Source organism: Streptococcus suis, from assembly GCF_029616525.1.
Lineage (GTDB): Bacteria > Bacillota > Bacilli > Lactobacillales > Streptococcaceae > Streptococcus > Streptococcus suis_AF.
Window position 1 is genome coordinate 1 of record NZ_JANFME010000016.1, and the last position, 44,740, is coordinate 44,740.

The following is a 44,740-nucleotide window of genomic DNA, read 5'->3' on the forward strand; positions in this document are numbered from 1 at the left end:
TTAAAAAACGGATTTTGATTGCTTTGAACATAAAGAAAGAGAGAACGAAGTTCGTCATCTCTAGGTGTTAGCTTTTCATCTACCCACTACAGTTGACAAAGAGCCTATTTTTATTCTGTCGTTTCAGTCGCTACTTTGAAAAAATCTTTGTATTTCAAAAGGTAGCCTTTTCCTGTAGATAGGTCATATTGGACCAGTTTGAGTTCTGCTGCAACTTTCGCATCCCGCTCAGCCTGTCCTACTCGGTCCTTATGAAGCACTTCTGTCAAGAGGGCATAGTAAGGACTGACCTTGTTATTGGTCGTCTCCAACATCAGTGCATTCATGTCGCTAGAATTGACCAAATCATAATGGTAGTCTTCTGTTTCAAAATTACTCCACACGAAATAATCTGTCTTGTACTGCGCACTTGGGTCCGTCACGAAAGCAGACTCTGGATACAAACCTGGTAGGTGGTCCCCGTAAAAAACAACTGTCACTTTCTTATTCAAGGTCTTAAGCTGGTCTAGAAAATCCCTTGTTGCCTGATCCGTAAAGGATAGGAGGCGAACATAGCTGGTCAAATTTTCATTTTCCTCAGCCGTGAAGCCCTCACCCGATGCTGTTATACCTGCAGGCTCTAGAGAATTCCACTGAACATGGTTCTGCATGGTAATAGCCGACACAAAGCTGGTATCGGCAGAACGTACCTGATCCAAAATCAAGTCATAGGTCTTCTTGTCACTGACAAAATTCCCCTGATAATCCTCAGCCGTCACAGTAAGAGGATACTTGGCACTATTGAGAGTGTAGAATTGCTCAATTCCCAGCTGCTTATAGATAGAATTTCGGTTGTAACTGGTATCGTAGTAAGGATGGATGGCAATACGATTATCTGCTGGATAGAGGTCACTGATACTTGGCAACTTCTTCATATTTGGCGCCACATCCAGATAGACTGAAGAAATGGATGAGCTGTAATTGTAGAAGGGCAGACCACTATAGACCTGAAATTCGATATTAGCCGTACCACCACCATAGTGGTCACTCTTCATCAAGCCACTGGTAGTCTGGCTCATGATGTACTCAATATTTGGAAGGACATTTTGACTAAGGGTTACACCGGGAATCCGACGCGGGTCAGCCAAACTCTCACTAAGAATGTAGATAACCGTCTGGTCAGTCAATTGACCTGTCCGTTCTGCATTGATTTCCTCAGCCAGAGCGGTATACTTCTTCACAATAGCCTTCATGGTCTTCTCAGAGTAATTCTCAGGCATTTCCATACTGGTCTTGCTGAGTTGCTGCAACCAGAGGAATGAAAGAGTGCGATAACGAGCCACAAAAGCATAGCCCTTCCAGTCTACGTTCCGCCAGTTATTGACCTGAGAAAGAATAGGAATCCAGCCAGCAATCTTATGGTCTTTTTCATTGCGAATAGCCCAACCCATCCCTAAAATTAGGGATACGATGACTGAAACTCCTGCCAGCCTTTTCCAGATAGAAGCGACAATCCTTCCTTGGAAGTACTTCTTGTGAATACGTCGGTAGATAAACACAAGGAGGACTATAAAGACGAGCGATACCAAGACAACACGTAGACTGATAAAGCTGAGAATCATCCCCAAGTTCCCGACCCATTTGAAATCATTGGGGGTCAATGGCTCCGAACGGTAGCGGAATTTGAGAAAATTGGCCGTAACCAAAATGACGTTTAGACTAGCAATCACGGCAACAGATAAGATTTGACGGTTGATAACTAGGCTAATGATGACATTGAGGAAAAAGAGGCAGGCAATCTGGAAGACAATAGCCCCTGGAAAGAGATGACGTGTGAAATAAGAACCCGTTCCGCCAGCCATAGAAGCCTGATAACCAATATGCGACAACATAGCCAGTGCCAAACTGATAAAGAGCATGCTGTGGACATTGGTTCGATTGGCCTTAAACTCTACAAATGCCTTATGAAGATAGCGAAGAAAAATGTAGGTCCCTATAAAATGAATAGGTGCAAACAAGGGTGTCTGACTGAAAAACTCTATGTAAGAACCTTTCTCAACCAAACTCTCATAATGACTATCTTTCCAGTATGATATGGCGAGAGGACTGAGAGAAAGCAAGCTGGTCAAGAACAGATAGCCATCTGGTACCAAGTGATTGGCTGACCACTGGCTTAATTTTTCTCGAATCCCCGTCTTCTTCCGCCACAAAAATGCCAACAATACTGGAAGAAGCAACATCAATAGAAGTTCAAACTGAAAGAGATTATTACGGAAAATATTCCAGGGTTGATACTTCTTGGCATTGAGCCGATAGACCAGGTTGACAAGATATAGAAAACCTAGAAAATAGCCGACATACTTGGCAAAGGTTTTAGTCTTTACAAACTTCTCGTATGTATCAAGCAAGACCAATACATAAAACGTAAAAATAGAATAGGCAAGCAAGGGCAGAGGAATAAACCAGAGCGGGAAAGATACTCCACTTAGCAATAGAGCCCGACCCATCGCCAGCAAAACGGTCATAATCATAACCAGAATAAATTGCTTGCTTGCCTTGGGATTGATTTGTTTCATAACATTTCTCTCTTAGGAAAGATTTGATTTTCTGTAAATAAAGATGTAGTACATCGACCAGACTAGCCATCCAGTCAAGCTAATGGCGATAACAGGGAGTAACCACCATTGTTGTTTGTAGGATAGGACAAGGGTATTCTGCCCTTTTTTGCTGGTAACCGTTGGCACACCGATATCGGAAAGCATCATATCTTCTCTATCTAAAACGGTATCATTCAAAATAAGCTGACTATCTTGGTAAACAATAACTGGTACCGCAGTTTCTTCTGCTTCTGACGCCGTCCAAGTCACCACCAGCTGATTTCCATCAACTTCTTTAGCAAATTCTTGATTTTGTAAAATCACTTGGTCACGATAGGTAAAATAGGTATTATCCGACTCTTCATTGGTCAGATGTCCAGTCTTTTCTGAAAAATCTGGCACATAGTCAGGCGTGGATTTCTGAGCAATGCGGATAAATTCACCCAAGTCTTTAGAATGAAATGAAGCCTGTAACTCTTCCGTCGTCCCGTACAAGGTCGTATGAATTCGTTTTTGCAGGAAAGTATCACTGTAATAATGCCCATTGATTTCCTTATAACTTTCATTCCAGAGGAAACCAACCGAAACAAACAAAGATATAACAGTCAAACCAGAAAATATTTTCTGCATTTTTTCTGACAAGCCAGATACTTGTAGACCTACCACTCCTAACAACAAGGCATTGGCATATAGGAAGAAACGGAAAGGAAATTGGATCAACTCAACTAAGTCGATCCCCTTGCCAGCTACTAATTGCCAAGGGAAGAGGTTGGTCGACAAGATTAAAAATACTGCGTAGGTAAGAGCAAGACCAGCCAGAACCAGCGATTGTTTCTTCCAATTTTTCACTACAAAATAGAGATAGGTCCCAAAGAAAATTGGCAATGGATATGGATAGTAGAGAAAGGCGGTTTTTAGCCATGTGACAGTATTTTGAACAAATTTCTGGTTAACAAATGGTGGCACCAAAGTGTTGGTCGCGTTGATATAAACCAGTGGCAACCAGATATTGATGGTCAGAAGCAAGAAAATTCCTACCGATAGAGCTACTTGCCCAATAATCTTCATTTTTTGGTCTGATTTCCACCAACCAATAAGGAAGAGAACACCATAGGCAATGACCAAGAACAAGGTCGATAGCATATGAACCTGCAACATGAGCCCTACCGCTCCTGCCATGAGGAATATCGGTACTTTTTTAGTCTGTAGGAAACGAACCGCAGGAATCAAACAAAGTGGAAAGAGGGCCACTCCCCAGCTGGTAAATCCTTGAGTTGCCCACCAATACTGGATTGAGTAGGTCGTTACAAAGAAGAGGGACAAGAGGATGGAATGAGCATATTTGACCTTGACCTCACGCATGAGGAAATAGAGGGAGGTCGCACTCAGAGTTCCCAAAAGAAGATTGGACAAAATCTGATAGCGGAACCAGGTCCCACTCAAGAGTACCAAAGCTCCCTGTAGATAGGCAAAATAAGGCCCGTAGAGAGCATTAACAATCCGTCCTGACTGCTGATAGCCATACAAACTGATAATATAGGAGAAATTCCCCTCCTTCATCTGCATAGCCGCATCATAGAAACGATTGTAGTGGAAAATCAAGTCCGCGCCTGTCACCATGCCCTTAGTTAGCAAGTGAGGAACCAATAATAATAAAGAAAAGCCCACAAATAGGCCTAGGGCTACTAAATGGGGATGCTTTTTCAGCATAGTTTTTAACATATAGATACCTTCATAAAAAAAGAGGGAAACCCTCTCTTGTTTTTGTAAATATTCTGCCAATTTGCAGACAATATTTTTCAAAAGTTAGTCACATTTCAGTATAGCAAGCTTTCCACCCACTGTCAACGAACAAGGCAAACAGGAAAACAATTTTCCATTAAAATAAATATTGATTGCGGATTCCTCCACAATCAATACCTACTTATAAACCAACTTCTTGGAGGCTATCAGACAAACGTGCGAAGTCAGCCATAGAAAGTGCTTCTCCACGGACACTGGCTTCCAGCTCTGCTATGCCAAGTGCCTGCGTCAGCTTGTCCTTGACCTCGTCGGACTTACCAAAATGGTTGGTCAGGTTGTTCCACAGGGTCTTGCGGCGGTGAACAAAGCTGGCCTTGGACACCCGGAAGAAGAAATCCTCGTCCTTGACACTCACCAAGGGTTGCTCGCGGCGAACCATTTTAAGAATGGCGGAGTCCACGTTTGGAGCGGGTACAAAGACGGTGCGAGGCACGATAAAGGCCACCTTGGCAGTCATGTAGTACTGGACTGCAATGGACAGACTGCCGTAAGCCTTGGTGTTTGGCTCGGCAGAAATGCGGTCGGCCACCTCCCGCTGCATCATGACCACGAACTCGCTGAAAGGAATCTTGCTCTCAATCAGGTGCATGAGGATGGGAGTAGTGATGTAGTAAGGCAGATTGGCCACGACCTTGATAGGCAGGTCAGGATTCTTGAAATTCTGAATCTGGGTCTGCAGGTCGGTCTTGAGGATGTCTTGGTTGACCACAGTCACATTGTCAAAGCGACCCAAGGTGTCTGCCAAAATCGGAATCAGGCGGTCGTCAATCTCAAAGGCCATGACCTCAGCAGCACTCTCCGCCAAAAACTCGGTCAAGGCTCCGATTCCAGGACCAATCTCGATGACATTGACATTTTGATCAATCTCTGCCGTGTCCACAATCTTCTGTAAAATATTGGTATCGGTCAAAAAGTTCTGACCGAAGGATTTCTTAAAGGTAAACCCGTGGCGTTCAAGGACGGCACGAGTAACGTTTTTGTCTGCGATTCTCATTTATTTTTCTCTCTAACAATATTTGATATCAATTTCTCACATTATAATTCATCATGAAAAAGATACATTTCAATAAAATCTTCATTGGTTATGTCTCTCTTCAAATAATAATTTTGATAATGTACCTGAACAATAGGACTCTCTATTCGCAACATTTCATCTACTGATTGAATTCCTGACATGTATATCATTTTAACAGAAATATCTTTATCGTTCCTATCTATTTCAAATCTCTGTATATAATTGCTAATATACTCGTAAACCGTATCGTAATCAATTGTATCGGAATGACCAAATAAATCAAATGTATTAAACAAGAAGACAGCTTCTCGGAAAAAGTCCAATCCCTCTCTTTTCGGCAAATAACTATGCCTAGTTATTACCTTTACAGAAAAAACATTAGCAGTAACTTGATGATGTTGCATCCATAACCTCCCTAAATTTAACCATTTATCAATCCCATACTATCAATTTTGAAACTTACAATCATGTAAACTCTCATCCTCCCAAACAAGGATATCAGCCGGCAGCAAGTAGGTCACTTCTTCATAAGATGAATAATTTTCATAAGAAGGTTCAAACTCGTTTTTAACCAAGCACTTAACAGCGTAGACCCTATCCATGATAGCTCCCCATCACTTCCTCAACTTCCGCCAGACCAATCCCAAACAATTCCAACCGTTTCAGTAACTGTTTACCATTGCAGTAGCCGATACGGAGCTTTTCTCCCAGATACTCCCTCCGCTTGCGGCTGTCGCCACCCATAAGCAAGCCAAGGCGCATCAGGTCTGACTTGCTGATGTCAAAGTTATGTTCATCATCATAGTAGCCACGAACGCCCGCTAGGGCCTTTTCCAAGTCTTCAAAGCTGGCGTGCTCAATGCCCAAGGACCGCCCTTTTGTCTTGGACTGGGGCCGAGCCTCGTCCCGCTGTAAAAAAGCGTGTTTGACCGTGGGAATGGCCTGCATAATGATCTTTCGAATCCGCTCGCCATTGTAGTCTGGGTCGGTAAAGACAATGACGCCACGCAGGTTATGGAGTTTCTCGATGCGTTCTAAGTCATCGTCTGATATGGCAGAGCCTCTGGTTTCGTAGGTATCCACCTCGTAAAACCGCTTCAAGTTTGCCGTATCGTCCTTGCCCTCGACAACGAGGACTTCTTGTATCTTAATTTTCTGAGTCAATTCTGAACAAACTCCTTGCATTCTCGTAGGTCGCTTTCGCCACTTCTTCGACCGACTGGTTGCGAAGCTGGGCCAGCATATCCACCACATATCGGGTGTAGCCGGTGCGATTTTCCCGACCACGCTTGGGAACTGGGGCCAGGTAGGGTGCATCCGTCTCGACCAGGATTTTTTCTAGGGGCAATGCTTGCGCCGCTTCCTGAAGTTCAACGGCTTTTTTGAAGGTCACCACTCCCGAGAAGGAGATGTGCATGCCCAGGTCCATGAAGGCCTGAGCCTCCTCCAGAGTGCCAGAGAAGGAATGCATGATACCTCCGCGCGGACCAACGCCGACTTCCTTGATGATCTGGTAAGTATCTTCCAAAGCATCGCGAGTATGAACCACAAAGGGCAAATCCAACTGCTTGGCCAGCTCCATCTGTCGCTTGAAAACACGAGCCTGGGTTTCCTTGTCCGCTGTCATCCAGTAGTAATCCAGTCCAATCTCGCCCAAGGCAATGACCTTAGGATGTTTGAGTGCCTCAAGCAAGTAGCTTTCTACTTCCTCGTCATAGGTGCCAGCCTCTGTCGGATGCCAGCCCAGTGTCAGATAAATTTCAGGGTGCTGGTCAGCAAGCTCCATAGCCTTGTCAATGGTAGCTCGGTCAAAACCAACGACGTTGTGGAGGGTGACCCCCATCTCCTTAGCAAAATCTAATTCTTCTTGGACCCGACCGTCAAACTGCTCGACGTTGAGGTGGGTATGGGTATCAAAAATTTCTATCATCTTACTTCTCTTTCTTTTCTACTTATTATACCATACTTTAGACCTCTAGCTTTCAAGACAGTTCTGTAGAGAATATGCTACAATAATCTGAAAAGGAGAATAAATAATGATTAAACTACTCGCTATTGATATGGATGGAACTCTCTTGGACGATAAGAAAGAGATTTCCCCTCGCAACCAGCAAGCCTTACGTCAAGCCACTGATGCTGGAATAATGGTGGTACTGTGTACTGGTCGACCCTTATCAGGCATTCAACCCTACTTTGACCAATTACAGTTGCCACATTCCCCCTATGCCATTGGCAACAACGGCTGTCTGACCCTTTCGACTGATGACTGGTCAATCCTGTCTTATCAGTCGACACCTCTAGCTCATGTTGAACAATTAGCGAAATTTCTAGAAGAATTCCCTGGTCTTAACCTAGTCCTGTTTACACCTCACGCTAATTATGCACTAGGTAAGGAGCTCAATACAGCTACAAAAAATGATGCTATCATCGAATCTTCTATCCTTTACCATACAGACTTGGAGAATTTTCGCTCCTTGAACATCCCTGTTCTTGTGCCGATTTTTATGGGAGAGGCTGAGGAACTGGATCAACTGCAACTAGCTTACGGTAACCAACTAGCAGAAAACTTCCAACCTGTCCGTAGTTTAGACTACGCTTTTGAAGTCCTTCCAAAAGGAGTTAGTAAGGCTAGTGCCTTGGCTAGACTAACAGAGAAGCTCGGTATAACTCCAGAGGAAGTCATGGCAGTTGGAGATGGGGACAATGATATCCAAATGCTCCAATGGGCAGGGCTTGGCATTGCCATGAAAAATGCAAGTCCATCCCTACTAAAGTTCGCAGATGATATCACAGACAGCCATAATGAATCTGGCTTGGCCAAGGCTATCGAAAAGCATCTTCTCAATGTGAAGTAACGACGAAAAAACCAGCAGACTCGAGTTTCTGCTGGTTTTAGTTGTATTCTTATGCTACTGTAAGAACTTTACGTCCCTTACGGCGACGAGCTGCTAACACGCGACGGCCGTTTTTAGTTGCCATACGGCTACGGAAACCATGTTTACGTGCGCGACGGATTTTACTTGGTTGAAAAGTACGTTTCACGATGAATACCTCCTCTTAGATTCTTGTATTCGTTTAGCCGGCTAGTTTTGATCAGTTACTAAACATACCAAACTATTTTATATAAATTCTGTTCGTTTGTCAAGCTATTCTGCCATACTTTTAGGAAAGAATCAGAAAATCATTGAAAAAAGAGGACTAGCCTCTTTTTAATCATGATTTCCTTCAATATCTACAACGACATAGCGGTTTGGCTCGCTACCTTCTGAATAGCTTGTCAAACCATCCATTTTAGAGATAATGCGGTGGATAATTTTACGTTCGCTACTTGACATCGGATCTGTATGGTAGGCTTCCTGCTCTGCCAAAACACGTTCTGCCAATTTTTGTGCGTAGCCTTGAAGAACCTCTGCGCGGTGTTCTACATAATCATTCACATTGATTGTGATATAGAAATTACGCTCATAACGGTTGTATAAGAAGTTCTGCGCCAAAAGTTGCAAGGCTTTCAAGACTTTTCCGTGATAACCGATAACACGACCTGGTTCATTGGTATCCACTTGAATATTGATTGTACGGCGATTATGACTTGTATCAATACGCGCCTCAACATCCATATCATCCAGAATTTCTTGTACATAAGCTGTCACTTCCGAAACAACTTGTTCAATATCATACTGGGGCTCTATCTTAATATCTAAATCAGCAAAATTATCTGCTTGATTTTCTGAGACGACTTCTTGATTTACGTCTTCCTTAGCAGATGTTGTTGCATCTGTAGTAGTTAGTAAATCCTCTGAAAGAATTTCAATCCGACCTGTTTCTTCCAAAATCGTTGTCGCTTCTTTTTCATTTTTCAAGATCTGCGCTTTAATATCATCATCAAGCGTTTGACCAGACTTTTCAAATTCTTTCACCGCTGCAACAACTTTTCCTAGGTCAATCGTAGCCTCTGAAACACTTTTTACTGGTTCATTGAGGTCATTAATTTCACTTGGAACGCCACGAACTGCTTTCTGATTAGCCTTAACAACCGTTGTTTCATTGATGACATCAATATCCACAATCGCTGGCTTTTTACCGAAACCAAGGAAACCCTTTTTCTCACGCGCAACCACAGTAATATGTGCTTTTTTTCGAGGAATATTTAGCTCTACCAAGCCATTCTGGATGGCCTCTTCAACACTTGCTCCTGTAAATTTCATCTTCTCTCTCCTAGTTTTCCTATTTCTTTTTCTGTGCTTTTTTCTGTGCCCGTCGAATTTTTGCCTGACGCTCTTTTTCCGCATCAATTTTCGCTTGACGCTCTGCTATTATTTTAAACGGATTATTGAACACCAAGGTTTGAGCAACCTGATAAGCATTTGACACTGTCCAATACAAAGCCACCCCACTAGCAGCTGCCACAGCAAAGAAAAAGATCATCACGGGCATGACATAGGTCATAATTGTCATAGCCATATTCTTCTCAATTGCTGATTTATTGGTCAACCATGAGCTGAGGAATGTAAACACTGCAGCTAGAATCGGCAAAATAAAGAGCGGATCCGGCTCCCCAAGATTTAACCAAAGGAAGTGACCTACTTTCAAGGCTTCAACACGTGTCAGAGCTTGAAAGAGGGCTAAAAGGATTGGCATTTGAATAAAGAGCGGAATCATGGATGCTCTCATGCTGACGCCATTCTCTTTGTAGAGAGCTTGCGTTGCTTCATAGAGCTGCTGGCGACTTTCCATATCCGTTCCTGGATACTCCGCTTGCAACTTTTTCAGCTGAGGTTGAAGCTCCTGCATCTTCCGTGAGGAATTCATCTGTATTTGGAACAAAGGCAACAGAAGGGTTCGAATTAAAATGGTAAAAAGTATAATACCGATTCCAATTTGACCGTTGATAGATAGGAACTGAATAATGCTGGCAAACCAGTAAATTAATCTATCCCACGCATCTGTAGATTGACTGGTCACTGGCCCTGTTCCGCAGGCTGTTAAAACAATTAGAGATGCTACCAGTAGACCTACCCATTTAACTTTCTTTTTCAATCACAACACCTTCCTGGTATAGTTTAGCTAGTTTCAAAACATGGATGAGGTTTTGCTTCATTTCTTGATAGGACAATTCCTCTACACCTTTTCGAGCAATGATAACAAAGTCATCTGCTACCAGTTGATGTTGGCATTCAATTAAGATGTGACGAATCCTGCGCTTAATCTTATTTCGCATCACTGCGTTTCCCAATTTTTTACTGACAGAAAGACCTACCCGGAAGTGATGCTGCTCTTTCGGCAATCGATAGACAACAAACTTCCGATTGGCTACATTTTTCCCTTTTGTAAAAATGTCATTAAAATCTCGTTCACGCTTGACACGATAGCTTTTCTTCAAACCGTCACTCCATCTTTCAAAATTACCTCTATTATACCATAAAATTCAAAAAAGCCAATAAACATACCGTTTAGAGGCCTTTTGAAGCGATTATTTGTGCTTTTGCTTGCTGAATTTGCCAACGAATGGATTCAAATCCAGTTCCACCTAGCGAATTTCTGCGCGAAACTGCTGTTTCAGATTCTAAAGCTGTATAAATATCCGGTCCAATGACAGGCGACAGCTCTTGAAAACGTTCCAAAGGAACATCCTGTAAATAATAGCCTGCCTTGCTACATTCCAAAACCAGTTTTCCAACAATCTCATGCGCTTGGCGGAAGGGCAAACCTTTACTAGCCAAGTAATCCGCTAATTCAGTTGCATTTGAAAAATCCTTCTCTGTTGATTGAGCCATCCTTTCCTTATGGACCGTCATCGATTGCAACATACCCGCCAAAATATCAATCGAAATCAAAATCGTTTCCGCACTATCAAACATGCCTTCCTTGTCTTCCTGCAAGTCCTTATTATAGGTTAGAGGCAGGGATTTCATGACAGTCAGTAGACCAACTAAGTTCCCATAAACTCTACCTGTTTTCCCCCGAATCAGCTCAGCCATATCTGGATTTTTCTTCTGAGGCATGATGGAAGAACCTGTTGAAAAGGTATCGGATAGGGTGACAAATTGGTATTCATGCGAACACCAGTTAATAATTTCTTCACACAAACGCGACATGTGCATCATGAGGATACTGGCATTTGACAGAAATTCCAGGATAAAATCACGGTCAGACACCGCATCGAGAGAATTACTATAGGGTTTGGCAAATCCCATTAAATCCGACGTCATCTGACGGTCAATCGGAAAGGTCGTCCCTGCCAAGGCCGCCGCACCAAGTGGGGATACATTTGTATGCTGCATGTTGAATGCAAAGCGCTCACTGTCTCGGCTGAACATGTTGTAATAGGCTAACAAGTGCTGAGCAAAACTAATGGGCTGGGCATGTTGCAAGTGGGTATAGCCGGGCATGATTGTTTCCACATGCTCCTGTGCAAGGTCTACCAAAATCTGACGTAGGTTGGTCAATTTGTCTACAACTTGAAAGAGGGTATTCCTCAGATAAAGGTGCATATCCGTAGCCACTTGGTCGTTACGAGAACGGGCTGTGTGGAGTTTGCCGGCCACTGAGCCTATTTTCTCCGTCAATAGACTTTCAATATTCATGTGAATGTCTTCATTTCGAATATCAAAGACCAGCTTGCCAGCCTCATACTCCTCTAGCAATTCTTCCAGACCAGCTTGAATGACCTGAGCTTCTTCCTGATTGATAATCCCTGTGGCTCCGAGCATCTTGACATGGGCCAGTGAGCCTTGAATATCATACTTGGCCAATTTTTGGTCAAAGCGAATGGAGGCTCCGAATTCTTCAACCCATTCCTCAAGACTGGCTTCAAAGCGACCGCCCCATAATTTCTTTGCTTCCATACACTCCTACTTTCTAGTCTTTTTTATGAATTTCCGCATTGACCTTGGTTGGTAATCCCCAAAGCTTGATGAAACCGACTGCTGCATCTTGATCAAAGGTATCTGCACTGGTATAGGTTGCCAAATCTTCGTCATAAAGTGAATTTGGAGATTTCCGAGCAACCACTTTGGCTGACCCCTTATACAATTTCACTTTTGCGGTGCCATTAACAACTGCCTGGGTCTGAGCAAGGTAGGCCTTCAAGGCATCTGTCGCAGGGTTGAACCACAAACCATTGTAAATCAAGTTAGAGAGTTCATTTGAAACAATCGGTTTGAAATGCGATACTTCCCGTACCAGGGTCAAATCTTCAATTTCCTTGTGGGCTGTCAGAAGGGTAATAGCACCTGGACACTCATAAATTTCACGTGACTTGATTCCGACCAAACGATTTTCCACGTGGTCAATCCGACCCACACCATGTTTACCAGCAATGACATTGAGTCTTTGAATGAGATTAGCAAGACTTAACTTTTCACCATTTACAGCAACAGGAATACCTGCTTTAAACTCAATATCGACATACTCAGGAGTATCTGGTGCATTTTCTGGAGAAGTAGTGATGCCAAAAGCATCTTCTGGCGCTTCGTTCCATGGATTTTCCAAGACACCACACTCATTGGCACGACCCCAGAGGTTTTGGTCGACTGAGTAAGGACTATCCAGGTCAGCTGGGACTGGTACCCCATTTTCCTTGGCGAAGATGATTTCTTCTTCACGCGCCCACTTCCATTCACGGACAGGAGCCACGACTTTCAAGCTTGGATCTAGGGCTGCAATGGCTACCTCAAATCGCACCTGGTCATTTCCCTTACCAGTACAGCCGTGGGCAATAGTGGTTGCTCCTGTCTTATGAGCCATTTCCACCAACTTTTTAGAAATCAAGGGACGGCTGAGAGCCGATACCAGCGGATATTTTTGCTCATAGTAGGCATGGGCTTGTAGGGCTGGTAGGACATATTCTTGGGCGAATTCTTCTTTTACATCCAATACATGGGACTCAATAGCACCGATTGATAAGGCCTTATCATGAATAAAATCCAAATCCTTTCCTTCACCCACATCCATACACACCGCAATCACATCATAATCTTTTTTCAACCAAGCAATCGCAACAGAAGTGTCTAGGCCACCAGAATAGGCTAAAATCAATTTTTCTTTTGTCATAAGCAATCTCATTTCTTTTTATTTTTATAAAATTTAGTGACTATTATAGTGTATATTTATACTTTTTGCAACATAAATATACAGATTTTGTAAAATTTTTTGTATATTTTCAACTTTCTTTGAAAATGAGCAAAAGAAAAAACTGACCGAAGTCAGCTTTTTAGGATAAAATCTCTTTAATCTGGTCAAAATCCAGACGACGCATTTGCAGAACGGCATCATTAACAGCCTTGACGGTTTCTGGGCTAGCCGTATCGTATGCCTCCATCAAAATACGCGGCACGATCTGCCAAGAAATCCCGAACTGGTCCTTGGCCCAACCGCAAATCTCCGCTTCTGGCACAGCAGACACTTTTTCATACCAGCTCTCCGCTTCTTCCTGACTGTCTACATAGACCATGAGCGAGAAGGCTTCGTTGAATGAAGCTTCGCCTCCGTAGCCGTGGTCCATAGCGATAATTTTTTGGTCTCCGATAAAAAGCTCCGCATAATTCAACTTGGCAGCCGCCACCGCAGCCTCACCTTCGCCGTAGTAGGAAAGTTGACCGACACTAGCCTGAGGGAGCTTGTCCTTGTAGTAGTCCAACATAGGCTGGGCCAAACCAACCTGTTCCTGCGAGAAGAGCAGGCAGATGTCAAACTGATAAGGCTTGTCCAAGTCCGGTGCAAAAGACAGTTGCCAAGACAGACCAAAGCGGTCTTCCAACCAGACATAGTAAGGGCTGAAAGGATATTCTCCCAAAGGCATGAGAATACGACCGCCTTCTGACAAGGCTTGGTACAAACGTGTCACTTCATCCTTGCTAGCTACATTGACCATGAGGGACATGGACTCATTGAGCTTAAAGTACGGACCCGCACTAATAGCCGCCAAGGTCATATCGCCCAGTTGAAACTGAATCAAATCCGAATCACCCGAAGGCGTATCCGTAATCGTGTAGGTCCAGTCAATCTTGCCTCCGAAGAGTTCTACATAGAAAGCCACCGCTTCTTTTGCCTCTGTATCATACCAGAGATGTGGGATAATGGTTTGCATTGATTTCTCCTTTGAGTTAGTAGCCCCAGTATAACACTTGTCCGTACAAAAACAAAACATGTTGCCTTACACTTACAGATGTGCTATACTGAATAACTACAAAATTGACAGGAGAATGAAATGGAAATCTGGAACGCCTACACAGCCGACGGCCAACTGACCGACCACACCCTCACACGCGGAGAATCCATTCCCGACGGCCTCTACCACCTGGTCATCGAGTGCATCATCCGCCACCACGACGGCAGCACCCTCTTCATGAAACGCGACAGCACCAAGCCCTCCTACCCTGACTACTATGAAGCGACAGCAGGAGGTTCGGCTTTGTTTGGGGAAATAGCAGAGCAGGCCATTTTGCGCGAAGTCCGCGAAGAGACTGGTATTGAGCTGACAACTGACCAACTCCGCCACCATACACACTTTGTCGCCCATGACGACCAGTGCATTTTCCACTGCTACTGGGCCGAAACCAATTGGGACAAATCGACCATCCAACTCCAAGCCGATGAAACCAGCAACTACATCTGGGTCCCACAGGAAAAACTGAAAGATTTCCTGGAAACAGAGCTAGTCATTCCAAGGCAGAAGGTATATGTAGAGAGCTTGTTTTTGGAAAGCTAAATCCCCGCTATCACAGGACAGCGGGGATCGTTTTTACAAACTCTTCAACATATTATCGATATGCTGGATAGATTTTTCACGGCCGAGCAGGTAGATGGTATTTGGCAACTCTGGTCCGTGCATTTCGCCTGAAACGGCGATACGGATTGGCATGAAGAGGTTTTTGCCCTTGATGCCTGTTTCTTTTTGAACAGCCTTGATTTGCGGGAAGATGTTATCTGGTTGGAAATCTTCGTCCGTCATAGCTTCCAATTTTTCCTTAAGAGCATTGAGGACAGTCGGAACAGTCTCACCTGCCATCACTTCTTTTTCTTCCGCAGTCAATTCTGGGAAATCTGAGAAGAAGAGGTCTGTCAAACCAACGATTTCATCCGCAGATGACATCTGTGGCTTGTAGAGCTCTACCAATTTCTCCGCCTTGTCTGTCAAACGACCAGCCTCTTCCAAGAATGGTTTAGCAAGGTTGAAAATGGTCTCCAAATCAGCTTTTTTGATGTACTCATTGCTCATCCAGTCCATTTTCTTCTGATCAAAGGCAGCTGGTGACTTGCTGAGACGATTTTCATCGAAGAGTTGGATAAATTGCTCACGGGAGAAGATTTCCTCCTCACCACCAGGGTTCCAACCCAAAAGACCGATAAAGTTGAAAACAGCTTCAGGCATGTAACCTTTACGCCGGTAATCTTCGATAAACTGAAGGGTGTTAGTATCACGTTTGGACAGCTTTTTACCAGTCTCAGAGTTGATAATCAAAGTCATGTGACCAAATTCTGGCGCTTCCCAACCAAGTGCTTCATAGACCATCAATTGCTTAGGTGTATTGGCAATGTGATCGTCTCCGCGGATAACGTGCGAGATTTCCATCAAATGATCGTCAATAACCACGGCAAAGTTGTAGGTTGGGTATCCGTCGCGTTTTTGGATAACCCAGTCACCACCGATGTTGCCACCTTCAAACTCGATCTCACCCTTAACCATGTCGTTCCACTTGTAGATACCAGCTTCGTTGACAGCCAAGCGGACCGTTGGGACAATGCCAGCCGCCTCACGCTCTGCGATATAGGCTGTTTTTTCATCCTCAGACATGCCAAGGTATTCGTTGATGTAGCGAGGTGTTTCGCCTGCAGCCTCCTGACGCTCACGCTCCGCCGCCAATTCTTCTTCGGTCACATAAGACTTGTAGGCCTTGCCTGAAGCCAAGAGCTCATCCACATACTTCTGGTAAATGTCCAAACGCTCAGACTGGCGGTATTGCTCATGAGTTTCTGGGCTTTCATCCCAGTCAATGCCCAACCAACGCAGGTTTTCCAGCTGAGAACGCTCTCCGTCTTCCACATGTCGCTTGCGGTCTGTGTCTTCGATACGAATAAGGAAAGTACCGCCGTGATGACGAGCAAAAAGATAGTTAAACAATGCTGTACGAGCATTTCCGATATGTAAAAGTCCCGTTGGACTTGGTGCGTAACGCACGCGAATTGGTTTAGTCATGTTTCTCTCCTGTAAATTTTTCATACTCAATGAAAATCGAATTCAGACTAGCTTCAACTATTAGGGAGATAGTTGAAGGTTGGAAATAGAGCGAACGAAGTTCGCATCAACTAAGAGGTAGATGAACCCGCTACTTTTTTGTTTTCGGGTAGCAGGCCGACAAGCTCCACTGGAGCTTGTCACTCATCAAGTCAAGTCAACGACGCCTGAATTTGATTTTCGAAGAGTAGCAATCAAGAACATTATAGCATAGATATGCATAAGAAAACAGAAAAATCAGCCTAGAGAGACTGATTTTGAGGTGTTTTTTGGTTGCGTGCCAACCAGTAGAAGACATAGAGGACTAAGATTCCAGTAGCTGTTAGGAAAAGACCGCTAATCTGATCGACTGTTAGCACCAAGACCAGACCTGATACCAACAGTCGAGTAAAGGCTTGACCTAGCATAAAATAGGTTGATACCGCTCCGCCAATGGTCGCCAACTGCTCCTCTGGCATAGAATTGACAAACTTAGCATTAAACTTAGGTCCACTAGCTCCAGAACTAATTCCCATTGTAGTAAGGAAGAAGAAAATAATTGGCAGTTGATGTAGCAACATTCCGACAAACACGCCAAGTAGAGAGAAAGTGGCTGCCACTTCAAGCGTCACCATGCTGGTCTTTTTGAAGAGGGTAAATACCAAGGTCGAACCCAAGATATTGCCAACAAAGAAAATCAGAATGGTCAGGGCAAGGGTTGTTTCAACATTGAGGAAGACGAGATCTGGGTCTTCGCTAATCAAGAGGACCAGAATAGGATAAAGGATGGCTCCGCAGGCGTTGATAAGAGGGTTGGTAATCAAGACCAGGCCGAACTCGGGTATCTTGCGCAGCTCCACGATGGCTTGCTTGAAGGAAGCTAGAATGCCTGGTCTCTTGGTTTTTTGCTCAGTCTGGCTCGGCTGCTCTGCCATTTTCAAAGGCTGCTCCGTCAGGAGTTTGCGAAAGGTTGGCGTCAGCAGCTGCATGATGAGGAGGGAGGCTAAAAAGGTGCCGGCGTTGAGAAAGGCCAGGTTTTGGTAGGAGAGGAGGGCGACCAAGAGGGCAGAGAGGGCCTGAAAGGCGATGTTGAGGAGGCTGGTCACGGTCTGGCGAAAGGCCGAGTACTGCTCCCGCTCTTCCTTGGGCGCTACGCGTAATCCCAGAGGTGTATAGAGGCCGTTTTCATAAAAGCCAGCGAAGTCTGCAAAGACATTGAAGCTAGCTGCCACTACGACAATCCAGAGGGCTGGCTCAAAGCCCATGCAGAAGCCGAGGATGAGGTAGAGAAGGACACGGAATAGGAGGGTCAGCTTGATGGTGCCGATTTTGTTGACCGTCTTGTCTGCCAGATAGCCTGTAAAGAGCCCCATAAAGCTAGGGAAGATTTCCGAGAAGGTCACGATTGCCAGAGCCAGACGGCTGTTGGGCACCAGTAAAACATAGTTCATCAGGGCCAGATAATAGACCACATCGCCAAAATTAGACAACATATCCGCAGTCAGTACCCATAGGTAGGTAGCATTTTTCAAAATCTTTTTCATGATAATCCCTTTCTTTTGAGCAATTTCCAGAATATTCAGATATTTTATCTTGCAGAGGAGCCTGGATAGACTTTCCTCTGCGATTATTCTTTTACATAGAGTAAATATTTAATGTAGAAAATGCCATATCACCCGTCACCAGGAGAACCTTTTCTTTTGGCTCAGATGCGTAGTTGTTAGTTGTTGACATGGCGCTATCCAACTCTACAACCGCTTGCCAGTCAGCAGGCAGATAGAGTGTGATATTTGAGAAGGCTGCATCGATATGAAAATCTGCCTTATCACCCAGAATCACCGCCTGATCAAAATAGACCGTACTAGATCCAAAGGCTACATCCACACTATCATGAATAAAATTCTCCTCATGGATATAACGAGTCGAGGAACCAAAAGCTGTATCACGCCCCTTGTCGCCAATCACCCCTGTGACAAAACTTTTTGTATCGACCATATTCTTGCTCCTCCTAGGTTTTATCAACAACTTTACCCCTGTACAAGCCAGTATCGCACCCAAAATCAAGGTCCAGGTATCAATTTCCAACCAATCAAAATGACTGTTTAGCACAATAAAGACCAAGGTTCCCCAGACAAAGCTTGTAACTAGCTGTTTTTTTATCATTGCTTTTAAAAAAAGATAACTCCAACCGACTACCAGTGCCAATTTCCAAAGAGGAAATTTCACAGCTGGCAAGTAGTCTTGAAACAAGACCAATCCTGCCAAAATCAGTAAAGCTATCCCCAAACCATTTCTTTTCATCTTCCTACCTCATTTCCTGTAACTTTTCTTTTAATAAATGATAATAATGCCGCGACACGTGGACTTCCTTGTGAGTCTTATAGAAGGAAATCCGACTGGTGCCCGAGAAGGACTTATTTAGCGAATAGACTAACTTGCTATTGACAATGGTTGACTTAGCTACCCTACAAAAGTAGATGGGCAAATGCTCCTCAAGTTCATAGAGTTTCATCTTAACCTCGTAGGCATCATCGCCTGTATGAGCAAAAATCTTGGTTCCGTCCGTTTCAAAGAAAAGTATGTCACCCAATGAAAGAAAATACTCGCTGCTCCCCTTGTAAAAAACAAGCGAGGGACGACTAACTTGTTGCAAAGCTTGCTGAATCTGTTCAATCTCTGGTACCAGCTGACTGGTTCGGATAACAACTTCAACCTGATCTAAGCTGTCATCAAATTCAATCCTAACTTTCATAGCTCCCTCCTTTTTGATAGCTCTATTATACCAGTTCGACATCCAATTACAAGGGCATTTCAGTAAGTGGTAAAAATGTGCTAGTAAGTGGTAAAAATAAACTAAGAAAAGTCCCTTGCATTACGCGAGGGACTTTATTTTTATTATATAATTTTGAAAATTGCAGAGTTTTTCTTCTTAAAAAATCGCATCCAGCAATGATGTGCTTCCACCACCGCCATCACCACCTGCACCGACAATATGATTGCCGATCACTTGGGCAAAGGTTTCAATATTCAAGCTTTGAACGTAAATTTCCCCATAACCAGAGAAGGTATTAACAATTCCTTCCCCAGTACCGATAGATTGGAGGAAACCATTTTCCATATGGATATTGTAGTCCAAATCACGACTCCAAGCAACCACATGAGCATTGTCAATGGTGATACTTCCACCATCCAAAGTTAGCTTCTTAATAGAACCAAACGCATTCGCCAAAAGTGTGCCATGCCCCTCTGTAGTCATCACGAAGAGTCCACCCTGACCACCAAAGAAAGCTTTCCCAACACTCTGGCGTTCCATTTTATACTGGGCAGAACCGTCAAGGGCAAGGAAGGCACCATCATTTAGTCGATATTGCTCTGCACCAAGTTCCAAGGCAATAACCTGACCTGGCGTTGAAGGCGCAAGGGCAATTTTTCCATCGTCACTATTGGAAATGGCTTGCGTGATAAACATAGATTCGCCTGATACCATTGACCGACCGATGGCCCCCATCAATTTACCAAAACCTGAACCACCACGCGCATTGAGCTTGGTATTCAAGGTCACACTCGGCGTATGGTAGACCATGCTCCCCTGTTGAATATAAGCTGATTCACCAGCTTCCAAGGCGATTTCCACCAAAGGAAACTGCATATTACTATCGATAGTATATTTCATCCGATTGTCTGACATAGTTGACTCCTATTTTTTACGAAAGGTCCTGTTAACCACAGGATAGCCATAATAAACCAAGAACAAGCTAAAATAAACCAAGTATCATTTATCTCTTTGTTTGTTCTGTTGTGATAATACAATTTTATCTCATTCAAAAAAACTTGTCAAGGATTTCTCGGTCATTCAGATAAAATTTACAGGAAAAACCGAACTTCCTGAGCATTCCTATATAACTTCTGTCATACGACCCGTATCCACATCATAAACCGCACCAGAAATTTCAACGTCGTCAGGTATGAGCGGAGATTGTTTCAAGAGAGCAATATCTTCCCGCACGCTTTCTTCAATGTCTGTAAAAGGAAGAAAGTCCTGCCCCGTCACATCTACTCCCAAATCTCGCTTGAGTTGGACCGCAAAGTCCTCATTGGTAAAGGTCTGGGCACCGCAATCTGTATGGTGGAGCACCACGATTTCCCGCGTACCGAGCTGCTGCTGGGAAATGACTAGCGAGCGAATCATGTCTTCTGTCACGCGCCCACCTGCATTCCGCAGGATATGAGCATCACCCAAAGCCAAGCCCAAGGCCTGCGCCACGTGAAGCCGTGAGTCCATACAGGTCACGATAGCCACCTTGGTCTTTGGACGAAGAGGCAAATGGTAATCACCATGCAGGTCAACATAGGCCTTGTTGGCCTTCATAAAGTTTTGAAAATAAGACATAGGACCTCCTTGTCTGATGAGAATTTCTGAGAATTTCTGAAATTTTCAGAAATAGGTTAGACCTAGCTTATCATATTCCCAACTATTTGTCGCAAAAAGAGGAGCGACTAGCTGTCACTCCCGAATGATTTTATCAGTTGAATACTTTCTGTAGGACTTCGCCAATGGTGGTCACGCCGATAACCGTGATTTCCTTGGGCACCTTGATACCTGTCAGGGAATTTTTGGGGGCATAGACCTTTGTAAAGCCCAATTTGGCGGCTTCGTTAATCCGTTGTTCAATCCGATTGACGCGGCGGATTTCCCCTGTCAGGCCAATCTCGCCAATGAAGCACTCTTGTGGGTTGGTTGGCTTGTCCTTGTAACTGGAGGCAAGGGCAACTGCGACCGCTAGGTCAATAGCTGGCTCATCCAGTTTGACACCGCCTGCTGACTTGAGGTAGGCATCTTGGTTTTGGAGGAGCAGGCCTGCCCGTTTTTCCAAAACCGCCATAATCAAACTGGCACGGTTGAAATCCAAGCCAGTCGTGGTCCGCTTGGCATTGCCAAACATGGTCGGCGTTACCAGGGCCTGCACTTCGGCAAGGATAGGGCGGGTGCCCTCCATGGTCACGACAATAGCAGAGCCAGTCGCTCCGTCCAGACGCTCTTCCAGAAAGACCTCACTTGGATTGAGAACTTCGACCAAGCCCTGCGACTGCATTTCAAAAATGCCGATTTCATTGGTAGAGCCAAAGCGGTTTTTGACCGCCCGCAAGATACGGAAGGTGTGCTGCCGCTCGCCCTCAAAATAAAGAACGGTGTCCACCATATGCTCCAAGGTCCGAGGTCCAGCCAGAGTACCTTCCTTGGTCATGTGGCCGACGATAAAGGTTGCGATGTTGTTGGTCTTGGCAATCTGCATAAGCTCATTGGTCACTTCACGGACCTGACTGACAGATCCTTGCACGCTGGAGATGTCAGGACTCATGATGGTCTGGATTGAATCGATAATCAGGAAATTTGGCTTGATTTTCTCAATCTCGGTCCGAATGCTCTGCATATTGGTCTCCGCATAGAGATAGAACTCGCTGTCAATGTCGCCCAAACGCTCGGCACGGAGCTTAATCTGCTGGGCAGACTCTTCCCCCGATACATAGAGGACGGTACCAATGGTGGACAGCTGAGTGGATACTTGCAGGAGCAAGGTGGACTTGCCAATCCCTGGATCGCCTCCAATGAGAACTAGACTACCCGGCACCACTCCACCGCCGAGGACGCGGTTAAACTCCTCCATATTGGTCTTGGTTCGAGCCACTTGAATGGACGACACTTCATTGAGCTTCATAGGTCGGGTTTTCTCACCTGTCAGGCTGACCCGCTCGTTCTTAACTTCAGCGACTTCCACTTCCTCGATAAAGGAAGACCAGGAGCCACAGTTGGGGCAACGACCCAGATACTTGGGCGAGTGGTACTCGCAGGATTGACAGACAAAGGTTGTTTTTTTCTTAGCGATGGTCATTTCCTCCTATTTCCCTGTCGAGCCAAATCCACCTGTCCGAACTCCGTCGGCCTGGTCGCCGTCAGCCAAGAGGAAGGGAGCAAAAACAGCCTGCACAATTCGCTCACCAGCTTCCACCACGACAGTTTCCTCGGTGATGTTTCGCATTTGGGCAAAGATGTGGCCTTCATTGGCTGGATTGCCATAGTAGTCGCCGTCGATAACCCCAACCGAGTTAATCAGGACCAAGCCCTTCTTGCGAGGGTTGGACGAACGGTCGTAGAGGTAGAGGACCTCGTTGGCCTGCATATAGGCCTTAACACCAGTCGGAACCAGCTTAATCTCACCTGGCTCCAAGCTGACCCTCTCCGCAGCCTTTAGGTCGTAACCTGCTGCGTGAGCGGTCTCACGTTTTGGCAATAAATTTTCATCTGTAAACTGGCTGACCAGTTCGAATCCACGGATTTTCATAATATTTTTTCTTTCATCCTTTCAAAACGTTGATTTAATAAGGTTTCTAGCACCTTGTAATTAGTTGGTATTTCAATTTGTTCACCTTTTTGTTCACCCTAAAGGTTATTCATGGCTTTTTCGTAATATGTAACGGACTCTTTTTCCTTGTCTTTGGATAGATGCCCGTAAATATCTAAAGTCATGGCAATATTGGAATGACCAAGCCTATATTGTAATTCTTTGTAACTGATACCAGCGTTCAACAGTAAACTAGCGTGAGTATGGCGGAATGCGTGACAAGTAAAACGAGGAATACCCAAGGCCTTACACCGACGGTTTATAATTTCTTGCAGTGAAATCCGTGGGAGGTATTCCCTAACCGTTGTAGCAAAGACAACAGAGGGAGCGCACGCGCCGACCTCAAGAAACATCAAGCGTTGGCGGTTTCGATATTGTTTCAGTAAGAGAGCTGTTTTTTTGTCTATGCTGATGATACGAGTACCCGCCTTTGTCTTTGTTGTCCCGATTATATGCAGTTCCATACTATAGGTTTTACTGATTGATATTGTGCCGGCTTCTAGGTCAATATCAGACCACTCCAGGGCAGACAATTCACCAATACGACAACCAGTGGCCAGTAATAACTTAAAAATAACATATTGGTAATACTTGCTAAAGTTGGTACTTGCTAATTGTTCAGCATGATCAAGAAATAGTTTTAAGTGTTCAGGTTCAATAAACTTGACCGTCTCACGACCCTTTTTCTGCTTTTTAGGTAAGATAACATCACGAGCTGGATTTGTGGCCAGAACTTGCAACAGTACCCCATGTTGTAAAATTCTATTATTGATTGAATGAATAACTTTAAAATTTACCAACTCAGGAGCCAGGCCATTAACAAACTGCTGAATAGTGGCTGGTACTATCTTATCTAGTTTCATTCCTCCAAATATTGGAATAAGGTGGTTATATAGTTGCCTTTTGGTTACTACAAAAGTCTGAGCCTTTACCGTCAGCTTATAACTTTCTAACCACAGTTCAGCCAATTCTTGATAGGTTTTTACTTCTACTTCCTTTTTTACCGTTGAACCATTTTGGGCAAACTCAATAGGCGCGTGCTTTGCTTTCTGCTTGACTTCTGTTTTAGTCCTACCTGTTACGCTGGTTTTTACTTTCTTGCCTGTAATGGCATCTACCCCAAGATAGACACTTGCACGGTAAACAATGCTACCGTCTTTTTTTGTTACTTCAATAATTTTCATGATCATAAACCTTTCCATCAGCAGGCAAGCTGTTATTAAAAAGATTTTAGAATGTTTTAGGTTTACATCATGCGTAGGCTCACGAGAATAGCCCTATCTTCGTTTCTTTTTGTTTGGTAGGGTAAATATACCAGTCAAGAGTAGAATGCGAATACAGACGATTTTAGAGCGTTTTCGGGATATAAAGATTATAGGCCGATAGCACGCACCAGAAACCAGAAAAGATAAAAAATCTTTATTTATCTGTCAGTCTCTTTAGTGATTTTTCAAAGTCAGAATTTATTTTTTGCGTCTTGTTAAACAGTTTATACTCTGCTTTTGCTTTATCTTTGGCGGATTGTGTTGAGATTTTCCCGTGTCCTTGTAAAATATCGTATTCTTGGAAAGTCAAAAAGCGGTCAATGCTTTCAGCGAGTTGCGCCATGGTTTGGGCTTTTCGTTGTTCAATCTGTCTTTCTAAGTAATCAAAGTAACTTGAAACACCTCTTTCAAGAGAACGGATTTCATCAGCGGTTAGATAGTTCTTGGCTACCAAGGTATCTGCTTGCAGAATACGCCCGTCTGGGGAGTTTTTCCATGTTGCCAGCCCCATATTTTTTTTTGTATGGTCTGCTTTTGTATAGATAATTTCCGCAGCAGTTTGGCCAGTGATAGCATAGTGGAATTTATTCTGGACATCAGCATAGAACTTCTTTGTTAGGGTGCTTTTAGGGTCATAGTCTATAGATATTTCAGCAAAAATATCTGTGATTTGTAACCAAATTCGTCGTTCACTGGCGCGGATTGACCGCACACGCTCAAGCAGTTCACGGAAGTAGTCTTTTTCTAGGAGATTTTCCCCTTGTTTTAGGCGGTCATCATCCATGGCAAAGCCTTTTATCATGTACTCACGTAGGACAGAAGTAGCCCATTGTCTAAACTTGGTAGCCTTTTGTGAGTTGACACGGTAGCCCACCGATATAATGGCGTCTAGGTTGTAGTAACTGACTTCTTTTGTTTGAGTTTTATCAGCCATTGCACCGTGTTGAGTGGTATTTGCAATTTTTGCAACAACCACTTTTTCCTCTAGTTCCCCCTCTTCAAAGATATTTTTTAAGTGTCTTGAAATTGAAGAAATAGAAACATCAAACAGGCGAGCCATTTCCTTCTGACTAGCCCAGATAGTTTCCCCACGAATGATGACACTAGCCGTCTCTTGATCATTGTCAGCCGTATAAATTAAAAATTGTAATTCGTTCATCGTCTTCCTTTCTAAGATAATAAAATTTAGTAGTTGAGTTCAACACGCGCCGAATGCTAACAAATGCTAACATACAACTAATATAGAAGTTGAGGTTTATTGAGGTTGCTAAAATATCAAACCTAACAAAACCTAACATTTTTTCAGCAACCGACAAAATCCGACTTTTTTTAATGCGGACTTCTGCGGACTTTTTTCCACTCCACACAGTCCACTAGAACGACCCTAGGCGCGTGGAATAATTCAGTAGGATAAATATACCAGAGAAGTGTTTGAATGTGGTGAAACGTTAAAAGACAAGCCCTAACAAAGTATCTAAATTTATACTCTTGTCAACTTCAGCAGGGTCTGCATCAAAATAGTTTTGCACCTTTTCGCGTACTAGGTTGATAAAGTCGTTTCGAAATTGTACAGGCCAACTATATATAATATCGCTAACATTATCTTCATCATGAAGAACGCTGATATTTATATGGGAGCATTTAAAAAATGCTTCTGAACTAAAAAGGCAAGTACCTTGATATTCGATTGAGTATTTTTTCCCATGGTGAAATACATTTACGAACATAAAAATATTTTCTTCCCAATTATCTACCGGAATATGGTTATCATTCTCTAAATCTGATAATGAATCATAGTTTTCGAATCCCAAATTTATTGTCACTTCATACGGAATATAATCAAAGAATTCTGCAGGAGATACTCCCAAGACATAACATAACTTGTCAATTGTTTGCAAACTGATTTTATCTGTATTGTTATTTGATATTTTTGAGATTGTCGAACGCGCTATCCCTGTATCATTAAATAACTTGGTGGCGGTTATCCCCCTATCAATCATTAGTTTTGCTAAATTATTACGAATCATATCTAGATTACCTCCTTGAAAACATTTTAGCTTATACGCTATTTTTTTTCAAGTTTTTTTATTTTTTTACTTGACACGATAAAAATATAGTGTATAATTAAAAACATAAATTTAGCGCTAGCGCTTCATTTTTTCTATATTTTCAAAAAAGGAGGTTTAAAACTATGAAGAACAATATGCGTGTATTGCTAGCTAAGCAACGCAAAAAGGTATCTGACGTTTACGAGGCTACAGGCATTTCAAAAAGCACTTTAACAGCTTTGTACTACGAACGTACCAAGAAGCCAGATATTGAAACGCTTCAAAAAGTCGCAAACTATTTAGGCGTGACGATTGATGAACTATTAACACCAGAGGAATAAGAAAGGGCAAGCATGGAATTAGTTTACATGGACGGACGGAAAGATCCGTACACCACAAGCGAGATAATCGCAGAATGTGCTGGAGTACAACACCACACTATTACACGCCTATTGAGAAATCACAAAGAACGATTTGAGGCGTTTGGATTTTATGGATTTGAAATCCATAAATTAGACGGAAAAGGCAGACCCAAAAAGGTATATCACTTAAACGAACAACAGGCTACTTTGCTGATCACTTATCTGGACAATACACCTCAGGTTGTCAAATTCAAAACAAACCTAGTCCGAGCATTCTTTGAAATGCGGGACGAAGTGGCAGAGTTTCGCTACCAGAGGGCACTAGAGAAGCCCAAACGTAAGGCACTACATGAAGCTATTGAAACATGGCAGGAAGCCCCAAAACACGCGCACAGTACTGTTACAAACCTCTTGCTAAAGGGAACTACTGGAATGAACAAACGCCAGCTAGTGGCACACCGTGGCGGACATAATGGCATTGATAGCCTAACCAGTCAGGAACTTATCAGGTACCAGGCACTAGAAGACATGGCTATCGCGATGATCAACCTAGACATGACATACCAAGATATTAAGAATATGGTATTCAGACCACTAAAAAACGCACACCAAGGCGCGTGAGAACAATAAAAAAAGGCTTAACAGGGACCAACCAGCAAAGCCTTTTAATCACTAACTAAAACAAAATTAACAAGCAGGCAAGCTGTTATTAAAAGGGTTTTAGTAAAGATTTAATAGCTAGATTATACCATATCTAGGACATTATGACCATACAGAGGGGCGCTAACCCTTAAAACTGGAGCAGAAAAGTATTAGGTGCTGGTATCGCCATTAGGTTGTCATGGACCCAGAGCAGCCTAAACCAACCTAAGAAAATTACACACAGCTAGTCTATCATTTGGCACAGGCTTACATGACCACAGGGTAACCTGGTAAGTTTGGGGCGGTTATCCGCTGGGGATAGTCTAGGCTAACAAAGAAATGTATAAAGAAAAAGTATAGTAAAGAAATCGAGCCTTTTACAAACAGGATAAAGCCCACTAGGCCATTACACAGGCACAATAAAAAAAACGAGGTAAGAACTACATGAAACAGTATTTTGAACAGTTTGAAGAAAAGTTACAAGTCGCAGAAGAAAAATTGGACATTCTGAGCGAGTGGCATATAGCCAAAGGTCACAAGGGAGCTACTGAAATCGCTGAAGAGTGTAGGACGGCTATTACAACACTCTGGATGGAGTTTTACAGGCTTTCAGAGGCTTATAAAGTGGCTGAGGCGGACCATGAAGAGTTTTATCAAGCGAATGTAAACAACTTGCTTGGAGAGCTTAAAAAGCACGACAATGAAATCACGGAGCGATACAAGAAAGCCCCTGAGTGGTTGCTATTCAATTTTTTAGATAAGGCTATCAAAGAGAATAATTTGAGTAACGGCATTACACACGCTACTGCTTCCACTTGGACCTATTTACGCAGTCTAGTTATCGAAGATCTAAAAGAGCGAGGGTTACTATAATGCAAGAAATGACAATTGAAACAGCGTTAACGCTTATCGCAATTCTAACACCGCTGAATATCTTTCTATGGTTACATCTAGGAACGTATCAGCTCCATAGCAAGCCCAAAGACAAGCCAGAGGGTAATCATACCAGACGGCTGACAAATGCGAACTACGGGGCCTATATTCAATCACAGGGCAGATATTACAATTAGGGGGAAACTATGCTGACACTTAGAGAGCTTGAACACATAGCGGAAGCAATACGCAAACACACTACACCAGAAGAAATGCAAAACTATCTTGATATGGACCACGATACTAAATTACTCTGGATAAAATACAAAATCGCTAGTCTGGAGGCACAGGCATGACAAAAAACAAACTACCAGATCACTTATATAAAGTTTTCAAGCTCCTACCGCTTGGAATGGACTTGCCAATCACCGCCCCAGACATTGAGAAGCTGACAGGCTTGGACATCCGAACCATTCGGGAACATATCCGCCAGCTAATAGTTGACTATGGCATTCCAGTATGTGGCGGGCGTGATAACAAGCAAGGGGGCTACTATATCCCCCAGAATGAAGTGGAACGACTTGCTGGAGTGCTACCGCTCCAACGGCAATACGACCAAGAACACAAGCGTATTCACGCGCTACTGACCGCAGACTTGCAAGACTGGAGGAAGTATAGAGATGAGGCTTGAACTAACCGCACAGAGTGAAGCAGACTTAAAAACGGGCATTCTGGAGCTTATAGAGAATTACCTGGTGGCGCGTGAGAAATCTAAAACAAGACTGACAGGGCTAATTACAGCCCAGCAAGTCAAAGATGAACTAGACATAGAATACAAGACTTTGAAGCGGTGGGAGGATAACGGGCTGAGACGATACCAACCACCGATAGAGGACACTAAGAAAATATTTTATAGGATTAGTGATATTTTGATATTTTTGGGGGTGGAGAATGGCAAGGTATAGCATACACCCAGCAGACAGCGGCGGACACTACCACGATATTAAACTTTATAAAGATCGTCGCCCAACCCTGGACCAGCTAAAGGAACAGCAAAGGCTTAAAAAGCTGAAGAAGAAACGGAGAAAGGGGCGATAATGTGGCAATTTACGAGGCTAGGGGCTTTCAGAATAATCTAGTCTATCCGTTTGATAGGTTAGAACCGTTTGAGTATATCGCACAGTTTAGACCTATGAAAGTACCTGAGGGTGTGGACATTGAACAATTCAAACGCACACAAGCCCCCTACTGTATCAGTGGCAAAGTCACAGCAGATAAAAAAGGCACTCATAGGCGGAATAATTCAAGCCTAGTCTATCGTGATTTGATTTTCTTGGACTATGACGAGCTAGAAGCAAGCGTAGACTTTCCCAGAATCGTTTCTGAGGCACTTTCTGAATACTCCTATATCATTTTCCCGACAATCAAACACACGGCTAAAAAGCCCCGTTATAGGCTTGTAGTGAAGCCTAGTCACAAGATGAAAGAAACGACCTACAGGGCAACAGTGCAAGAGATAGCGGATAAAATCGGACTACCCTTTGATATAGCTAGTTTAACCTGGTCACAGTTGCAGGGCTTACCCGTGACGACTGGAGATCCAGAAGAATATCAGAAAATTATCCACAGGGGGAGCGATTACCCTATTCAAGCGGTATTGGATAAACAGCCGACAAAAAGGGCTGTAACTACTACTTACACCCCACGACCTAGCGGACACCGTTCAATCACTATGAGGGTTATAGATACGCTTTTTGATGGCTTTGGAGATGAAGGCGGTAGGAATGTAGCAGTTACCCGCTTTGTAGGCTTGTTGGTTGGTAAATGGGTCAACTGTGATATACCGACAGCGTGGGAGCTTACCAAGATAGCCAACAGCGTGACGGCTGAACCGTTGCCAGATAGCGAACTGGAAGCAACGTTTGAAAGTATTGTAAAAACAGAAATTAGAAAGCGAGGGTTAGGAATATCGAACTAGAACAATTACAGGCAGAACTTGACCATGCGACAGCATTGGCAGAGTTTTCAGAGCCTACAAGCATGAAGGAACTTTATAACACATTATACGAACTTGGCGTAATCTGGAGAGAAGAACACCAGTACACAGTCAACGAGGGCAAGAAGAATGAAAAAATAGTAATTCCAATCCCAGAAGTTAGTACCGTAGCTAAGTATTTACGACAGGTTTGTCACTTTGCTTTCATCTCCACGGGTGACAGTTCGGACAAGTCACCGCTATACCTGTATCACTACGACAAGGGTGTATATACTGATAGCGTGGACTTATTCAACAAACTATGTGCTAAGTTTGACAGCAGGTTAAAACCTAGAGCATGGGCAGACATTCGGGCGTTCATTCGGACAACTACCCGAATTTCCAAACCTTTCAGCGACCACACACGCATACCCGTAGCAAACGGGGTGTTTAATCTCAAGACAAAGCAATTAGAACCATTTAGCCCTGATTTTGTTATCACAAGTAAGATTAGAACGGCATACAATGGAGCAGCAAGAAAACCAATACTAGATGGCTGGTTTGACTTTGAACAATGGCTAGACATTATTGCATGCGGTGACAGTGAAATATATGCTTTATTGTGGCAGATCATGAATGAAGCTATCAACCCAAATAGGACACGGGGAAAACTTGCAATTCTATTAGGTGACGGAAACAACGGTAAGGGCACATTTCAGAGCCTACTGATGAACCTGATAGGAGCGGACAAGGTGGCAACCTTACGCCCCGACCAATTCGAGGGGCACAACTTAGCCAGTCTATCGGGTAAAGTTTGTAATATCGGTGATGATATTTCTAACAGATACATCGATGAAGTTTCTGATCTGATGAGTATTGTGACAGGCGACACCGTGACAATTAACCCGAAACACCAACAACCCTTTGAGTTGAGTTTAAAACTATTCTGTTTGTTTTCTGCTAACGAGTTGCCAAGAGTTCGGAACAAGTCACAAGGCTGGTATAGACGGCTTTGTATTGTACCGTTCAAAGCGGATTTTAATGGCCAGAAAGAACGCCCAGAGATTAAAAACATATTCTTGAAAGATACAGAGCTGTTAGAGTGGGTACTATTTAAAATCTTGAATATGCCAGCGTTTGACAAGTTTATTGAACCCGAAGCAGTGACCAAAGAGATTGACAGCTACAAGAAAGAAAATGACTACTTATACGCATTTGTGACGGACGACTATACCGAACGGGAATTACATTTGATAGAGCGTGTTCCCCTGAAATGGATAAAAGAAGAATATCGGACTTTTTTAGCTGAGAATGACCTATCGGCACATATTCCGTACAGTTTCGGGAAAGACCTTGTAAGAATCTTGAGGGTACACACAGGCGGTAAGTATTCACTCAGACAAGGCAGATTGAAGAAAAAAGAAGCTGAAGTTTTTCCCTATCCGCTGACCATTGCAGAGTACACCGAATACCCTTTACGGTTGGTTGAAAAAGATGAGTAGATTTTGTAGTCGTTGTAGTCGTTCTGTAGTCGTTGTTTTTTTGGAGAACGACTACAGAATTTATTCAATCATATCAAGGGTTTACGTGTTGTTTGTAGTCGTTGTAGTCGTTGTTTTTTAAGTATGTATATAGGAAAGTAAAAAAAAGAGCTATATATAAAAAATAAAACTTTTTTTGAAAAGAACGACTACATTCACTACAAAGTGGCTAACCCCTTACGGCACAAGGGTTTAACAGTGTAGTTATTCTTTTTTGAAAAGAACTACTACATTCCAAAAGTTTACATAATTTATCTTAAAGTGAGGAAAAACATGAAAATTAAACTATTAAAAAACTTGGCTAAAGAAAGCCCACAAGATTTTGAAGAGCGAGTAAACGAGTTCATGGCAACCGTTGAAGTGGTTGACGTGAAAATCGCTATGGCATCAGCGGGGTATTCTGACAGCTTTGGCACAGTAACACATATACTAGTCTTATACAAATAACAGAAACGGAGACAAACAACATGACACTAAAAACTATTTCAGACACACCAAACACATTTACATTTGACTACACCTTCAAAGATCACGACACCGCACAAGTTGCAGGGCACGCGCTTATGGGCTACATGACAGGAACATTTGAGCAACCAGCTATCGAAGTGCATTATAAGAGTGACAAAGTGGGCGGAGATTACAACCGTTTGGCGGTGGAATATGTGGCAGATACTGAACTTACTGAAACCTTCAAGCGGATTTGTGACAGTTTCCAAGACTACTACAACAATCCTGATGAGTTAACAGGCGAAGACTTGGACGACTACGAACAAGAACAGGAAATCGAACAGGAGTACACCCGCCAGCGCGTGGAACAACTCAAGCAGTCAGAAGACTTTGATAGTTTACTTAAAAAAGTGGCTGGGTTAGAGCTTGAACTGATGGAACTAGCTGACAGCGTGCTAGACGATGATTATCCTGATATGGCAGTGAATGGGGTATGGGAGAATATGACGGCCGTAGATGATGAAGCAAGAAAGTTACTGAAGGAGCTGGATACTGAAGATAACTATTGCGCTTTGTGGAAGTATTCAGCAGAATAGCCAGAAGAGCCTACGGGCTCTTTTCGTCGTTAAGCCAATAGTTTTGGGTTTTTACAGTATAGGGGTATTTTTTGAATGAAAGTATTGTATATAGAGACATTTACCAGAGCTATGAAAAAGAAAGGAATAACTCAGGGAAAAGCTGAATTAGACGGTTTCCCCTTAACTATTGACTTAGACAACCTTTTTATTGTTATGGGTAGAGAGAGCTTTGAATTGGCCAGGATACCAGGAACAAAAGGCGGGCATCGCTACTTCTTTCTTTGCCCTGATTGTGGTAGGCGGTGCAGAAAACTTTATAAGCGGTATTTGTTTTATGCTTGCGGAAACTGCCAGCAGATCCACAAGCAGACATTAAACCGCAGTAAGACAGATTGTCAGTATTATTGGGAACGTGCACTAAGGGAGGCTAGGAAGGTCCAACCAGGCTGGACCCCTAAGCGTGGCGGTTATATGTTTGATGGCTTTCCTAGCCGTCCAAAGAGAATGAAGCGTGATAGATATTATAAACATTATCAAAGGTTTTTGAACTATGTTAGAAAAGGGGATAGCTATTGGCTGAGAGTGTTATCTAGGTGAAGTACTATGGCAATTTCCAAAACGAACGAATACTACAAACGTTCGCTTTACAAAACAAATAAAGGCGGAACGGTGGGGGCTAAAAAGCTAGTACTATCAAGCATTCACAGGGTTAAAAGGGTGCAAAAATACGGAGCGTTTTTTGATTTTTCAAAACGACGAATATCCGAACGCTATATAATCTTGAAAGTTAGATGAATGAAAATGATTAGGTTTAGGCTAGGTTGGATAAGTAAAATAGGGAGGTTTAGGGGAGGTATTCGGCATTTTTAGCAATCTAAAAGAGATAATGTTTAGACACGGTGGCGCGTGATTACACAAAAAAAAGCCAATGCGCACGCACTGACTATGTGAGTAAAAACCTAAAACTATTATATCACACGGAGGTGCGTAGCGTGGATCTAAAACAGTTGTCTAAGTTTGAAAAGCTGGTACAGGCAAAGAAGAGAGAGATTGAAGCCTTGAGGACTGGCATTGTCAACACACCAGACTATCAAAGTCAGAGGGTAACACGATCCAAGAAGAACAATACAGAAGACCAGGTTGTCAAACGGATTGAAAAGATTGAGCAACTAGAAATTGAACTAGCACAGTTGTATATCGATTACAGCGAACTATCAGCCCGTATAGATGCAATCGCTGATCCAGTTGCAAGTCTGATAATGCGGTTGAAGTATGTAAACGGCTGTTCTTGGCCGATCATCAAGCGGACACTACCATACTACTCCCAGAGCAGTCTATACGACTATCACAAGAAAGGACTGGAAGAACTTGAGCAAACAACTAGCAAAAAGAAAACTGGAGGAGTTTCATAGGTGGTGCAGGGTGGCTAACCTATTTCATGGGCCGTCAGAGAGCTTTGACAATTGGCTGATACCGTCATTAGAATTTGATCCAGAGGATTACAAAGACAGAAAACACGATTGGCAACGTGAAGCCCCTGAAGAAGTGAATGAGATTATAAAGGTAGTCAATGCAATAGCTAGACCAAGACATCGAGCCGTACTTATCATGAGTTATATATTGCCCGAAAAGATACGTTCAGCAGAGCAAGCACAACGCCTTGGCATTAAGTCATCTACTTACTACTTGGCTAAGAATAAAGCCTTGGAAGAGTTTGCCAGTCAGTACCGTAGCGGGATACTAGAACGATATAGGGGCGGGTAACCCTACCTACCCTACTTATCGCACTTCACGCCGTCACTGTACAAATTTTTTCGCGTGAAATATGTTCAGATACAGCAAGACAATACCGCACGCACTACCAAGATAAACCAAGACAGCGGTGCATGACTATGGTATAATACACTTACCAGCAATCAAAAAAGCGCAGCTACTCACTACGCTAGTACTTGCCTGCTGAACTCATATAATTTTTAGGTTGTCAAACGTTAATTTGATAACCTTTTTTCATTGTAAAATTTGTTCACCTTCTTGTTCACCTTTGGAGGTGTTCTAAGGAAATCTAAAGAGATACGATTTTTTAAAAACCCAGTAAAATCACGAGTTTGGGAGTTATGACACTCTCAAACGTTAGTCAAATTTCAATTCCACGGATTTTCATAGTAGTTTCCCTTCAATTTCTTCATGCATAATACGCTCTCTATTATAATTTATTCGCAGGCTAAAAGCAAAACTCCAACCTAGTGGCTGGGGTTTTCAACTTTATTCAAACACAAACTGGTTGTGGTAGAGTTCGGCGTAGAAGCCGTTGAGTTTGAGGAGCTAGCTGTGGTTGCCTTGCTCGATTACCTTTCCATCTTTGAGGACGATGTTCAACCATCAAATCTGACTTTATTTCTCCGGTATGACCCAAAACAAATAGTAAGTGATGAAGATTGTTAATAGTCCCAATCCCATTTTGACCAATAAAATAGGAGCCAGCCAGATAGAAATTGCCATGAGTAAGTAAATTTGCCAGATGATTTGCTTTTTTCGTTTGCGGGAAATGGATTTGGTCTCAACGTAATCAGCTACGTAAAATTGATAAATTTTTGTATTGCGTAGCCATTTTTCAAACCTTTTTGAACTTCTCGCAAAGCAAAAACCAGCTAAAAGTAAAAAAGGGGTTGTCGGAACTATCGGCAAAACAATCCCAATGACACCAACCATCAAACTAACAAAACCAAATACTAGATAGAATATTCTCTGCATACTAATATTATACCAAAAGAACTCGTGAATTTTTGAACAATTTTATCACATTTTCAGAAAACGCTTGCATTTTATTGGATAAATGGGTATGATAAAGGTACAAAATTTTGGAAAGAGAGAAGACGCTATGAAACTTCTAGGACTGGTCGGAACAAACTCCGCTCGCTCAACCAACCGCAAACTCTTGCAGTACATTGAACAACACTTCGCTGATAAGGCAGATATCGAACTGGTTGAAATCAAGGAACTCCCAATCTTCAATAAACCAGCCAATCGAGAATTACCAGAAATTGTCAAAGAATTGGTCGCAAAAATTGAGGCTGCTGACGGAGTCATCATCGGAACTCCCGAATATGACCACTCTATCCCAGCTGTCCTTATGAATGCCCTTGCTTGGGTATCATACGGTGTCTATCCACTATTAAACAAACCAGTTATGATTACTGGTGCTTCTTATGGAACACTTGGTTCCTCTCGTGCCCAACTACAGCTACGTCAAATTCTCAACGCTCCTGAGCTCAAGGCCACTGTCTTGCCAGATGAATTTTTATTGTCACATTCCTTGCAAGCCTTTGATGCCAATGGGGAGCTCATTGATTTAGAAACTAGTCAAAAACTGGATGCCATCTTTGATGACTTCCGCCTCTTTGTCACCATGACTGGCAAGCTATCTAACGCAAAAAAATTACTCCAAAAAGAAGCTGAAAACTTCGATTGGGAAAACCTGTAAGAGAGGAATATACTATGAAATTTGTCGGAATTGTTGGATCAAATGCAGATCAATCTTATAACCGTATGCTATTGCAATTCATTCAACGCCACTTTAAAGTGAAGTTTGAACTAGAACTTTTGGAAATCAAAGATGTTCCAATGTTCAATCAGGACGAAGACCAGTCTGATTGTTTTGCAATTCAATACCTTTACAACAAAATCACCCGTGCTGACGGGGTCATTATTGCTACCCCTGAGCACAATCATACCATTACCCCTGCCCTTAAGAGTACTCTGGAATGGCTCAGCTTTAATTTGCACCCATTCGAAAATAAACCAGTTATGATTATCGGGGCATCTTACTACGATCAAGGAACTTCTCGTGCCCAAGTTCACCTACGGAAAATTTTAGATGCACCAGGTGTCAATGCTTACACACTACCAGGTAATGAATTCCTCCTTGGTAAGGCCAAAGAAGCTTTTGACGATAAGGGCAATATCATCAATGAAGGCACCGTGAAATTCTTAGAAAGCTGTCTAGACAACTTTATCAAGTATGTCGGTGTTGTATCCAAATTGAAAAAACCAAAACCAATCGCACCAGAAGATTTAGACTGTACCAAACCAATCGCAACGACCATCACTGGTGTGGATCCCGATGATCCAGATTGGCTAGAAAAGGCTTCTAAATTGGTTAACGCAGTTGAGGGAGACACCTATGTTAAACTGGACAATGGTCTGTTGACCGTTAACCAACTCAATATGTTCCTCAATGCGATGCCATTTGAATTGACCTATGCAGATGATAATAACCAGTTCCTCTACTACAACAATAGTCACCAAGAACCTGATACCATGTTGGGTAAACGGGTACTTGCTCAAGTAGGAAATCGCCTGTCAACTGTCCACGGTACGCTACCTCCTGCCCGTATGAAGAATGTTGAATGGGTTGTCGGTACCTTGCGTAATGGTAACCAGGAATATGTTCGTACCATTGTACCCGGTACCCCTGCTGAAATTATCAACACCCACAACTACCAAGCGATGTACTATCCTGACGGATCCTACGCTGGTATCAATGAAATTATCTTTAATTTCAAACCATGGCTAGATTGGTATCTTGAAGCTACTGGTCAACGCTTGGTTGGTGGTTCGGGAACTGCCGCAGCTCCTGCACATGTTGACGCAACCTCTGGTGCATCAGATGCTGGTAGTGCCCCTGCTACTTCCACACCGACAGATGCAAATTCTGGTGCATCCGCTCACTAATCGTTCACATATAGAGGCTGGACAGAAAGCCCAGCACCTCTTCTCAGAGTTCGTGTCAACATCTCAGCGCAGTGGTTGATTGGCAGATTTGTTCGTTTTTTGCACTCCAAATCTGGCCTAATCAACTGTGCGGGGGTGGGAAGACGAACTCTTTTTTGACTGGCCGAGTTCTTTCCCACTCCCATATTTTTCAAACAAAACATTGACAATTATTTTACAAGGAGTTCCTATGTCACCATTTCAAGAAAAAATTTCAGTTGCAGTTTCAAAAAAAGAAGCCCTTTTTGATGAAAGTCTAGGCCGCTATGCCTTGCGTTCTATGTATGCAGGAGCCTACCTGACTATGTCAACAGCTGTCGGTATTATCGGAGCAGACGTTATTGCCAGTCAATTTCCAAGTTTATCGCGCTTTGTCTTTACCTTCATCTTTGCTATTGGGCTGGTTTTTGTTCTTATTTTTGGTGGTGAATTAGCTACATCTAACATGATGTATCTCACAACTGGTGCCTACTATAAGCAAATTACCTGGAAAAAAGTGACACAAATGCTGCTATACTGTACTTTCTTTAACTTTGTAGGCGCTACTATTCTAGCCTGGCTCTTCAATCAGTCCTTCTCCTACCTCAATCTCTCTGATAAGAGCTTTGTCGTCAATGCCGTTACCATCAAACTTGGAAAATCTGACTGGAGTAATTTTATTGAAGGGATCACGGCTAATATGTTTGTAAATATGGCAATTCTTGGCTTCATGCTCATCAAAGAACAGTCTGCTAAGTTCTTTGTCATTATTTCCTCCATTTTTATGTTCGTTTTCCTCATCAATGAGCATTTGGTCGCCAATTTCGCATCTTTCATGCTCCTAGCTTTTAACGCTACTCGAAGCAATGTCGAAGCCTTCAATATAAGCAATATCCTTCGTCAATGGATTGTGGTCTTTTTTGGAAATTGGCTCGGAGCCGGTCTCTTTATCGGTATCGCCTACGCTTGGCTCAATCAAACCAAAACCAACCATATTGAGCAGTAAGCCTACCACAAAAACAGCCAAGATAAACCACGTCCTAAACGTTTAAGGATTGTGGTCTGCTTATCTTGGCTGTTTATTTTTCTATATATTATTCAAACACAAACTGGTTGTGGTAGAGTTCGGCGTAGAAGCCATTGAGTTTGAGGAGTTGGCTATGGTTGCCTTGCTCGATTACTTTTCCATCCTTAAGGACGATGATTTCGTCTGCATTGAGGATGGTTTTGAGGCGGTGGGCAATGACGAAGCTGGTCCGTCCTGCGATAATAGCCTCCATAGCTTTCTGGATTTTGGCTTCCGTTACGGTATCAACGTTTGACGTTGCTTCGTCCAAAATCAAGACTTGTGGGTCTGTCAAAAGCGTACGGGCAATGGAAATCAGCTGTTTCTGACCTGTCGAGAAGACATTCTCATCATCGGTCACAAAGGTCTCATAGCCCTCTGGCAAGCTCATGATAAAGTCGTGGATATGGGTGGCACGAGCTGCGGTTTCCACCATTTCCTGCGAAATGCTCTCATCACCAAAGCGGATATTGTCCGCAATAGTACCTGAGAAAAGAACCGACTCCTGCAAGACAATGCCGACCTTATCCCGCAAGCTGTCCAGATCATATTCCCGAATATCGCGACCATCAAAGGCCACACTACCACCATTGACATCGTAGAAGCGGTTGATCAAGTTCATAATGGTAGTCTTACCAGACCCCGTCGGACCAACGACTGCCACCATTTTGCCCTTAGGAGCAGAGATAGATACCTTGTCCAAGACCTTCTGACCTGGCAGGTAGCCAAAGTCGATGTCCTTGATTTCAACACCTTCTTTTAATTCGGTAAATAGCGGAGCGTTTTGAGGGCGAACTTCTTCTGGCTCATCAAACATTTCTTGAATACGATGAGCTCCTGTGAAGGCTAGCTGCAATTCTGCCCAGCTGGCAGCAACCTGCATGATTGGCTGGTAATACTGTTGCGAATACTGAACAAAAGTCACCACCAAACCAAGTGCGGCAGCTGTTTCCAGCGAGCTATCGTTGAGGACAATGCTGGAGCCTGCAAAGATAACAATGGCCGTATTGACCAAACTCATACCATTCATAAATGGGAAGAGAATCCCACCAAACAAGCGACCCTTGAAGGTCGTACGGCGAACTTCTTCATTGAGCTCCAAGAAACCATCAATCGTCTCTTCCTGCACACCCTGTACAATAATCGCTTTTTGTCCAGAAATTTTCTCGTCCATGTAGGCATTGAGCTTAGATACCGCAGCCTGTTGCTTATCCGTATATTTCCGTGATAGGCGGATGATAAGGACCAAGGCAACCAAGGCAACTGGCGTAGAAGCAATGGTCACCAAGGCCAAGCGAGTATCCTGACGGAACATCATAATGACCATACCAACATAAAGAGCGATGTTGGTCACCACTTGGGTCAAAGACTGGTTAAAAGCGTTTTGGATATTGTCCAAATCACTGGTAAAGCGAGAAAGAATATCCCCATCCTTGTGACTATCAAAGAAGGCAACTGTCAAACGTTCCAGCTTGCCAAACAAGCCCTTACGCATACGGTTGGTCGAATGAGCCACGATACGCGTGAAGAGGAGGGTGTAAATCAAGGAAGCCACAACCGTCGCCGCATAGGCAAAGAAAAGATTGAGCATAACTCCATTAAAATCCGTCATATCAGGCTTGAAACCAGACTGCCCTATCTGCTCTGCAGCAAAATAAGCCTGACCAATTTTCCCCATCTCTGCAATGGCATTTCCAAGGAAAACAGGTGTCTTAACCTGCAAGTAGGTCGCTGTCACAATGGCTAGAAAAATCACAGCAAAGGACAGTTTATAGCGTTTAAAATAAAACCAGAAAAATCTAAGTGTTTTCATCTATTCTTCCTTCCCTTTCTGTGTTTCGTAGATTTCACGGTAAACGTCATTTGTCGCTACCAACTCAGCGTGGGTACCTTGGCCGATCAGACGACCTTCGTCAAGAACCAAAATCTTATCAGCTTTGACAACAGAAGAAATCTTCTGGGCAACGATGACAGTGGTTGTCCCTTTCAAATCATGGTTGAGAGCCTCTTGGACCAGTTTCTCAGACTTGGCATCCAGGGCAGAAGTCGAATCATCCAAGACCAAAACCTTAGGCTCACCAATCACTCCACGAGCAATGGACATCCGCTGCTTCTGACCACCAGAGAAGTTATTTCCACGTTCTTCTACTTGGCTCTCATAGGTATCATCCAAACGGTCGATAAATTCTTTGGCTTGGGCAATACCTGCGGCCCGCTCCAATCTTTGCAAATCAGCACCAGGTGCCCCTTGACGCAGGTTGTCCGCAATGGTTCCCGAGAAAAGAATAGCCTTTTGCAAGACAATCGATACCGTATCACGCAGGGTGTTCTTGCTGACTTCTTTCAAGTCCCGACCACCGATGGACACCGTTCCTTCTTGCGGGTCAAACAAACGCGGAATCAGTTGAGCAAGAGTGGATTTACCCGCACCAGTTGCACCAACCACACCAACCATTTGCCCTGGCTCAATCTCAAAAGAGATATTTTTCAAAGTCGGCTCTGTATCATGTGGATAGGTGAAGCTAACATTGTCAAAGACAATCTTACCAGTCAATTCTTCATCCGCCACATCCTTGAAGGTCATAGCAGGCTCCGTATCCAACACCTCGCTGATACGCTTAATAGAAATAGCAGCACGTGAAGCCTGCATACCCATGAAGCTAGTCATGATAATGGCAAACATGATTTGCATGAGGTAGCTCATAAAGGAAGTAAAGCCACCAACTGCTTCCATGTTGGTTTTCAACATCCCAGACACCAAGTAGAGGGACGCAAAAATCGCCATATAAGAGATAAACATCATCAAGGGTTGCAAGATAGCAAAACCATAGCCGATAAAGAGATTGAGATCCAAGAGTTCATTGGATACTTTCTTGAACTTGGCATACTGATTTTTTTCTTGTACAAAGGACTTGACCACACGAATCCCACGCAGGTTTTCTTTGGCAATGCTATTCATCTTGTCCATAAGGGACTGGAATTTACCAAAACGTGGTCCCATTTGCCCCATGACAACCGCCATAATGGCCATAATCAAGACCACCATGAGAATAATCATCCACCAGAGTTCTGGCATGGTCCGCACCGCCATGATAAAGGCTCCAACAAACAGCAATGGAACCCGCATCAACACTGTAAAGAGCATCATGACAAGGTTCTGGATTTGATTGACGTCGTTAGTCATCCGAACAACCAAGTTCCCTGCGTTAAACTCTTCGATATTGGCATAAGAAAAGCTCTGAATTTTCCGAAAGGTCTTCTCACGAATATCTGCAGATACCCCTTGTGAAATTTTTGCTGCAGCAATGGTATTGACAAGCCCTGCCAAAAGACCAATTCCAGCAATAATCAGCAGTAATTTGCCCACACGAACAATTTCATCCTTGTCATTGGCCAAGACTGCTGTCAAAACATCCTGCAAATAACTAGGTTGCATCAAGGTCGTTGCTACGACAATGGACGTCAACAAGACCGATGCTAAGGCGTACCATTTATAACGTAAAATGGCTTCTTTAAACATGATTCGTCTCCTTATAACGTTTAATATTTTCTTTTAATTGATCGGCTACTTGTCTAACCAAATCAAATTCTTCCTTTTGAATACCTCTAAAAAGAGAATGGTGCATCTCCTCATGGAAGGATTTTAGGTGACAAATCTTGCTCCGACCTTTCTCTGTCAAGACCAACTGCTTGTAACGTCTATCAAACTGAGATGGCAAAACCTGAATAAAGTCATTTTTCTCCATTCGCTTAACCAGATTGCTGGCAACGGATTTGGAAATTTTCAACTCTGCTTCAATATCTTTGACAAAGGTTTCAAGGTCTGACCGTTCTGCTATGAAACGCAAAGCCCACCCCTGTGGTCCAGCTAGGTGCTCCACATCATATTCCTTGGCAATCGTTTCACTAATTTGTTCAATTTGATTGAGTAAATTCCGAAAATCTGCAATAGTATGTCCCATGACAGCTCCTTTCTACGAAAATAATTACCATGAGAACTATTATAGTTCTCTTAAGAACTATTGTCAAGTTTTGGCTCTGCTATTTTCCAAAAAAATGCAACTATGTTATAATAATAGAAAATACTTACACAGGGGAATCGTATGGAGAAACAAACCATTGCTGTTCTTGGGCCTGGCTCTTGGGGAACAGCCCTTGCCCAGGTCCTTAACGATAACGGACATTCTGTTCGTATCTGGGGAAATATTCCTGAACAAATTGACGAAATCAATGAACATCATACCAACACGCGCTACTTCAAAGATATTGTCCTAGACGAGAATATCAAAGGATACAAGGATCTGACAGAAACTCTTGAAGGAGTTGATGCTGTTCTTTTCGTTGTGCCAACCAAGGTAACACGACTAGTTGCCAAGCAAGTCGCACAAGCTCTCAAACACAAGGTAGTTGTCATGCACGCTTCCAAAGGGTTGGAACCAGATAGCCACAAACGTTTGTCAGAGGTCTTGGAAGAAGAGATTCCTGCTGAACTCCGCTCGGAAATCGTTGTGGTTTCAGGACCAAGCCATGCCGAAGAAACCATTGTCCGTGACTTGACCTTGATTTCTGCCGCATCTAAAGATTTGGAAACTGCAACCTACGTGCAAAACCTCTTCAGCAACCACTACTTCCGCCTCTACACCAACAATGATGTAATCGGTGTAGAAACAGCTGGTGCTTTGAAAAACATCATCGCCGTCGGGGCTGGTGCTTTACACGGACTTGGTTATGGTGATAATGCCAAGGCAGCCATTATCGCTCGCGGTTTGACAGAAATCACACGTCTAGGCGTTGCTATGGGCGCAAATCCTCTGACTTACAGCGGTCTTTCTGGTGTTGGTGATTTGATTGTTACCGGTACATCTGTCCACTCCCGCAACTGGAGAGCTGGAGATCAGCTCGGTCGCGGTGAAAAACTCGAAGATGTAGAACGCAATATGGGCATGGTCATCGAAGGTATTTCGACTACCAAAGCAGCCTATGAATTGGCACAGGAATTGGGCGTCTACATGCCTATTACTCAAGCCATCTACAAGGTCATCTACCAAGGTGCGGGTATTGAAGATGCCATCAAAGAAATCATGACGGGTGAATTCCGCCATGAAAATGAATGGCATTGATTCTTATTTAATATGAAAACCAAAATATAAAGGATTACATACTTATGAAAAAAGTTAGAAAAGCCGTTATCCCTGCAGCAGGTTTGGGAACGCGTTTCCTGCCTGCTACTAAGGCTCTTGCCAAAGAAATGTTGCCAATTGTTGATAAACCCACTATTCAATTTATCGTTGAAGAAGCTCTTCGCTCTGGTATCGAAGATATTTTGGTGGTCACTGGTAAATCAAAGCGTTCTATCGAAGACCACTTTGATTCAAACTTTGAATTGGAATACAACCTCAAAGAAAAATGCAAAAATGATTTGTTGAAACTCGTTGATGAGACTACAGGTATTCGCCTCCACTTCATCCGTCAAAGCCACCCGCGTGGACTTGGTGATGCCGTTCTTCAAGCTAAAGCATTTGTCGGGAACGAGCCATTTGTTGTCATGCTCGGCGATGACCTCATGGACATTACCGATACTAAGACCGTACCACTGACCAAGCAACTCATGAACGACTACGAAAAGACACATGCTTCAACCATTGCCGTTATGCCCGTTCCTCATGAAGAAGTTTCTGCATACGGTGTTATCGCTCCACAAGGTGAAGGTGTCAACGGTCTCTATAGTGTGGAAACCTTTGTGGAAAAACCAAAACCAGAAGATGCTCCTTCTGACCTTGCTATTATCGGACGCTACTTACTCACTCCTGAAATCTTTGAGATTTTAGAAAACCAAAAACCTGGTGCCGGGAACGAGATTCAATTGACAGATGCCATTGATACTCTGAACAAAACACAACGCGTGTTTGCTCGTGAATTCAAAGGCAACCGTTATGATGTTGGGGATAAGTTCGGTTTCATGAAAACTTCTATCGACTATGCCCTCCAACACCCTCAAGTAAAAGATGATTTGAAACAATACTTGATTGATCTCGGTAAAAAATTAGATACAAAGAAAAACTAGCAATCGCTAGTTTCAGAATGAAGACAAACATCTCGCTTGATGTTTGTCTTTTTCTGTTTATTGGTCTGATAGTCCGTCTTTTTGCCAGAATAGTGGCTATTTGGACAAAATAAAAAGGCT

Annotated in this window: 50 protein-coding genes; 22 read left to right on the forward strand and 28 right to left on the reverse strand. The window is 43.2% G+C overall.

Annotation, left to right across the window (positions count from 1 at the left end):
- Window positions 1-110: 110 nt before the first annotated feature.
- From NOL38_RS07240 to NOL38_RS07265, 6 genes are all read right to left on the reverse strand, one after another.
- Entirely contained in the window at window positions 111-2,555 is a 2,445-nt protein-coding gene (locus NOL38_RS07240; protein ID WP_277941796.1) for an LTA synthase family protein, read from the reverse strand.
- A gap of 12 nt (window positions 2,556-2,567) precedes the next feature.
- The gene (locus NOL38_RS07245; RefSeq protein ID WP_277941797.1) at window positions 2,568-4,298 is read right to left on the reverse strand and encodes a putative glycosyltransferase family protein; all 1,731 of its coding nucleotides are present in this window, start codon (window positions 4,296-4,298) and stop codon (window positions 2,568-2,570) included.
- Between the two features lie 202 nt (window positions 4,299-4,500).
- Window positions 4,501-5,373, reverse strand: coding sequence for a 16S rRNA (adenine(1518)-N(6)/adenine(1519)-N(6))-dimethyltransferase RsmA (gene rsmA / locus NOL38_RS07250; RefSeq protein ID WP_277941798.1), 873 nt, complete (start codon window positions 5,371-5,373; stop codon window positions 4,501-4,503).
- Window positions 5,374-5,414: 41 nt separating this feature from the next.
- Window positions 5,415-5,798, reverse strand: coding sequence for a hypothetical protein (locus NOL38_RS07255; protein ID WP_277941799.1), 384 nt, complete (start codon window positions 5,796-5,798; stop codon window positions 5,415-5,417).
- 190 nt (window positions 5,799-5,988) lie between these two features.
- Window positions 5,989-6,558, reverse strand: a complete 570-nt coding sequence (gene rnmV / locus NOL38_RS07260) for a ribonuclease M5 (protein WP_277941800.1) — start codon at window positions 6,556-6,558, stop codon at window positions 5,989-5,991.
- Window positions 6,542-7,324: a TatD family hydrolase gene (locus NOL38_RS07265; RefSeq protein WP_277941801.1), complete on the reverse strand. Its 783-nt coding sequence runs from the start codon at window positions 7,322-7,324 to the stop codon at window positions 6,542-6,544. Before NOL38_RS07265 ends, rnmV begins: the two co-directional genes overlap by 17 nt.
- 106 nt (window positions 7,325-7,430) lie before the next feature.
- Here NOL38_RS07265 and NOL38_RS07270 point away from each other — a divergent pair, with 106 nt between their 5' ends.
- Window positions 7,431-8,249, forward strand: a complete 819-nt coding sequence (locus NOL38_RS07270) for a Cof-type HAD-IIB family hydrolase (RefSeq protein ID WP_277941802.1) — start codon at window positions 7,431-7,433, stop codon at window positions 8,247-8,249.
- Between the two features lie 49 nt (window positions 8,250-8,298).
- Here NOL38_RS07270 and rpmH read toward each other — a convergent pair whose 3' ends face one another.
- From rpmH to NOL38_RS07305, 7 genes are all read right to left on the reverse strand, one after another.
- Complete coding sequence (gene rpmH / locus NOL38_RS07275; protein WP_002939016.1) at window positions 8,299-8,436, reverse strand: 50S ribosomal protein L34; 138 nt, start codon at window positions 8,434-8,436, stop codon at window positions 8,299-8,301.
- 167 nt (window positions 8,437-8,603) lie between these two features.
- Window positions 8,604-9,599 carry an RNA-binding cell elongation regulator Jag/EloR gene (jag, locus tag NOL38_RS07280; protein WP_013730624.1) on the reverse strand — a complete coding sequence of 332 codons (996 nt, stop codon included), beginning with the start codon at window positions 9,597-9,599 and terminating at the stop codon, window positions 8,604-8,606.
- 19 nt (window positions 9,600-9,618) lie between these two features.
- Window positions 9,619-10,431 (reverse strand): YidC/Oxa1 family membrane protein insertase, encoded by an 813-nt coding sequence (locus NOL38_RS07285; protein ID WP_277941803.1) that lies wholly within the window; start codon window positions 10,429-10,431, stop codon window positions 9,619-9,621.
- Entirely contained in the window at window positions 10,415-10,774 is a 360-nt protein-coding gene (gene rnpA, locus NOL38_RS07290; protein WP_277941804.1) for a ribonuclease P protein component, read from the reverse strand. Before rnpA ends, NOL38_RS07285 begins: the two co-directional genes overlap by 17 nt.
- Window positions 10,775-10,844: 70 nt before the next feature.
- Entirely contained in the window at window positions 10,845-12,239 is a 1,395-nt protein-coding gene (gene argH / locus NOL38_RS07295; protein ID WP_277941805.1) for an argininosuccinate lyase, read from the reverse strand.
- 13 nt (window positions 12,240-12,252) lie between these two features.
- Window positions 12,253-13,446 (reverse strand): argininosuccinate synthase, encoded by a 1,194-nt coding sequence (locus NOL38_RS07300; protein WP_277941806.1) that lies wholly within the window; start codon window positions 13,444-13,446, stop codon window positions 12,253-12,255.
- 160 nt (window positions 13,447-13,606) lie between these two features.
- On the reverse strand, window positions 13,607-14,482 hold the full coding sequence (locus NOL38_RS07305) for a VOC family protein (RefSeq protein WP_277941807.1): 876 nt from the start codon (window positions 14,480-14,482) through the stop codon (window positions 13,607-13,609).
- 120 nt (window positions 14,483-14,602) lie between these two features.
- Here NOL38_RS07305 and NOL38_RS07310 point away from each other — a divergent pair, with 120 nt between their 5' ends.
- Window positions 14,603-15,103, forward strand: coding sequence for an NUDIX hydrolase (locus NOL38_RS07310; protein ID WP_277941808.1), 501 nt, complete (start codon window positions 14,603-14,605; stop codon window positions 15,101-15,103).
- Window positions 15,104-15,136: 33 nt separating this feature from the next.
- Here NOL38_RS07310 and gltX read toward each other — a convergent pair whose 3' ends face one another.
- From gltX to NOL38_RS07365, 11 genes are all read right to left on the reverse strand, one after another.
- A complete protein-coding gene (gene gltX / locus NOL38_RS07315; protein WP_277941809.1) occupies window positions 15,137-16,591 on the reverse strand; it encodes a glutamate--tRNA ligase in 1,455 nt (484 codons plus the stop codon).
- Window positions 16,592-16,872: 281 nt separating this feature from the next.
- The gene (locus NOL38_RS07320) at window positions 16,873-18,153 is read right to left on the reverse strand and encodes an MFS transporter (protein ID WP_277941810.1); all 1,281 of its coding nucleotides are present in this window, start codon (window positions 18,151-18,153) and stop codon (window positions 16,873-16,875) included.
- A gap of 91 nt (window positions 18,154-18,244) precedes the next feature.
- Complete coding sequence (locus tag NOL38_RS07325; protein ID WP_105184269.1) at window positions 18,245-18,910, reverse strand: hypothetical protein; 666 nt, start codon at window positions 18,908-18,910, stop codon at window positions 18,245-18,247.
- Window positions 18,911-18,914: 4 nt separating this feature from the next.
- On the reverse strand, window positions 18,915-19,361 hold the full coding sequence (locus NOL38_RS07330) for a LytTR family DNA-binding domain-containing protein (RefSeq protein WP_024395765.1): 447 nt from the start codon (window positions 19,359-19,361) through the stop codon (window positions 18,915-18,917).
- Between the two features lie 177 nt (window positions 19,362-19,538).
- Window positions 19,539-20,297 carry a TIGR00266 family protein gene (locus NOL38_RS07335; RefSeq protein ID WP_024386084.1) on the reverse strand — a complete coding sequence of 253 codons (759 nt, stop codon included), beginning with the start codon at window positions 20,295-20,297 and terminating at the stop codon, window positions 19,539-19,541.
- A 207-nt stretch (window positions 20,298-20,504) separates the two neighbouring features.
- Entirely contained in the window at window positions 20,505-20,999 is a 495-nt protein-coding gene (locus NOL38_RS07340; protein ID WP_044774569.1) for a beta-class carbonic anhydrase, read from the reverse strand.
- Between the two features lie 133 nt (window positions 21,000-21,132).
- A complete protein-coding gene (gene radA, locus NOL38_RS07345; RefSeq protein WP_277941811.1) occupies window positions 21,133-22,500 on the reverse strand; it encodes a DNA repair protein RadA in 1,368 nt (455 codons plus the stop codon).
- 6 nt (window positions 22,501-22,506) lie between these two features.
- A complete protein-coding gene (locus NOL38_RS07350) occupies window positions 22,507-22,950 on the reverse strand; it encodes a dUTP diphosphatase (RefSeq protein ID WP_024388517.1) in 444 nt (147 codons plus the stop codon).
- 98 nt (window positions 22,951-23,048) lie between these two features.
- On the reverse strand, window positions 23,049-24,194 hold the full coding sequence (locus NOL38_RS07355) for a tyrosine-type recombinase/integrase (RefSeq protein WP_277941812.1): 1,146 nt from the start codon (window positions 24,192-24,194) through the stop codon (window positions 23,049-23,051).
- Window positions 24,195-24,429: 235 nt separating this feature from the next.
- Complete coding sequence (locus tag NOL38_RS07360; RefSeq protein ID WP_277941813.1) at window positions 24,430-25,434, reverse strand: virulence RhuM family protein; 1,005 nt, start codon at window positions 25,432-25,434, stop codon at window positions 24,430-24,432.
- A gap of 289 nt (window positions 25,435-25,723) precedes the next feature.
- Entirely contained in the window at window positions 25,724-26,302 is a 579-nt protein-coding gene (locus NOL38_RS07365; RefSeq protein ID WP_277941814.1) for a helix-turn-helix domain-containing protein, read from the reverse strand.
- Between the two features lie 164 nt (window positions 26,303-26,466).
- Between NOL38_RS07365 and NOL38_RS07370 the strand changes: the two genes are divergently transcribed.
- From NOL38_RS07370 to NOL38_RS07435, 15 genes are all read left to right on the forward strand, one after another.
- On the forward strand, window positions 26,467-26,664 hold the full coding sequence (locus tag NOL38_RS07370; RefSeq protein ID WP_277941815.1) for a helix-turn-helix domain-containing protein: 198 nt from the start codon (window positions 26,467-26,469) through the stop codon (window positions 26,662-26,664).
- A gap of 12 nt (window positions 26,665-26,676) precedes the next feature.
- A complete protein-coding gene (locus NOL38_RS07375; protein ID WP_277941816.1) occupies window positions 26,677-27,306 on the forward strand; it encodes a Rha family transcriptional regulator in 630 nt (209 codons plus the stop codon).
- A 465-nt stretch (window positions 27,307-27,771) separates the two neighbouring features.
- Entirely contained in the window at window positions 27,772-28,200 is a 429-nt protein-coding gene (locus NOL38_RS07380) for a hypothetical protein (RefSeq protein WP_044671992.1), read from the forward strand.
- Window positions 28,200-28,397, forward strand: coding sequence for a hypothetical protein (locus NOL38_RS10520; RefSeq protein WP_105144026.1), 198 nt, complete (start codon window positions 28,200-28,202; stop codon window positions 28,395-28,397). Before NOL38_RS07380 ends, NOL38_RS10520 begins: the two co-directional genes overlap by 1 nt.
- A gap of 9 nt (window positions 28,398-28,406) precedes the next feature.
- Window positions 28,407-28,556: a hypothetical protein gene (locus NOL38_RS07385; RefSeq protein ID WP_172091758.1), complete on the forward strand. Its 150-nt coding sequence runs from the start codon at window positions 28,407-28,409 to the stop codon at window positions 28,554-28,556.
- Window positions 28,553-28,891 carry a hypothetical protein gene (locus NOL38_RS07390; protein ID WP_248057410.1) on the forward strand — a complete coding sequence of 113 codons (339 nt, stop codon included), beginning with the start codon at window positions 28,553-28,555 and terminating at the stop codon, window positions 28,889-28,891. The genes NOL38_RS07385 and NOL38_RS07390 overlap by 4 nt, the downstream gene beginning before the upstream one ends.
- Complete coding sequence (locus NOL38_RS07395) at window positions 28,881-29,165, forward strand: XRE family transcriptional regulator (protein WP_277941817.1); 285 nt, start codon at window positions 28,881-28,883, stop codon at window positions 29,163-29,165. Before NOL38_RS07390 ends, NOL38_RS07395 begins: the two co-directional genes overlap by 11 nt.
- 134 nt (window positions 29,166-29,299) lie before the next feature.
- Entirely contained in the window at window positions 29,300-30,178 is an 879-nt protein-coding gene (locus NOL38_RS07400) for a primase alpha helix C-terminal domain-containing protein (RefSeq protein WP_277941818.1), read from the forward strand.
- 62 nt (window positions 30,179-30,240) lie between these two features.
- Complete coding sequence (locus tag NOL38_RS07405) at window positions 30,241-31,677, forward strand: DNA primase family protein (RefSeq protein WP_044752412.1); 1,437 nt, start codon at window positions 30,241-30,243, stop codon at window positions 31,675-31,677.
- A 312-nt stretch (window positions 31,678-31,989) separates the two neighbouring features.
- Window positions 31,990-32,163 carry a hypothetical protein gene (locus tag NOL38_RS07410; RefSeq protein WP_162841090.1) on the forward strand — a complete coding sequence of 58 codons (174 nt, stop codon included), beginning with the start codon at window positions 31,990-31,992 and terminating at the stop codon, window positions 32,161-32,163.
- 20 nt (window positions 32,164-32,183) lie between these two features.
- Window positions 32,184-32,759, forward strand: coding sequence for a hypothetical protein (locus NOL38_RS07415; protein ID WP_277941819.1), 576 nt, complete (start codon window positions 32,184-32,186; stop codon window positions 32,757-32,759).
- Window positions 32,760-32,834: 75 nt separating this feature from the next.
- A complete protein-coding gene (locus NOL38_RS07420) occupies window positions 32,835-33,338 on the forward strand; it encodes a hypothetical protein (protein ID WP_277941820.1) in 504 nt (167 codons plus the stop codon).
- A 6-nt stretch (window positions 33,339-33,344) separates the two neighbouring features.
- Complete coding sequence (locus tag NOL38_RS07425; protein ID WP_277941821.1) at window positions 33,345-33,536, forward strand: hypothetical protein; 192 nt, start codon at window positions 33,345-33,347, stop codon at window positions 33,534-33,536.
- Between the two features lie 197 nt (window positions 33,537-33,733).
- Window positions 33,734-34,153 (forward strand): hypothetical protein, encoded by a 420-nt coding sequence (locus tag NOL38_RS07430; protein WP_277941822.1) that lies wholly within the window; start codon window positions 33,734-33,736, stop codon window positions 34,151-34,153.
- A gap of 10 nt (window positions 34,154-34,163) precedes the next feature.
- A complete protein-coding gene (locus tag NOL38_RS07435) occupies window positions 34,164-34,505 on the forward strand; it encodes a DUF1492 domain-containing protein (RefSeq protein ID WP_277941823.1) in 342 nt (113 codons plus the stop codon).
- Between the two features lie 627 nt (window positions 34,506-35,132).
- On the opposite strand, the gene NOL38_RS07440 is transcribed toward NOL38_RS07435, so the two are convergent.
- Window positions 35,133-35,492, reverse strand: coding sequence for a YbaN family protein (locus NOL38_RS07440; RefSeq protein WP_024388516.1), 360 nt, complete (start codon window positions 35,490-35,492; stop codon window positions 35,133-35,135).
- Between the two features lie 127 nt (window positions 35,493-35,619).
- Between NOL38_RS07440 and NOL38_RS07445 the strand changes: the two genes are divergently transcribed.
- The 3 genes from NOL38_RS07445 (at window position 35,620) to NOL38_RS07455 (ending at window position 38,496) form a co-directional block, all read left to right on the forward strand.
- Window positions 35,620-36,222, forward strand: coding sequence for an NADPH-dependent FMN reductase (locus NOL38_RS07445; protein WP_015647489.1), 603 nt, complete (start codon window positions 35,620-35,622; stop codon window positions 36,220-36,222).
- 14 nt (window positions 36,223-36,236) lie between these two features.
- Window positions 36,237-37,472 (forward strand): NAD(P)H-dependent oxidoreductase, encoded by a 1,236-nt coding sequence (locus tag NOL38_RS07450; protein ID WP_024395770.1) that lies wholly within the window; start codon window positions 36,237-36,239, stop codon window positions 37,470-37,472.
- 229 nt (window positions 37,473-37,701) lie between these two features.
- A complete protein-coding gene (locus tag NOL38_RS07455; protein WP_277941824.1) occupies window positions 37,702-38,496 on the forward strand; it encodes a formate/nitrite transporter family protein in 795 nt (264 codons plus the stop codon).
- 88 nt (window positions 38,497-38,584) lie between these two features.
- Here the strand turns inward: NOL38_RS07455 and NOL38_RS07460 are convergent, their stop codons facing one another.
- From NOL38_RS07460 to NOL38_RS07470, 3 genes are read right to left on the reverse strand one after another with little or no spacing between them, the layout of a single operon-like run.
- Window positions 38,585-40,369: an ABC transporter ATP-binding protein gene (locus NOL38_RS07460; protein ID WP_248057421.1), complete on the reverse strand. Its 1,785-nt coding sequence runs from the start codon at window positions 40,367-40,369 to the stop codon at window positions 38,585-38,587.
- Window positions 40,370-42,076, reverse strand: coding sequence for an ABC transporter ATP-binding protein (locus NOL38_RS07465; protein WP_248057423.1), 1,707 nt, complete (start codon window positions 42,074-42,076; stop codon window positions 40,370-40,372).
- Complete coding sequence (locus tag NOL38_RS07470; RefSeq protein ID WP_024414076.1) at window positions 42,069-42,518, reverse strand: MarR family winged helix-turn-helix transcriptional regulator; 450 nt, start codon at window positions 42,516-42,518, stop codon at window positions 42,069-42,071. The genes NOL38_RS07465 and NOL38_RS07470 overlap by 8 nt, the downstream gene beginning before the upstream one ends.
- 141 nt (window positions 42,519-42,659) lie before the next feature.
- On the opposite strand from NOL38_RS07470, the gene NOL38_RS07475 reads away from it, so the two are divergent.
- Together NOL38_RS07475 and galU are read left to right on the forward strand one after the other, a co-directional pair.
- On the forward strand, window positions 42,660-43,676 hold the full coding sequence (locus NOL38_RS07475) for an NAD(P)H-dependent glycerol-3-phosphate dehydrogenase (protein WP_277941825.1): 1,017 nt from the start codon (window positions 42,660-42,662) through the stop codon (window positions 43,674-43,676).
- A gap of 44 nt (window positions 43,677-43,720) precedes the next feature.
- Window positions 43,721-44,620 (forward strand): UTP--glucose-1-phosphate uridylyltransferase GalU, encoded by a 900-nt coding sequence (gene galU / locus NOL38_RS07480; protein WP_277941826.1) that lies wholly within the window; start codon window positions 43,721-43,723, stop codon window positions 44,618-44,620.
- Window positions 44,621-44,740 lie beyond the last annotated feature (120 nt).

Coding starts and splice junctions, on each gene's coding strand:
- gltX (WP_277941809.1), bottom strand. CDS start 16,591: ATGACTAAACCAATTCGCGTGCGTTACGCACCAAGTCCAACGGGACTT.
- NOL38_RS07390 (WP_248057410.1), top strand. CDS start 28,553: ATGACAAAAAACAAACTACCAGATCACTTATATAAAGTTTTCAAGCTC.
- NOL38_RS07340 (WP_044774569.1), bottom strand. CDS start 20,999: ATGTCTTATTTTCAAAACTTTATGAAGGCCAACAAGGCCTATGTTGAC.
- NOL38_RS07445 (WP_015647489.1), top strand. CDS start 35,620: ATGAAACTTCTAGGACTGGTCGGAACAAACTCCGCTCGCTCAACCAAC.
- NOL38_RS07475 (WP_277941825.1), top strand. CDS start 42,660: ATGGAGAAACAAACCATTGCTGTTCTTGGGCCTGGCTCTTGGGGAACA.
- NOL38_RS07425 (WP_277941821.1), top strand. CDS start 33,345: ATGGCAATTTCCAAAACGAACGAATACTACAAACGTTCGCTTTACAAA.
- NOL38_RS07465 (WP_248057423.1), bottom strand. CDS start 42,076: ATGTTTAAAGAAGCCATTTTACGTTATAAATGGTACGCCTTAGCATCG.
- NOL38_RS07420 (WP_277941820.1), top strand. CDS start 32,835: ATGAAAGTATTGTATATAGAGACATTTACCAGAGCTATGAAAAAGAAA.
- NOL38_RS07240 (WP_277941796.1), bottom strand. CDS start 2,555: ATGAAACAAATCAATCCCAAGGCAAGCAAGCAATTTATTCTGGTTATG.
- NOL38_RS07395 (WP_277941817.1), top strand. CDS start 28,881: ATGAGGCTTGAACTAACCGCACAGAGTGAAGCAGACTTAAAAACGGGC.
- NOL38_RS07375 (WP_277941816.1), top strand. CDS start 26,677: ATGGAATTAGTTTACATGGACGGACGGAAAGATCCGTACACCACAAGC.
- NOL38_RS07440 (WP_024388516.1), bottom strand. CDS start 35,492: ATGCAGAGAATATTCTATCTAGTATTTGGTTTTGTTAGTTTGATGGTT.
- NOL38_RS07385 (WP_172091758.1), top strand. CDS start 28,407: ATGCTGACACTTAGAGAGCTTGAACACATAGCGGAAGCAATACGCAAA.
- NOL38_RS10520 (WP_105144026.1), top strand. CDS start 28,200: ATGCAAGAAATGACAATTGAAACAGCGTTAACGCTTATCGCAATTCTA.
- NOL38_RS07470 (WP_024414076.1), bottom strand. CDS start 42,518: ATGGGACATACTATTGCAGATTTTCGGAATTTACTCAATCAAATTGAA.
- NOL38_RS07335 (WP_024386084.1), bottom strand. CDS start 20,297: ATGTCAGACAATCGGATGAAATATACTATCGATAGTAATATGCAGTTT.
- NOL38_RS07265 (WP_277941801.1), bottom strand. CDS start 7,324: ATGATAGAAATTTTTGATACCCATACCCACCTCAACGTCGAGCAGTTT.
- NOL38_RS07410 (WP_162841090.1), top strand. CDS start 31,990: ATGAAAATTAAACTATTAAAAAACTTGGCTAAAGAAAGCCCACAAGAT.
- NOL38_RS07380 (WP_044671992.1), top strand. CDS start 27,772: ATGAAACAGTATTTTGAACAGTTTGAAGAAAAGTTACAAGTCGCAGAA.
- NOL38_RS07450 (WP_024395770.1), top strand. CDS start 36,237: ATGAAATTTGTCGGAATTGTTGGATCAAATGCAGATCAATCTTATAAC.
- galU (WP_277941826.1), top strand. CDS start 43,721: ATGAAAAAAGTTAGAAAAGCCGTTATCCCTGCAGCAGGTTTGGGAACG.
- NOL38_RS07330 (WP_024395765.1), bottom strand. CDS start 19,361: ATGAAAGTTAGGATTGAATTTGATGACAGCTTAGATCAGGTTGAAGTT.
- NOL38_RS07405 (WP_044752412.1), top strand. CDS start 30,241: ATGAAGGAACTTTATAACACATTATACGAACTTGGCGTAATCTGGAGA.
- rsmA (WP_277941798.1), bottom strand. CDS start 5,373: ATGAGAATCGCAGACAAAAACGTTACTCGTGCCGTCCTTGAACGCCAC.
- NOL38_RS07355 (WP_277941812.1), bottom strand. CDS start 24,194: ATGAAAATTATTGAAGTAACAAAAAAAGACGGTAGCATTGTTTACCGT.
- NOL38_RS07370 (WP_277941815.1), top strand. CDS start 26,467: ATGAAGAACAATATGCGTGTATTGCTAGCTAAGCAACGCAAAAAGGTA.
- NOL38_RS07245 (WP_277941797.1), bottom strand. CDS start 4,298: ATGTTAAAAACTATGCTGAAAAAGCATCCCCATTTAGTAGCCCTAGGC.
- NOL38_RS07415 (WP_277941819.1), top strand. CDS start 32,184: ATGACACTAAAAACTATTTCAGACACACCAAACACATTTACATTTGAC.
- NOL38_RS07350 (WP_024388517.1), bottom strand. CDS start 22,950: ATGAAAATCCGTGGATTCGAACTGGTCAGCCAGTTTACAGATGAAAAT.
- NOL38_RS07325 (WP_105184269.1), bottom strand. CDS start 18,910: ATGAAAAGAAATGGTTTGGGGATAGCTTTACTGATTTTGGCAGGATTG.
- NOL38_RS07310 (WP_277941808.1), top strand. CDS start 14,603: ATGGAAATCTGGAACGCCTACACAGCCGACGGCCAACTGACCGACCAC.
- NOL38_RS07320 (WP_277941810.1), bottom strand. CDS start 18,153: ATGAAAAAGATTTTGAAAAATGCTACCTACCTATGGGTACTGACTGCG.
- NOL38_RS07460 (WP_248057421.1), bottom strand. CDS start 40,369: ATGAAAACACTTAGATTTTTCTGGTTTTATTTTAAACGCTATAAACTG.
- radA (WP_277941811.1), bottom strand. CDS start 22,500: ATGACCATCGCTAAGAAAAAAACAACCTTTGTCTGTCAATCCTGCGAG.
- NOL38_RS07455 (WP_277941824.1), top strand. CDS start 37,702: ATGTCACCATTTCAAGAAAAAATTTCAGTTGCAGTTTCAAAAAAAGAA.
- NOL38_RS07270 (WP_277941802.1), top strand. CDS start 7,431: ATGATTAAACTACTCGCTATTGATATGGATGGAACTCTCTTGGACGAT.
- NOL38_RS07255 (WP_277941799.1), bottom strand. CDS start 5,798: ATGCAACATCATCAAGTTACTGCTAATGTTTTTTCTGTAAAGGTAATA.
- jag (WP_013730624.1), bottom strand. CDS start 9,599: ATGAAATTTACAGGAGCAAGTGTTGAAGAGGCCATCCAGAATGGCTTG.
- argH (WP_277941805.1), bottom strand. CDS start 12,239: ATGGAAGCAAAGAAATTATGGGGCGGTCGCTTTGAAGCCAGTCTTGAG.
- NOL38_RS07360 (WP_277941813.1), bottom strand. CDS start 25,434: ATGAACGAATTACAATTTTTAATTTATACGGCTGACAATGATCAAGAG.
- NOL38_RS07365 (WP_277941814.1), bottom strand. CDS start 26,302: ATGATTCGTAATAATTTAGCAAAACTAATGATTGATAGGGGGATAACC.
- NOL38_RS07305 (WP_277941807.1), bottom strand. CDS start 14,482: ATGCAAACCATTATCCCACATCTCTGGTATGATACAGAGGCAAAAGAA.
- NOL38_RS07300 (WP_277941806.1), bottom strand. CDS start 13,446: ATGACAAAAGAAAAATTGATTTTAGCCTATTCTGGTGGCCTAGACACT.